We start from the raw sequence: 55901 nt of genomic DNA, 5'->3' as shown, positions 1-55901 counted from the left end.
CACCCTGGTCGTTGATCTTCTTGATCACGGCGGGATCCTTGAGCACCTTGGCAATGGCGGCATGCAGCTTTTGCTGGATGTCGGCCGGTGTCTTGACAGGCACGAAGAGACCGAACCAGGAGGTGGCTTCATAGCCGGGCACGCCGGCTTCGGCCACGGTGGGCACATCGGGCAGCTCGGGCGAGCGCTTGGCCGTGGTCACGGCGATGGGGCGCAGCTTGCCCGAGCGCACATGCTGGATGGCCGAGGGCATGTTGTCGAACATGATGGCGATCTGGTTGCCCAGCAGATCGGTGATGGCCGGCGCGCTGCCCTTGTAGGGCACATGCACCATGTCCAGGCGGGTCATGGACTTGAACAGCTCGCCAGACAGGTGGATGGAGCTGCCCGAGCCCGAGGAGCCGAAATTCAGCTTGCCGGGATTGGCCTTGGCGTAGGCCATCATTTCCTTGACCGTCTTGAAGGGCTGGCTGGGGTGGGCCACCAGCAGATTGGGCACATTGGCGACGCGGGTCAGCGGAGCGAAGTCCTTGACCGGGTCGAAGGGCATCTTCTTGTACAGGGCTTCGTTGATGGCGTGCGTGCCCACCGTTCCCATGAACAGGGTGTAGCCGTCACCGGCTGCGCGGGCCGCGGCCTGGCCGCCGATATTGCCGCCCGCGCCGGGGCGGTTGTCGATGATGATGCTCTGGCCCAGTTCGGTGCTCAGGGCCTGGCCCACCACGCGCGCCAGAATGTCGGTCGTACCGCCGGCCGAGAAGGGCACGATCATGGTGATGGGCTTGCTGGGATAGGGCGTCTGGGCCATGGAGGGAGCAGCGCCCAGAGCGAACAGGGCGCTTGCTGCCAGGGTCTGCAGGCTGCGGCGGCGAGACAGGGAAAGGGAATTGGACATTGAGGTCTCCGGAAAAAGGCAAGACACCGCCGGCCAAAGGCCGGGGCGCGGGCTGCCGCGGTGGCACACCTGCGAGAGAAGGTGCACGCCAGCGGTCGTTGTTTGGGTGTAAGAGGCAGGGGGCGGCAGCAGGCCGGACTTGGCCGGTCCCTGCCGCAGTCGGGATCAGACGCGTTCGAGCACCACGGCGATGCCCTGGCCCACGCCTATGCACATGGTGCACAGCGCATAGCGGCCGCCGAAGGCATGCAGCTGGTTCACGGCCGTGGCGGCCAGGCGGGCGCCCGATGCGCCCAGGGGATGGCCCAGGGCGATGGCGCCGCCCCACTGGTTGACGCGGCTGTCGTCGTCGGCAATGCCCAGGTCGCGCAGCACGGCCAGGCCTTGTGCGGCAAAGGCTTCGTTGAGCTCGATGACATCCATCTGCTCAAGAGTCAGTCCTGTCTGGGCCAGCACCTTGCGCACGGCGGGAGCGGGGCCGAAGCCCATGATGCGCGGCGCGACGCCGGCCACGGCCATGCCGACCACACGGGCGCGCGGCACCAGGCCGTATTGCTTGGCGGCTTCCTCGTTGGCCAGCAGCAGGGCGCAGGCACCGTCGTTGACGCCGCTGGCGTTGCCGGCCGTGACCGTGCCGTCAGGGCGTACCACGCCCTTGAGCCTGGCCAGGGCCTCGATGGTGGTGGCGCGGGGGTGCTCATCCTGGCTCACGACGATGGGATCGCCCTTTTTCTGGGCGATGGAGACGGGCACGATCTCGCGTGCCAGATGGCCGGCAGCAATCGCAGCTGCGGCCTTTTCCTGGCTGGCCAGGGCCATGCGGTCCTGGGCTTCGCGTTCGATTCCGAAATCGTCGGCCACGTTTTCGGCGGTCTCGGGCATGGAGTCCACGCCGTACTGTGCTTTCATCAGCTTGTTGACAAAGCGCCAGCCAATGGTGGTGTCGTAGACGGCATTGTTGCGGCTGAAGGCGGACTCGGCCTTGGGCATGACGAAGGGGGCGCGGCTCATGCTCTCCACGCCGCCGGCGATCATCAGGCGGGCTTCGCCGGACTTGATGGCACGCGCGGCCGTGCCGACAGCATCCAGACCCGAGCCGCACAGGCGGTTGATGGTGGCTCCGGGCACATCGATGGGCAGGCCGGCCAGCAGCGCCGACATGCGCGCCACGTTGCGGTTGTCCTCGCCGGCCTGGTTGGCACAGCCATAGAGCACATCGGCCACGGCAGTCCAGTCCACATTGGGGTTGCGCTGCATCAGCGCCTTGATGGGCAGGGCGCCCAGATCATCGGTGCGCACGCTGGACAGCGCGCCGCCGTAGCGACCGAAGGGGGTGCGGATGGCGTCGCAGATAAAGGCTTGGTTCTGGTTGCTCATGACATGTCTCCGTTATAAAAATCGAGCTTGGGGTCTAGGCCGGATTGGCCTGAGGGCCGTTCAGGCCGCGATGGGCAGGCCCACGATGCGTTCGAGTTCGGCGTGCTCCAGGCCTTCGACCTTGTCGATCAGGCGCAGCCCCTCGGGTGTGCATGCCAGGGTGCACAGATCGGTGTAGATGCGTTTGACGCAGCCCAGGCCGGTCAGCGGGTAGCTGCACTGGGCCACGACCTTGCTCTCGCCCTTTTTGGTGAGCAGATCCATCATCACCCAGGTCTGCTTGGCGCCAATGGCAAGGTCCATGGCTCCGCCCACGGCGGGAATGGCGCCGGGCTCGCCGGTGCTCCAGTTGGCCAGATCGCCCGTGGCCGAAACCTGGAAGGCTCCGAGTACGCAGATGTCCAGGTGGCCGCCGCGCATCATGGCGAAGCTGTCGGCGTGGTGGAAATAGCTGCCGCCGGGCAGCAGGGTCACGGGCTGCTTGCCGGCATTGGTCAGGTCGTAATCTTCGGAGCCGGCCGCCGGTGCCGGGCCCATGCCCAGAATGCCGTTCTCGCTTTGCAGAACAATTTCGCGTCCTGCGGGGATGTGGTTGGCCACCAGGGTGGGCTGGCCTATGCCCAAATTCACATAGGCACCGTCATGAATGTCCTGGGCCACGCGCAGGGCCAGTTCGTCCTTGCTTCGTTTTTGATAGCTCACGCTTGTATCTCCTTGCTGGACCTTGGCGGGCTCAGGCCGCCTTCTTGAAGCCGCCGGCCTGGGTGGCCACGCGCTCGATCTTCACCACCTGGCTCACATAGATGCCCGGGGTGACCACGGATTCGGGATCAAGCTGGCCGAGTTCCACGATCTCATGCACGGTGGCCACGGTGAACCTGGCGGCCGAAGCCATCACGGGGCCGAAGTTGCGCGCCGACATGCGGTAGGTCAGATTGCCCCAGCGGTCGCCTTTTTCTGCCTTGATCAAGGCCACATCGCCATGGATGGGGTGCTCCAGCACATAGTGCTTGCCGTTGATCTCGCGCGTTTCCTTGCCTTTTGCGAGTTCGGTGCCGTAGGCCGTGGGGCAGAAGAAAGCGCCTATGCCTGCGGCGGCAGCGCGCATGCGCTCGGCCAGATTGCCCTGGGCCACCAGTTCGAGCTCGATCTTGCCGCTGCGGTACAGCTCGTCGAAGACCCAGCTGTCCACCTGGCGCGGGAAGCTGCAGATGATCTTGCGCACCTGGCCGGTCTTGAGCAGGGCGGCCAGGCCGGTGTCGCCATTGCCGGCATTGTTGTTGACCACGGTGAGCTCGCGTGCACCCTGGGCGATCAGGCCGTCGATCAGCTCGCCGGGGATGCCCGAGGTGCCGAAGCCGCCGATGAGCACGGTGGAGCCGTCTTGAATGCCGGACAGGGCCTGAGCGACCGAGTCGGCGATCTTGTTGATCATGGGTGTCTCCAATTTTCTACACAAAGATCTGCGCCATTGGCGCTAAAATGTTCGTATATAGAACATTTGTTCGCTAAAAGAATTGTAGAAAAGGATGATGAAAATGGAGACTGTAAAAACCACATCAGGGAAAACCCAGGTCGAGGGCGAAGCGGTCTCGCTCAAGCCCGGTGACAGCTATGTGCAGTCCTTTGCCAGGGGGCTGGAAGTCATACGTTCGTTCAGCGCCAGGGCGCCCGAGCAGACGCTCAGCGAGGTGGCTGCCGCCACGGGCCTGACGCGTGCCGGTGCAAGGCGCATCCTGCTGACGCTGCAGACGCTGGGCTATGTGCGCAGCGATGGCAAGTACTACGCACTCACGCCGCGCATCCTGGATCTGGGCTTTGCCTATCTGAGCTCCACGCCGCTGTGGAATCTGGCCGAGCCGGCTATGGAGGCGCTGGTGGACGAGGTCAAGGAGTCATGCTCGGCCGCGGTGCTCGAAGGCCTGGACGTGGTCTATGTTCTGCGCGTGCACACGCACAAGATCATGAGTACCAATCTGGGCGTGGGCTCGCGACTGCCTGCCTTCTGGACATCCATGGGCCGGGTGCTGCTGGCGGCACTGCCCCCCGATGAGCTGCGGGCGCTGATGGCCCGGCGCGAGCAGCGCGCCTTCACGCGCCACACGCTGACCGGCGACGATGAACTGTATGCCGAGATCGCCCGCGTGCGCGAGCAGGGCTGGGCCCTGCTCAACCAGGAGCTGGAGGAGGGCCTGATCTCGATTGCCGCCCCCATACGCAATGCGCGCGGCCAGACTGTGGCGGCGCTCAATATCAGCGGCCAGGCCAACCGCACCAGTGAGCAGATGATGCGCGAGCGGTTGCTGCCGCAGTTGCTGGCCGCTACGCGCCACATCAGTCAGTTGCTGAGTGCTTCGGGTCGCATGCATCTGTGATGTCTGGCGCCTGAGGACGCGTCGGCCCTGGCGCGACGCTTCATAATGACCGAAACGCCTTCTCTGTCGCCCCTGCTCAAGTCCGCTCCATGGCCCGTCTTCCCCGTCTCACGCTGGCAAACATGCCGCACCACATCATCCAGCGTGGCAACAACAGCGGCGAGATCTTTGTGGACGCGCAGGATCGCCTGGTCATGCTGGATCTGATGCGCGAGATGGCGCGGCGCTTCGAGGTCGATGTGCATGCCTATGTGCTCATGCCCAATCACTTCCATCTGCTGCTGACGCCCAGGACGGAGCAGGGCGTGCCCCAGTTCATGCAGGCCGTGGGGCGCAGCTATGTGCGCTACTTCAACAACAGCCACGGACGCACTGGTACGCTGTGGGAGGGGCGCTATCGCTGCACCGTGCTGCAGGCCGAGCAATGGCTGATGGCCACCATGGTCTCCATGGATCTCAACCCCGTGCGCGACGGGCTGGTGCAGCGCGCGGTGGACTGGCCCTGGTCCAGCTATGCGCATAACGCAGGCCTGCAAAGCGATGCGCTCATCAGCCCGCATGCGCTTTTCTGGGCCCTGGGCAACACGCCGTTTGCCAGAGATGCCGCTTATGTCAGGGCCGTGGAGGCGGGTCTGGATGCCGATACCCAGGCGCAGATCAGCCATGCCGCACTGCGTGGCTGGGCTCTGGGCGAGCCCGATTTCATTGAAAATTTGCAACAGAAAACCGAGCGACGCGTGAAGCGGCAGAAGGCCGGCAGGCCTGCAGCACGCACAGCTTCGGTGCACGAAGACTAGGCGGTTCTTTCAACCCCTTGTTTTTATTGGATTGCTTCACTCTATTTATATATGTCCCTAATTAAATGCAAATAAAAAAAGTTGGGAATTAATTGGAATCTGACCCTAATTAAAACTTATTGCATAACTTCATGTCCTGTCGTAATCTTGCGTTCCCCGCGATTGATATAAGAGGATTCCCCATGACGACTGCTGCCGAGATCAAGTATCTCCAGGACCACGGTCTGTACTCCAAGAGCAACGAACACGATGCCTGCGGTCTGGGCTTTGTGGCCCATATCAAGGGCCAGAAGCGCCATGACATCGTGCTGGGGGCACTGAAGATCCTCGAGAACATCGACCATCGCGGTGCGGTGGGTGCGGACCCTCTGATGGGTGACGGCGCCGGTATCCTGATCCAGATCCCCGATCAGCTCTACCGCGAAGAAATGGCCAAGCAGGGCGTGGCACTGCCCCCCGCCGGCGAATATGGCGTGGGCATGATCTTCCTGCCCAAGGAACATGCCTCGCGCCTGGCTTGCCAGCAGGAGATGGAGCGCGCCATCAAGGCCGAAGGCCAGGTGCTGCTGGGCTGGCGCGATGTGCCGGTGAACCGCGACATGCCCATGTCGCCCACCGTGCAGGAAAAGGAGCCCATCCTGCGCCAGGTCTTCATCGGCCGTGGCGCCGACGTCATCGTGCAGGACGCGCTGGAGCGCAAGCTGTACGTGATCCGCAAGACGGCCTCGGCCGCCATCCAGAACCTGGGCCTCAAGCACAGCAAGGAATACTACGTTCCCAGCATGAGCAGCCGCACCGTGGTCTACAAGGGCCTGCTGCTGGCCGATCAGGTGGGCGTGTACTACCGCGACCTGGCCGACGAGCGCTGCGTCTCGGCCATCGGCCTGGTGCACCAGCGTTTCTCCACCAACACCTTCCCCGAGTGGCCTCTGGCTCACCCCTACCGCTATGTGGCCCACAACGGTGAAATCAACACCGTGCGCGGCAACTACAACTGGATGCTGGCGCGCGAAGGCGTGATGGCCTCTCCCGTGCTGGGCGAAGACCTGCAAAAGCTCTATCCCATCAGCTTTGCCGGCCAGTCCGACACTGCCACCTTCGACAACTGCCTAGAACTGCTGACCATGGCCGGCTACCCCATCAGCCAGGCCGTGATGATGATGATTCCCGAGCCCTGGGAGCAGCACGAAGCCATGGACGAGCGTCGCCGCGCCTTCTATGAATACCACGCTGCGATGATCGAGCCCTGGGACGGCCCCGCCTCCATCGTGTTCACCGATGGCCGCCAGATCGGCGCCACGCTGGACCGTAACGGTCTGCGCCCCTCGCGCTACTGCATCACCGACGACGATATGGTGATCCTGGCTTCCGAAGCCGGCGTGCTGCCCGTGCCCGATAGCAAGATCGTGCGCAAGTGGCGCCTGCAGCCCGGCAAGATGCTGCTGATCGACCTGGAGCAGGGTCGCATGATCGAAGACGAAGAACTCAAGGCCAACGTCGTCAACACCAAGCCCTACAAGCAGTGGATCGAGAACCTGCGCATCAAGCTCGACGAGGTGGAAATCCCCGCCGACTTCAAGGCACCCGCAGCCAAGACCGAGCTGTCCCTGCTGGACCGCCAGCAAGCGTTCGGCTTCACGCAGGAAGACATCAAGTTCCTGCTGACCCCGATGGCCGAAAAGGGCGAGGAAGGCATTGGTTCCATGGGCAACGACAGCCCGCTGGCCGTGCTGTCCGACAAGAACAAGCCGCTGTACAACTACTTCCGTCAGATGTTCGCTCAGGTGACGAACCCCCCCATCGACCCGATCCGCGAGGCGATCGTGATGTCGCTGGTGTCGTTCGTGGGCCCCAAGCCCAACCTGCTGGACATCAACCAGGTCAACCCGCCCATGCGCCTGGAGCTGCAGCAGCCCGTGCTCGACTTCGAAGGCATGGCCAGGCTGCGTGATATCGAAAAGCGCACCAACGGCAAGTTCAAGAGCTCGACCATCGACATCACCTACCCGCTGTCCTGGGGCAAGCAGGGTGTGGAAGCCAAGCTGGCCTCGCTGTGCGCCCACGCCGTGGACGAGATCAAGGGCGGTGCCAACATCCTGATCATCAGCGACCGCAACATGAGCGCCACGCAAGTGGCCATCCCTGCGCTGCTGGCGCTGTCCGCCATCCACCAGCATCTGGTGCGTGAAGGCCTGCGCACCACCGCCGGTCTGGTGGTGGAAACCGGCACGGCCCGCGAAGTGCACCACTTCGCCGTGCTGGCCGGCTATGGTGCTGAAGCCGTGCATCCCTATCTGGCGATGGAGACCCTGGTCGACATCTTCAGCCGCGAAGCTGCGCCCATCACTGCCGACAAGGCCATCTATCACTATGTGAAGGCCATCGGCAAGGGGCTGTCCAAGATCATGTCCAAGATGGGCGTGTCCACCTATATGTCCTACTGCGGCGCCCAGCTGTTCGAAGCCGTGGGCCTGAACAGCGAGACTGTGGACAAGTACTTCACGGGCACGGCCAGCCGTGTGGAAGGTATCGGTGTCTTCGAGATCGCCGAGGAAACCATCCGCAACCACGAGGCTGCCTTCAGCGACGACCCCGTGCTGGAAACCATGCTGGATGCCGGCGGCGAGTACGCCTGGCGTGCCCGTGGCGAAGAGCATATGTGGACGCCTGACGTGATCGCCAAGCTGCAGCACTCCACACGTGCCAACAACTTCAGCACCTACAAGGAATACGCCCAGCTGATCAACGACCAGACCAAGCGCCACATGACGCTGCGTGGCCTGTTCGAGTTCAAGTTCGACCCCGCCAAGGCGATTCCCGTGGACCAGGTCGAGTCGGCCAAGGAGATCGTGAAGCGCTTTGCCACGGGTGCCATGTCCCTGGGCTCCATCTCCACCGAAGCCCATGCCACGCTGGCCGTGGCCATGAACCGCATCGGCGGCAAGAGCAACACCGGCGAAGGCGGCGAAGATCCCAAGCGCTATCGCAACGAGCTCAAGGGCATCCCCATCAGCAAGGGCGAAACCCTGGCCTCCATCATCGGCAAGGACAAGGTCGAGTCCGATATCGAACTGCAGGCCGGCGACTCGCTGCGCTCCAAGATCAAGCAGGTCGCGTCCGGTCGTTTCGGCGTGACTGCCGAGTATCTGGCCTCGTCGGACCAGATCCAGATCAAGATGGCCCAGGGCGCCAAGCCCGGTGAAGGCGGTCAGCTGCCCGGCGGCAAGGTCTCCGACTACATCGGCGCACTGCGTCACTCGGTGCCCGGTGTGGGCCTGATCTCGCCTCCTCCCCACCACGACATCTACTCGATCGAAGACCTGGCGCAGCTGATCCACGATCTGAAAAACGTGGCTCCGCACGCCAGCATCAGCACCAAGCTGGTGTCCGAAGTCGGTGTGGGCACGATCGCTGCAGGCGTGACCAAGTGCAAGAGCGATCACCTGGTGATCGCAGGGCACGACGGCGGCACCGGTGCCTCGCCCTGGTCCTCCATCAAGCATGCCGGCGGTCCCTGGGAAATCGGCCTGGCCGAGACCCAGCAGACCCTGGTGCTGAACCGTCTGCGCGGCCGTGTGCGTGTGCAGGCCGACGGCCAGATGAAGACCGGTCGCGACGTGATCATCGGCGCTCTGCTGGGTGCCGACGAGTTCGGCTTCGCCACGGCTCCGCTGGTGGTGGAAGGCTGCATCATGATGCGCAAGTGCCACCTCAACACCTGCCCCGTGGGCGTGGCCACGCAAGATCCCGTGCTGCGTGCCAAGTTCACCGGCAAGCCCGAGCATGTGGTGAACTATTTCTTCTTCATCGCCGAAGAAGTGCGCCAGATCATGGCCCAGCTGGGTATCGCCAAGTTCGACGACCTGATCGGCCGTTCCGACCTGCTCGACACCCGCAAGGGCATAGCGCACTGGAAGGCTCAGGGCCTGGACTTCAGCCGTCTGTTCGCCCAGCCCGAAGTGCCTGCCGACGTGGCCCGCTATCACGTGGAAAGCCAGGATCACCTGCTGGACAAGGCGCTGGACGTCAAGCTCATCGAGCGCTGCAAGCCCGCCATCGACAACGGCGAGAAGGTGCGCATCATGGAAGTGGCGCGCAACGTCAACCGCTCCGTCGGTGCCATGCTTTCGGGCGCGGTGACCAAGCATCACGCCGAAGGCCTGCCAGACGACACCATCCGCATCCACTTCGAAGGTACGGGCGGCCAGTCCTTCGGTGCCTTCCTGTGCAACGGCATCACGCTGAACCTCAGCGGCGAAGCCAACGACTACACCGGCAAGGGCCTGTCCGGCGGCCGTGTGGTGGTGCATCCCAGCCATGAGTTCCGTGGCTCCACCACCACCAACACCATCGTGGGCAACACCGTGATGTTCGGCGCCACCAGCGGTGAGGCCTTCTTCAGCGGCGTGGCCGGCGAGCGCTTTGCCGTGCGTCTGTCCGGCGCCTCGGCCGTGGTCGAAGGCGTGGGTGACCACGGCTGCGAATACATGACCGGCGGTACCGTGGTCGTGCTGGGCAAGACCGGCCGCAACTTCGCGGCCGGCATGAGCGGCGGCGTGGCCTATGTCTACGACGAGGACGGCAAGTTTGCCGAGCGTTGCAACACCGCTTCGGTGAAGCTGGAGAAGGTGCTGCCGCACGACGAGTTTGTCTCGCGTGTCGATCCCGGCATCTGGCACCGCGGCCAGAGCGACGATCAGCAGCTGCGCAACATGGTGGAGGCTCACAGCCGCTGGACGGGTTCCAAGCGTGCCCGTGATCTGCTGGACAACTGGGCCGCAGCGCGTGCCAAGTTTGTCAAGGTGTTCCCGACCGAGTACCAGCGTGCACTCGGCGAGATCTTTGAACGCAAACAGAAGGAAAAGCAAGCTGCGAAAGCGCCAGCAGCTCCTCAGAAAGAAGCAGTAGCCGCCAAGTAAACACGGCTCCAAGCGGTGGCGGCCAGGCGGCCACCGCACTGCAAGCGAACACAGATTTCAAGGATTAAAGATCATGGGAAAGACCACCGGCTTCATGGAATACGAGCGTATCGAAGAGGGCTATGCCCCCGTTGCGGAACGTCTCAAGCACTACAAGGAATTCGTCATCGGCCTGACGACCGATCAGGCCAAGGTGCAGGCTGCACGCTGCATGGACTGCGGCACGCCGTTCTGCAACAACGGCTGCCCGGTCAACAACATCATTCCGGACTTCAACGACCTCGTGTACCAGGGTGACTGGAAGAACGCCATCACCACGCTGCACAGCACCAACAACTTCCCCGAGTTCACGGGCCGCATCTGCCCCGCACCCTGCGAAGCTGCCTGTGTGGCCAATATCAATGGCGACGCCATCGGCATCAAGTCCATCGAGCACTCCATCATCGACCGTGCCTGGAGCGAAGGCTGGGTCAAGCCCCTGCTGCCCAAGCACAAGACCGGCAAGAAGGTGGCCGTGGTCGGTGCCGGCCCTGCCGGCATGGCGGCAGCCCAGCAACTGGTGCGCGCCGGCCACGACGTGACCCTGTTCGAGAAGAACGACCGCGTGGGCGGCCTGCTGCGCTACGGCATTCCCGACTTCAAGCTGGACAAGGGCTTGATCGACCGCCGTGTCGAGCAGATGGTGGCCGAAGGCCTGAAGATCCGCACCGGCGTGCTGATTGCCGGCAAGGAGGGCCTGGGCAAGGATTCCAAGGTCACGAACTGGGCCAAGGAAACCATCAGCCCCGAGCAGCTCAACGCCGAGTTCGATGCCGTGCTGCTGACTGGCGGCTCCGAGCAGTCGCGTGATCTGCCCGTGCCCGGCCGCGATCTCGAAGGCGTGCACTTCGCGATGGAGTTCCTGCCCCAGCAGAACAAGGTCAACGCGGGCGACAAGCTCAAGGGCCAGATCCGTGCCGACGGCAAGCATGTCATCGTCATCGGCGGCGGTGACACCGGCTCCGACTGCGTGGGCACCTCCAACCGCCATGGCGCCAAGAGCGTGACCCAGTTCGAAGTCATGCCCATGCCGCCCGAGCAGGAGAACAAGCCCCTGGTCTGGCCTTACTGGCCGATCAAGCTGCGTACCTCGTCCAGTCACGACGAAGGCGTGGTGCGTGAGTTCGCCATCTCCACGAAGGAATTCGGCGGCGAAAAGGGCAAGGTCAAGAGCCTGACCACCGTGCAGGTCGAGTTCAAGGATGGCAAGCTGAGCGAAGTGCCCGGCACGGAAAAGGTCTGGCCTGCGGATCTGGTGCTGCTGGCCATGGGCTTTGTGAACCCTGTTGCCACCGTGCTCGAAGCCTTTGGCGTCGACAAGGATGCACGCGGCAACGCCAAGGCCAGCACCGATTTCATCGGCGGCTATGCCACCAGCGTGCCCAAGGTGTTCGCTGCCGGCGACATCCGCCGCGGCCAGTCGCTGGTCGTGTGGGCCATTCGTGAAGGCCGCCAGGCGGCGCGTGCCGTGGACGAGTTCCTGATGGGCGCCAGCGAACTGCCTCGCTGATCATTCACAGCGGGCCATCACACAAAAGGCATTCCCCGGAATGCCTTTTGTTTTTGATAGCTGCAAGCGTTTGCCTTAAATGGAATTCAGAAAGATTTCAATAGGTTTTTGATTGCTGTAAAGCGCAAGGTGCTATCAAAAAAGTCAGCGCAGCCACAGAAGCCGGGGGCGGGCGTCGGCATCGCTCCACAGCACGGCGTTCTGCTGCCAGTGCAGGCCCCATTGCCGGGCCGTGTCGGCATCCATGCCCCAGATCAGCACGCTGTCCTCGGCGGGCCAATGGCCTTGCGGGTCCTGGCCGCAGCCGTCCAGATACTGCCAGCCCTCGCTGTCCAGCGCCTGGCGCAGGGCGCGCATGCGACGCGCGTTTTCAGCCGGCTCCAGGATCTGTCCCCAGGAATTGCAGGCCGTGAGATAGCAGGCGGCCTGGATGGGCTGCCGCCCCAGTTGCTGCCCGAGCCAGTCATTGCGCTCGCCCACGCGTAGCGTCTGTGCGACAGAACCCTGGGAGGCATCGACCCGGTAGAGCGCATCGCGATAGGCCTGCTGCAAGGTGGGCGGGAGCTGGCTGGTGTCGGGTGATGGTGGTGACATGGTGTGGAGTTTGGCAAGCTTGCACATGATGAGGACTTGCGCAGACAAGAATGCAACAAGGGTCTGCCCTCTGGGGAAGCCGTCTTGCCGGAAGCTGTTTTGCGTCAGTCGTGATGGTTTTGCGACCGGCGAGTGACGTTCTGTCCCGTCTGCGCGACAATAGCGGATTCGGCGCTGGCGGCAGCCCGGCTTCGGGGCGGCTGCGGTGGCCCCGGACGGGAGACAAAGCCCCTGCCTCCGCTTTTTCCACTTCAAATTTTGACGCCATGAAAAAACGTACCCTGCTGGCCTCGGTGGCCCTGACTGCAATTTTGGCTGCCTGCGGCAAGAACGAGCCCGCAAGCAACACCGCTGCAGCTCCTGCGCCCGCTCCTGCGGCAGCTGCCGCCAAGCTGGTGGTGGGCCTGGACGACAATTTCCCGCCCATGGGTTTCCGTGACGAAAAGAACGAACTGGTCGGTTTCGACATCGACATGGCCCGTGAAGTCGCCAAGCGCGCCAATATCGAAGTGGAGTTCAAGCCCATCGACTGGAATGCCAAGGAAGCCGAGCTGCTGGGCAAGCGCGTGGACGCTCTGTGGAACGGCCTGACCATTCTGGAAGAGCGCAAGGAAAAGATCCTGTTCTCCGACCCCTATATGGTGAACAAGCAGATCATCATCGTGAAGGCCGGCTCTCCCATCAAGGGCAAGGCTGACATGGTCGGCAAGATCGTGGGTGCCCAGGAAGGCTCCAGCGCCGTGACCGCCCTGACCAAGGACAAGGAACTGTCGGACAAGTTCAAGGAAACCAAGCTCTTCGGCGACAACATCGCTGCCATGATGGACCTGGAAGCCGGCCGTCTGGACGTGGTGGTGGTGGATGAGGTGGTGGGGCGCTACTACGTCAACAAGAAGCCCGACAACTACGTGGTGCTGGCCGAGGACTTCGGCACCGAAGACTACGGTGTGGGTTTCCGCAAGGACGACGAAGCCACTCGCAACAAGGTCAACGATGTGCTGACCGAAATGAAGAAGGACGGCAAGGCTGCTGAAATCGCCCAGAAGTGGTTCGGCGCCGACGTCATCAAGCACTAATCCCTTTTTGACGTACTGCACCGGCAATGCCTGGCATTGCCGGTTTTTTTTGCGACGACAATGCGTGCAAACACTTCCTCCTGCGCACGCCCGTGCCTGTGGCGGGCTTTCGATAGCTGCAGCGCCACACTGAAGGCCATTTGATGGACTATGTAATCTCGCTCCTGGGGCCCATGTCGGCTGGTGCCCTTGTCACACTCAAGCTGTTTTTCATCACGCTGGCGCTGTCCATTCCCATGGGTCTGGCGCTGGCGCTGATGCGCATCTCCAGCATCAAGCCGCTGAGCAGCGCCGTGGGCGCCTATATCTGGCTGATGCGCGGCACGCCGCTGATGCTGCAGCTGCTGTTCGTGTACTTCGCGCTGCCCTTTGTGCCCTACATCGGTGTGCGCCTGCCCGACTTTCCTGCCGCCGTGGTGGCGTTTGCGCTGAACTATGCGGCCTACTTTGCGGAGATCTTCCGCGCCGGCATCAAGTCCGTGGACCGAGGCCAGTACGAGGGCGCCAAGGTGCTGGGCATGACCTATGCCCAGACCATGCGCCGCATCGTGCTGCCCCAGATGTGGGCCCGCATCCTGCCGCCCGTCAGCAACGAGACCATCACTCTGGTCAAGGACACCTCGCTGATCTATGTGCTGGCACTCAACGATCTGCTGCGCGTGGCGCGCGGCGTGGTGCAGCGGGACTTCAGCTTCACGCCCTTCATCGTGGCTGCGGCCTTCTATCTCATCATGACCCTGGTGCTAACCTGGGGCTTCCAATATCTTGAGAAAAAATATGCCAAGTACGACGCCTGACGTGATGATTTCCGCCCAGGGCATCCACAAGGCCTTTGGCAACAACGAAGTGCTGCGCGGCGTCTCTCTGGAGCTGCTGCGCGGCGAGGTGGTGGCCGTGATCGGCCCGTCCGGTTCGGGCAAGAGCACCTTTTTGCGCTGCCTCAACCACCTGGAGACGATTGACCGCGGCACCATCAGCATCGAAGGCGAGGTGTTGGCGCGCTCCGAGGGCGAGGCCAGGGCTCAGTATGTGAGCGATGCCGAAATCCGCAAGATCGGCCGCAAGATGGGCATGGTGTTTCAGTCCTTCAATCTGTTCCCCCATCTCACGGTGCTGGAGAACATCATCGAGGCGCCCGTCATCGTCAAGGGCATGAAGCGCGAAGACATCATTCCCAAGGCCGAGGCTCTGCTGGCCAAGGTGGGGCTGGCCGCCAAGCGCGATGCCTATCCCAACCATCTCTCCGGCGGTCAGAAGCAGCGCGTGGCGATTGCCCGTGCACTGGCCATGGAGCCGGACATTCTGTTGTTCGACGAGCCCACCTCGGCGCTGGATCCCGAGCTGACCGGCGAGGTGCTGCGCACCATGCGCGAACTGGCCGAGGAGCACATGACCATGCTGGTCGTGACCCACGAGATGGGTTTTGCGCGAGAGGTGGCCAACCGCGTCATCTTCATGGACGGTGGCTACATCGTCGAGCAAGGCCCGTCCGAAGCATTCTTTGTTGCGCCTCAGCACGAGCGTACCAAGGCGTTTCTGCAGAATATGTTGTAAATAAGTCGCAGCTGCTGATGCGGTTTCATATCGCAAAAACAGCAGTTTGCGCATGCACAACAAGCACTTAATGCTCCTGAAACAGGAGTAAATGCTCTGCAATTCAAGCCAGACCTTCAAGAAACATTCGCGAATGTATGTTTACTTGGGGCTAACCCGAGCTTTTTGCCGAGCTTGTCGGCACAATACCAGTTTGCTTTTTCTTGAGCGGCTATTCACGCATGTCACCCAACGCACCCTTTGTGGAACTGCGCAATGTCACCTTTGGCTATGGTGACCGCGTCATCCTGCGCGATCTGTCCCTGCAAGTGCCGCGCGGCAAGGTCACGGCGCTGATGGGAGCATCGGGCGGCGGCAAGACCACGGTGCTGCGTCTGATCGGCGGGCAGAACCACGCCCAGCAGGGGCAGGTGATGTTTGACGGCCAGGATGTGACCACCATGGATGCGCAGCAGCTCTACGCCGCGCGTCGCCGCATGGGCATGCTGTTTCAGTTCGGTGCGCTGTTCACCGACATGAGCGTGTTCGACAATGTGGCCTTTCCGCTGCGCGAGCACACCGATCTGCCCGAAGAGCTGATTCGCGACATCGTGCTCATGAAGCTGCATGCCGTGGGCCTGCGCGGCGCGCGCGATCTGATGCCTTCCCAGGTCTCGGGCGGGATGGCCCGCCGCGTGGCACTGGCCCGCGCGATTGCGCTGGACCCCGAGCTCATCATGTACGACGAGCCTTTTGCGGGCCTGGACCCTATTTCGCTGGGTACCTCGGCACAGCTGATCCGCCAGCTCAACGATGCCATGGGCCTGACCTCGATTCTGGTATCCCACGATCTGGAAGAAACTTTCCGCGTGGCCGACCATGTGGTGATTCTGGGAGCCGGCAGCGTTGCCGCCCAGGGCACACCCGAAGAGGTGCGCGCCAGCACCGACCCGCTGGTGCAGCAATTCATCCATGCCAGACCCACGGGGCCTGTGCCGTTTCACTATCCGGGCGTCAGCGCCGACGAGGACTTTGGCAGCAGGAGGCGTGCATGAACTTTCTCGCACGCATTGGCCTGGCAGTGCGCTGCCAGCTGGTCAACATGGGGATTGGCGCACGCCTGCTGTGGCGCCTGCTGGGTTTGATGGGGCCGGCGCTCAGGCGCCCGCGTCTGATCGGCGACCAGATTCACTTTCTGGGCAATTATTCGCTGGCCATCATCGGCGTCTCCGGTCTGTTCGTGGGCTTTGTGCTGGGTCTGCAGGGCTATTACATCCTGCAGCGCTATGGCTCGGCCGAGGCGCTGGGCATGATGGTGGCCCTGAGCCTGCTGCGCGAGCTGGGGCCCGTGGTCACGGCCCTGCTGTTCGCGGGTCGTGCCGGCACGGCCCTGACGGCCGAAATCGGCCTGATGAAGGCCGGTGAACAGCTGTCTGCAATGGAGATGATGGCGGTGGACCCCGTCAAACGCATTCTGGCGCCGCGCTTCTGGGCCGGGCTGATCACCATGCCTTTGCTGGCTGCAGTCTTCAGCGCCGTGGGTGTGCTGGGCGGCTGGCTGGTGGGCGTGGTGATGATCGGCGTCGACAGCGGTGCTTTCTGGGGCCAGATGCAGCAGGGCGTGGACTGGTGGAGCGATCTGGGCAATGGCGTGCTCAAGAGCTTTGTCTTCGGCCTGGCCGTGACCTTTGTGGCTCTGCTCGAAGGCTATGCGGCCAAGCCCACGCCTGAAGGAGTTTCCCGTGCCACCACCCGCACCGTGGTCGTGGCTTCGCTAGCGGTTCTGGGCCTGGACTTCCTGCTCACCGCAACCATGTTCAGCATTTGAGGCTGCTCAGCAGATAGAGGTAAAAAATCATGCAGCAAAAGAAAAGTGATGTCTGGGTCGGCCTGTTTGTGCTGATCGGTGCTCTGGCCCTGGTGTTCCTGGCCTTGCAGTCGGCCAATCTGCTGAGTTTGAATTTCCAGAAGACCTATGCGATCACGGCGCGTTTTGACAATATCGGCGGACTCAAGCCCAAGGCGGCGGTCAAGAGCGCCGGCGTGGTCGTGGGCCGCATCGAATCCATTGCCTTCAACGACCAGACCTTCCAGGCCGACGTGGCCATGAGCATGGAAACCCGTTACGCCTTCCCCAAGGACAGCTCGCTGAAAATTCTGACAAGCGGCCTGCTGGGTGATCAGTACATTGGTATTGAAGCGGGCGCCAGCGAAGAGAACCTCAAGGCAGGCGACCGTGTGACGGCCACCCAGTCTGCCGTGGTGCTCGAGAATCTGATCGGTCAGTTTCTCTACAGCAAGGCGGAGCAGGGTGGTGATTCCGGTGGTGCCGCAGCCAACGGGGGAGCGAAAGAATGATGACTACAACAAGCCCACAGACGAAATTGACGTCAGACGAGAACCAGGCGCTCAGGCGCGTTGCGCTGGCAGCCAGCGTTTCCGTGGCCGCATTGCTGTCCGGCTGCGCCACAACCACAGGCCCTGCCAACCCAGCCGACCCGCTGGAGTCCATGAACCGCAGCATCTATTCCTTCAACGAAGGCGTGGACGAGGCGATCTTCAAGCCCGTGGCCACGGCCTATCAGAATGTGACGCCGCGCGTGGCGCGCCAGGGCGTGACCAACTTCTTCGACAACCTCGGCGATGCCTGGTCCTTCGTCAACAATGTGCTGCAGGGTCAGGGCCAGGGTGCCTACAACTCCATGGTGCGCTTCAGCGTGAACACGGTGCTGGGCATAGGCGGTCTGTTCGACATCGCCAGCGAGGCCGGCATCGAGCGCCAGAAGCAGGACTTTGGCCAGACTCTGGGTCGCTGGGGCATGCCCACGGGTCCGTATCTGGTGCTGCCTTTCTGGGGGCCGTCCACGGTGCGGGATTCGGCCGGCCTCGTGGTCGATGCCTTCGGCTATCCTGCCAACACCATGGATGATGTGCGCTGGCGCAACAGCCTGTTCGGTCTGCGCATGGTCAACAACCGTGCCAATCTGCTCAAGGCCGGCGATGTGCTGGACTCTGTTGCGCTCGACAAATACAGCCTGGTGCGTGATGTCTATCTGCGCTCACGCATTGGCGGCGCGGCGTCCGGCGGCGATGGTCGCCTCGAAAACTATGATGACGACAACGCCGGCAAGCTGCCCCCGGAAGGCCAGTGAGCCGGTAGAGCTTGGTTACAAACATGATGCACAGGTTGCGCGAGTGCGGTGACACTTGCGGGCCTAGGAGAAAAAACGCAATGAAGATTACTCGTCGCATGTGGGGCATGGCAGCAGGTGCCGTGCTCGCTCTGAATCTGGGTCTGCCCGCAGCCCAGGCTGCTGAGGAAGCGCCCGATGCACTGGTCAAGCGCGTCTCTGCCGATGTGCTGGAGACCATCAAGAAGGATGCCTCGCTGCGCAACGGCGATTCCAGCAAGATCAATGCACTGGTCAACGAGAAGGTCATGCCCTATGTGGACTTTCGCCGCATGACATCGGCCGCTGTCGGTCCGGCCTGGCGTCAGGCCACGCCCGAGCAGCGCCAGAAGCTGCAGGATGAGTTCAAGGCCCTGCTGATTCGCACCTATGCGGGGGCCCTGTCCCAGGTCGGCGATCAGACCATTACCGTCAAGCCTGTGCGCATGGCAGCCGGCGACACCGACGTGCTGGTGCGTACCCAGGTCAATGGCCGTGGCGACCCCGTGCAACTGGATTTCCGTCTGGAAAAGCAGGCCACGGGCTGGAAGCTCTACAACTTCAATGTGCTCGGTGTGTGGCTGGTGGAAACCTATCGCAACCAGTTTGCGCAGGAAATCAATGCCAACGGCATTGACGGCCTGATCAAGACCCTGGCCTCGCGCAGCTCCATGCCGGCCACGGCGACCAAGTAAGCAAAGCGCTTCAGACGTCATGGCCCGCTCAGCTAGCAACCCTCTGCAACTGCCCAAGGAACTGACCTATCGTCAGGGGCGCGACTGTCTGCTGCGTCTGCGTCCGCTGGTCACGGGCCATGCGGATGCCCGGGTGGTGCTGGATGCCAGCGCCGTCAAGGTTTTTGACTCGGCGGCTCTGGCCGTGCTGCTGGCCTGCCGGCGCGCAGCCCAGGAGGTGGGCAAGCAGCTCATTGTCGAAGGTCTGCCCAAGGGGCTGCAGTCCATGGCCGCGCTGTATGGCGTGGACGGCTTGCTGATGCCCGCTCCCGTGCCCGATGCGGCCGCCACCGCTCAGCAGGGCTAGGCTGACGAATCACTGTGTCCGGCTAAGCCCCGCCAAGGCAGAGGCTGTGGGCAAGCCCTAGAATCATGGGCTCCATGTCCGCAGTCTCATTCCAATCCGTCTCCAAGACCTACCGCACCCCCAAGGGGGATTTTCAGGCCCTCAAATCGGTGAGCCTGGATATCGAGGAAGGTGAATTCTTCGGTCTGCTCGGCCCTAACGGCGCCGGCAAGACCACGATGATCAGCATCCTCGCCGGACTGGCTCAAGCCACGGGCGGGCGCGTGCTGGTGCAGGGCAGCGATGTGCAGGCGAACTACGCCGATGCACGCCGCAAGCTGGGCATCGTGCCGCAGGAGTTGGTGTTCGACCCCTTCTTCAATGTGCGCGAGGCCTTGAAGTTCCAGTCCGGATATTTTGGCGTCAAGAACAACGACGACTGGATCGACGAGCTGCTCGACAGCCTGGGCCTGACGGACAAGGCCCACAACAATATGCGCCAGCTCTCGGGCGGCATGAAGCGCCGCGTGCTGGTGGCTCAGGCCCTGGTGCACAAGCCGCCCATCATCGTGCTGGACGAACCCACGGCCGGCGTTGACGTGGAGCTGCGCCAGACGCTGTGGCATTTCATTGCCAAACTCAACAAGCAGGGCCATACGGTGCTGCTGACCACTCACTATCTCGAAGAGGCCGAGGCCCTTTGCAGCCGCGTGGCCATGCTCAAGCGCGGCGAGATCATCAAGCTCTCGCCCATGAGCGAGCTGCTCAAGTCGGCTTCCAGCAATGTGTTGCAGTTCAAGACCGATAGCGCCCTGCCCAAGGCCGTGGCCGACAGAGCGCGTGTCACCGGTCGAATCGTGCAGATTCCCGCCGCCCATGCAGTCGATGTGGAGCAACTGCTGGCCGCTTTGCGCGAGGCGGGTGTGACCCCCGAGGATGTGGAAATCCGCCGCGCGGATCTGGAGGATGTGTTCATCCACATCATGAATGAAGGCTCCAGGACACAGGCTCCTGCAGGAGGTGTCCAATGAACGGCTGGCAGACCCTGCTCAAGAAGGAAGTGCTGCGCTTCTGGAAGGTGAGCTTTCAGACCGTGGCCGCACCGGTGCTCACGGCCGTGCTGTATCTGCTGGTTTTCGGCCATGTGCTCGAAGGCCGGGTCATGGTCTACGACCGCATCCCCTACACCGCGTTTCTGATTCCCGGCCTGGTGATGATGAGCATGTTGCAAAACGCGTTTGCCAACAGCTCGTCCAGCCTGGTGCAGAGCAAGATCATGGGCTCGCTGGTGTTCGTGCTGCTCACGCCGCTGTCGCACTGGGCCTGGTTCAGCGCCTATGTGGGAGCGGCCATTCTGCGCGGCCTGCTGGTGGGGCTGGGCGTGTTTGTGGTTACCTTGTTCTTTGCCGTGCCCGATTTTGCCGCGCCGCTGTGGATTCTGGTGTTCGGCTTTCTGGGCTGCGCCCTGATGGGTACGCTGGGCCTGATCGCCGGCCTCTGGGCCGAGAAGTTCGACCAGATGGCGGCCTTCCAGAACTTTCTGATCATGCCCCTGACCTTTCTGTCCGGCGTGTTCTATTCCGTGCACTCGCTGCCCGGCTTCTGGCAGGCGGTCAGCCATGTCAACCCGTTCTTCTACATGATCGACGGCTTCCGCTACGGCTTCTTCGGCCAGAGCGATGTCTCGCCATGGCTCAGCTTCGCCATCGTGGGCGCTGCCTGGCTGGCCGTGAGCGCGCTGGCCGTGCACCTGCTGCGTATCGGCTACAAGATTCGTAACTGATTTTTAGAATTGACGCAGGGCTGCTTGCGAGACAATGACCGGTTTCGCCAGCTTTTGCGCATAAAGGTTCCCCATGACTGCAGACCAACTCAAAGACCTGATCGCCGCCGGCCTGCCCTGCGAGCATATTGCGCTGGAAGGCGATGGCCGACATTGGTTTGCCACCATTGTGTCTGCACAGTTTGAAGGCCAGCGTCTGCTGGGCCGCCAGCGCCTCGTATATGCCACGCTGGGCAACCGCATGGCCACCGATGAAGTCCATGCCCTGTCCATGAAGACCTACACCCCGGCAGAATGGGCTGCTGCCCAGGCTTGATGCGGGTCGAGACGCAAGATTGATAGCTGTCAGCACTTGCTACATAAGCGCTGAGTGCATTTTTTACATATAAACATTCAAGGCTTGAAGCCATGGACAAACTCAAGATCCACGGTGGTCGTCCCCTCAAGGGCGAAGTAATCATTTCCGGTGCCAAAAACGCCGCTCTGCCTGAAATGTGTGCCGCACTGCTCACGGCCGAGCCCGTGCATCTGCACAACGTGCCACGTCTGCACGATGTGGCCACCATGCGCAAGCTGCTGGCCAATATGGGTGTGCAGACCGAAACCCATGGCGAACGCGGCGGCATGAGCTTTGTGGCACCCGACAGCCTGGTGCCCGAAGCGCCTTACGAGCTGGTCAAGACCATGCGCGCCTCGGTGCTGGCCCTGGGTCCGCTGCTGGCCCGCTTCGGCCACGCCAAGGTGTCGCTGCCCGGTGGCTGCGCGATCGGCTCGCGCCCCGTGGATCAGCACATCAAGGGCCTGCAGGCCATGGGCGCCATCATCACCGTGGAAAACGGCTATATGCACGCCGGCCTGCCCGAAGGCTGGAAGCGTCTGAAGGGCGCACGCATCACCACCGACATGGTGACCGTGACCGGCACTGAGAACTTCCTGATGGCCGCTGCGCTGGCCGAAGGCGAGACGGTGCTGGAAAACGCCGCCATGGAACCCGAAATCACCGATCTGGCCGAGATGCTGATCAAGATGGGGGCCAGGATCACGGGTCACGGCACCAGCCATATCGTGATTCAGGGCGTGGACAAGCTGCATGGCTGCGAGCATCAGGTGGTGGCCGACCGTATCGAGGCCGGCACCTTCCTCTGCGCCGTGGCGGCCACCAGCGGTGAAGCCTTGCTGCACCACGCGCGTGCCGACCATCTGGGCGCCGTGATCGACAAGCTCAAGGATGCGGGCGTGAGCGTGGACTGCGTGGATGGCGGTCTGAAGGTGGCCTCCTCCGGCAAGCTCAAGGCCCAGGGCTTTCGCACCACCGAATATCCGGGCTTTCCCACCGATATGCAGGCCCAGTTCATGGCACTGAACCTGGTGGCCGAAGGCACCAGCATGGTGACCGAGACCATCTTCGAGAACCGCTTCATGCATGTCAACGAGATGGTTCGCCTGGGCGCGCGCATCACCACCGACGGCCGCGTGGCGACCATCGAAGGCGGCAAGCGCCTGTCCGGAGCCACCGTGATGGCGACCGACTTGCGCGCTTCGGCCAGCCTGGTGATTGCCGGTCTGGTGGCCGAGGGCGAGACCATCGTCGATCGCATCTACCACCTGGATCGTGGCTACGACCGCATGGAAGACAAGCTGCGCGCCCTGGGCGCCGATATCGAGAGAATTTCCGCATGAGCACCGCAACGCCTGTGACCATAGCCCTGTCCAAGGGCCGCATTTTTGAAGAAACCGTGCCTCTGCTGGCCGCCGCCGGCATAGCGGTGACCGAGGATGTGGAAAAGTCGCGCAAGCTGATTTTCGACACCAACCGTCCCGATGTGCGCGTGGTGCTGGTGCGTGCTTCGGACGTGCCCGTGTACGTGCAATATGGCGGCGCGGACCTGGGCGTCTCGGGCCTGGACTCGCTGATCGAGCATGGCGGCCAGGGCCTGTACCAGCCGCTGGACCTGCAGATTGCCAAGTGCCGCGTCAGCGTGGCCGTGCGCAACGGCTTCGACTATCAGCTGGCCGTCAAGCAGGGCGCGCGTCTGCGCATTGCCACCAAGTACCCCGAGATTGCCCGCAACTTCTTTGCCAAGAAGGGCGTGCACGTGGACATGGTCAAGCTCTACGGCTCCATGGAGCTGGCGCCGCTGACCGGCATGGCCGATGCCATCGTCGATCTGGTGTCCACCGGCAACACGCTCAAGGCCAACGATCTGGTCGAGGTCGAGCCCATCATGGACATCAGCTCGCGTCTGGTCGTCAACCAGGCTTCGCTCAAGCTCAAGCAGGCTCCGTTGCGCCACATCATCGATGCGTTTGCGCAGGCTGTTGCCGCCAAGAACAACTGATTTTCCCTACTGGTGAATACTATGGAATTCGTAGCTGCCCCCGCCCGTCTGTCAACCGCTGATGCCCAGTTCGAGCATGATTTTGCGCAGCGTCTGCATTGGTCGGCGGACACGGATGCAGCCATCGAGCAGCGGGTGGCCGACATCCTGGCCGATGTACAGCAGCGCGGCGACGCCGCCGTGCTGGAGTACACGGCACGCTTTGACGGCCTGCAGGCCGATTCCATGGCGGCGCTGGAGCTGACCAAGCAGGAGCTGAAAGACGCCTTCGACAGCCTGCCAGCCGCCGAGCGCGAAGCGCTGGAGTCGGCGGCACGCCGTGTGCGCAGCTATCACGAGGCGCAGAAAAAGGCCAATGGCGAGAGCTGGAGCTACCGCGACGAAGACGGCACGTTGCTGGGCCAGAAGGTCACGCCGCTGGACCGCGTGGGCATCTACGTGCCGGGCGGCAAGGCCGCCTATCCGTCCAGCGTGCTGATGAACGCCATTCCCGCCCATGTAGCCGGTGTGCAGGACATCATCATGGTCGTGCCCACGCCCCAGGGTCAGAAGAACCCGCTGGTGCTGGCTGCTGCCTATGTGGCTGGCGTGCACCGCGCCTTCACCATCGGTGGCGCCCAGGCCGTGGCTGCCCTGGCCTACGGAACGGCCACCGTGCCCAAGGTGGACAAGATCACCGGTCCCGGCAATGCCTATGTGGCCAGCGCCAAGAAGCGCGTGTTCGGCATCGTGGGCATCGACATGATTGCCGGTCCTTCTGAAATCCTGGTGCTGGCCGACGGAACGACCCCGCCCGACTGGGTGGCCATGGATCTGTTCAGCCAGGCCGAACACGACGAGCTGGCCCAGTCCATCCTGCTGTGTCCCGATGCAGCCTATATCGATGCCGTCCAGGCCGCGATCGACCGCCTGCTGCCCGAGATGCCGCGCAGGGCCATCATCGCCAAGAGCCTGAGCGACCGCGGTGCACTGATTCTGACCAAGGACATGGAAGAGGCTTGCGCGATCAGCAATCGCATCGCGCCCGAGCACCTGGAAGTCTCCAGCCGCGACCCGCACCGCTGGGAGCCTTTGCTCAGGCACGCCGGTGCCATCTTCCTGGGCGCCTATACCTCCGAGAGCCTGGGCGACTACTGCGCCGGCCCGAATCACGTGCTGCCGACCAGTGGCACGGCGCGCTTTTCCTCGCCGCTGGGGGTGTACGACTTCCAGAAGCGCAGCTCCATCATCGAAGTCAGCGAGGCCGGTGCCCAGATCCTGGGCAAGACCGCAGCCGTGCTGGCCTATGGTGAAGGCCTGCAGGGCCATGCCAGGGCTGCCGAAATGCGCCTGAAGTAAATCCGCCGGTGCTTGCCCATCAGCCGTGGCCCGTCCACGGCTTTTTTCATTTTCGGGCAGGTCCACATGCCCTCCGTCTCGGGGCAATTGATCTCCAGATGTTTCATGGTGCAGGAAAGCGCGGGTTTGCGGTGACACTCGGCGGGCTGCGTGGCAGCGCAGCATTCCATAGCCAATCACAACAAGGGAGCGTGAAGATGAATCAGGTCATGAGTTCCTGGCCGCAACGCGGCTGGCGGCTGCTGGGCGGACTGCTGCTGGTCGCGGGGCTGGCCGCCTGCGGTGCACCGCCTTCGGGCCAAGTCGCAGAGAGCGCGGCGGCAGCGCCGCCCACGCCCAGGGTTGAGTCCACGCTGGGCACGCAATGGGGCGAAGGGAGGGAATCGGTCACACGCACCGTGGAAGCTGCGCGCCTGGACCCCGAACGCCCGCGCACCGTGGCGCAGCTGCGCTACTCCGATGAGGCCAGCATCCGCCGCGCCCTGGGGCGCAGCATCGATCAGCAGCTCAGCGTGCAGCTGGCCGACGGCGATGTGGAGTGGGTGGTGCAGGACGGGCAAGGCCGGCCGCTGCCCATCTACACCATGCGCGGAGCTCGGGACTATCAGCTGGCCGGCCGTCATGGCGAGCGTTACGAGCTGGTCTACAGCAACCGCAGCCAGCGTCACTATGAGGTCGTTGCCACGGTGGACGGCCTGGATGTGCTCACCGGCCAGGCCGGCAGCGTGCACAGCGCCGGCTATCTGCTGCGTCCCGGCGAGACCCTGCGCATCGAGGGTTTTCGCAAGAGTCAGCGTGAAGTGGCGGCCTTTCGTTTTGCTGGCAAGGAGCGCGCCTATGCCGGCAATACCCCGGCTGGCGACGCGCGCAACGTGGGCGTGATCGGGGCGGCACTGTTCGAAGTCCGGCTGCCGGGGCGCGATGCCGCCCAGCCTGCGCCAGAGCGCCGCGGCGCGGCCGAGCCTGCGGCTTTTCCCGTCGACGGCAGATATGCCCCGCCGCCGCAGTACCGGCGCTGAGGGCTGTGGCGCTGCCGCCTGCGGCCGCAGCGCCTGTCAGATTCGCCTGCTGAACTGGCCCAGTCCGTCGTCGTCATAGAACTCCAGCCAGAGGCTTTGGGCCGGCGCTGCGTCACCTGCCTCGAAGACCGCCAGCGAAATGCTGTGCGGAGCCGCGCTTTCGTTGCCAGGAACGAAGCAGAACTGGCTGCCGCTCCAGTGCTGCAGCACATAGGTCTGGGCTTGCGGGCCTATGCTCAGCTGCAGCCGGTTGTCGACGAGGCTGACCTGCACCGGGCCATGGTAGGCGTTGTCATAGCTTCCCGCATAGCGCTGCAGCGCGCCCGGAGGCTGGGGCGCAGACGGGGGCTGCTGGCCCAGCAGGGATCCTGTGGGCGCCATCAGCGGAGCGATCTTTTCACTGTACAGCGACCACCAGTCCTGCGTGAGGCGGCCGGTTTCCATCAGGTCCACGAACTGGCGGCACAGGGTTTCGGGAACGCCGATGGGAATGCCGTTGGTGAGCACGATGACGGCAGCGTCCAGCGAGGGAATGAGCATGAAGCAGGTGGCCGCGCCCAGCATGAAGGCGCCCGAATGGCTGAGGAACTTCAGCCCGCCATCGGTCGCTGCGACATTGAAGCCGAAGCCGTAGTGTCCTCCCGGCGCCTGGGCCTGCCAGGCGGCTTGCAGGGCTGCAGGGGCGACCAGCTGCTGTCCCTGCCAGCGCCCCTGCGCCAGCAGCAGAGACAGCCAGCGCGCCATGTCGTTGACGCTGGAGCTGGCGCCGCCGGCCGGGGACTGGGGGTCGGCATTGCGCGGCGTGCCGCGCTGCCAGCTGCCGTTATCGGCGCGTACATGGGGGCTGGCACGGTTGGCCTGCTGCATGAATTCGGCATAGACCGATGTGGTTCGCGTCATGCCCAGAGGCGCATACAGGGTCTGGCGTGACAGACTCGCCCAGTCGGTATTGGCAGCGCCTGCGACGCCCACTGCGGCGGCAGTCAGGCCGGCATTGGTGTAGGCGTATTCGCTGCGCAGCGGCTTGACGGGCAGCAGGCGCAGCCGCTCCAGCACCACCTGCTGGCCGTTGCCCAGCTCTTCGAGCTTGTCGCCCGCATGGTCGGGCAGGCCGCTGCGGTGGGCAAACAGATCGCCCACGGTCAGCACCGCACTGCTGCCCGGATTGCGCAGCGCAAACCAGGGCAGCAAGTCCTTCATGCGGCTGTCCCAGGAGACCCGTCCCAGGCCGACCTGGCGCGCCACCACGGTGGCAGCCAGGGATTTGGAGACCGAGGCCAGCTGGAACACGGTGTCGGCATTCACGGCCGCACTGCCGCCGGTCTCGCAAAGCCCCAGGCCTTGGGCGGCAAGCGTTTGCGCGCCCTGGACCACGGCCCAGGCCATGCCCGGAACACCGCTGACGCGGCGCAGCGTTGCGGCCAGCTCGGGCAGCCGCCGGGCCGCCTCCGCGGCGCTCAGGCCTTTTGCTGGTGCATCGTCTCCGCCGCAGCCCGCCAGAGCCAGCCCGGAGCCGGCCGCGATGCCCAGGCCGGCTCCGGCGCGGACGGTGCGATCGAGCATCTGGCGTCTGGTCCATGCAGTCTTGGATGGCTGGCTCATGATTTCTCCTCCCGGTTGGTGGGTCTGCGCTTGCAGAGGGGCAAGGTTCTGGCGAACTGTTTTTTGCTCCGCAGTATGGATTCCTGCAGGCCATTCTGGCAATTTGAAATTTGACACGAATTTCGTGTTGCACGGAATTCGTGTACTATGCAGACCATGAAGAACGTCACCATCACCGTCGAAGACAGCGTGCTTGACTGGGCGCGCATTGAAGCGGCCAGGCGCGGCAGCAGCGTCTCGCGCATGCTGGGTGACTTCATGGCCGAGCTGATGCAGCGCGAGGATGCCTACGAGCGTGCCTATCTGGCCTGGCGCACGGATGAGCGCACCTGGCAAGCTGCCGGCCAGTCTGCCAAATCCCTGGCGCGCAGTGCCAGCAGCAAGAGGGCTGCAGCGCACAGCAATGCCGAAACCGAGGTGGCCAGGTGAACCCCGTATTTGTCGATACCTCGGTGCTGATTGCTGCGGAAGATGCGGCTGGCGGTGCGCTGTATGCGGCCACGCTGGAATGGTTGGATCTGCTGTGGCGCAGCCGTAGCGGCCGCACCAGCAACCAGGCGCTGGTGGAGTTCTATGACCAGGCCACCAGCGCAGCCCTGCCCCTGCCTCAGGGCGATGCCCGCGCAGCCATCCGCCGCTACCAGACCTGGACGCCCTGGAAGACCGACGCCGCCACGCTGGAGACGGCCTGGGCCGTGCAGGCCCGCCATGCGCTGGACTTTGGCGACTGCCTGGCCGTGGCCTGCGCCCAGCACAGCGGCTGCAACCAGATGCTGAGCCTGCATCTGCCCCATGGGGCAGAGTTTGGCGGCGTAACCGTGGTGCACCCGCTGGAGCAAGCCGCCACGCAGAATCTTGAGGCTTGAGCGCCAGAATCGCAGCGATCGGTATCGACTGCATTGGCCAACGCAAGCCTTGTGTGAAGGAGTGAACCCATGACTGCTCAAGACATCCAGACCAAAGCCCTGCAACGCATTCGCGCCGATGTACGCGCCATGCAGGGCTACCATGTGCAGCCCGCGCAAGGCCTGCTCAAGATGGACACGATGGAGAACCCCTACCGTCTGCCGCCCGAGCTGCAGAAAAAGTTGGGCGAGCATCTGGGCGGTCTGGAAATCAACCGCTACCCCGGCGAGCGCCAGGAAGTGCTCAAGCAGATGCTGGCCGACTACGCCGGTGCTCCGGCCGGCACATCGGTGCTGCTGGGCAATGGCTCGGACGAGATCATCACCCTGCTGGCGCTGGCCACGGCCCAGCCTTGCAACAATGCCCGCGCCAAGATGCTGGCGCCCATGCCGGGCTTTGTGATGTATCCGCTGTCTGCCAAGCTGCAGGGCCTGGATTTCGTGGGCGTGAATCTGACGAGCGACTTCGACCTCGATGTGCCGGCCATGCAGGCCGCCATCGCCGAGCACCAGCCTGCCATCACCTATATCGCCTATCCCAACAATCCCACCGCCACGCTGTGGGCCGAGGATAAGGTTCAGGCCGTGATCGACGCCGTGGCCGAGGTTGGCGGTCTGGTCGTGATGGACGAGGCCTACCAGCCCTTCGCCAGCCGCAGCTGGATCACCTGCATGAAGGCAGACCCCGCGCGCAACGCCCATGTGCTGCTGATGCGCACGCTGTCCAAGTTCGGTCTGGCCGGTGCGCGACTGGGCTATCTGATCGGCCCTTCGGCCATCGTCAACGAGATCGACAAGGTGCGCCCGCCCTACAACATCAGCGTGCTCAACTGCGAAACGGCGATTTTTGCACTGCAGCACGAGTCCCTGTATGCCGAGCAGGCTGCCGCCATCCGCGCCGAACGCCAGCCGCTGATCGATGCCCTGGCCCTGCTGGACGGCGTGCAAAAAGTCTGGCCCTCCGAAGCCAATATGGTGCTGCTGCGCGTGCGCGATGCCGGCAAGGCCCAGATCGAGATGAAGCAGCGCGGCGTGCTGGTCAAGAACGTATCGGCCATGCACCCCTTGCTGCACAACTGCCTGCGCCTGACCGTGGGCACCCGCGAAGAAAACGCCCAGATGCTGGCGGCACTGAAAGAAAGCCTATGAGCAATATCGTCCCCTCCATCGCCCAGAACCTGCCGCGCATTGCCGAAGTGCAGCGCAACACGGCCGAGACCCGCGTCGCCGTGCGCGTCAACCTCGACGGCACGGGCAAGGCCAGCCTGAACTCCGGTATCGGCTTTCTCGACCACATGCTGGACCAGATCGCGCGCCACGGCCTGATCGACATGGACATCGAATGCGCGGGCGATCTGCACATCGACGGCCACCACACGGTCGAAGACATCGGCATCACCCTGGGCCAGGCCTTTGCCAAGGCCATCGGCGACAAGAAAGGCATTCGCCGCTACGGTCATGCCTATGTGCCGCTGGACGAAGCCCTGAGCCGCGTCGTCATCGACTTCTCGGGCCGTCCCGGTCTGCACATGGATGTGAAGTTCACGGCCGGCAGCATCGGCCAGCTCGACACGCAACTGGTCTTCGAATTCTTCCAGGGCTTTGTCAACCACGCCGGCGTGACCTTGCACATCGACAACCTGAAGGGCTTCAACGCCCACCACCAGTGCGAAACCATCTTCAAGGCCTTTGCTCGTGCCATGCGCTTTGCGCTGGAGCATGATGAGCGCATGGCGGGCGTGATTCCCTCGACCAAGGGTGCTCTGTAATCAGGAGCAAATTGCGCCTGTTTACACTGCACTTCAAAGCTGTTTGTCTTTAAAAACCAATCTCCATAAGCGGTAGCTGCTATGAGTTTGAAGAACAACACCGTGGCCGTGGTCGATTACGGCATGGGCAATCTGCGTTCGGTCTCGCAGGCGGTGCGCACGGCCGCAGCCGATACCGGCTGGGACGTGGTCGTCACGGCCGATCCCGATGTGGTCCATGCCGCCAACCGCGTGGTCCTGCCTGGTCAGGGGGCCATGCCCGACTGCATGCGCGAGCTGCGCGAATCGGGCCTGCAGCAGGCCGTGCTCGATGCGGCTGCCAACAAGCCGCTGTTTGGCGTCTGCGTGGGCATGCAGATGCTGCTCGACCACAGCGACGAAGGCGATGTGCCGGGCCTGGGACTGATTCCCGGCAATGTGCGCAAGTTCGATCTCGAAGGCCGAATGCAGGCCGATGGCAGCCGTTTCAAGGTGCCGCAAATGGGCTGGAACCAGGTGCAGCAGACGCAGCAGGGCGGCAAGCCCCATGCGCTGTGGGCCGGTATTCCAGACGGCAGCTTCTACTACTTTGTGCACAGCTTTTATGCGCAGGTGCAACACAGCGCGCATTGCGCGGCCGAGACCGACTATGGCGGCCTCTTTGCATGTGCCGTCGCACGCGATAATATTTTCGCAACCCAGTTCCACCCCGAGAAAAGCTCGGACCAGGGACTGGCGCTGTTCCGCAACTTCCTGGGCTGGAAGCCCTGAAGTTTTTCTTTGTGCACTGGCCATTTCTGACGGCCAAACTTGCTAGCAGATCACCATCATGTTGCTCATCCCCGCTATCGACCTCAAGGACGGCCACTGCGTTCGCCTGATTCAGGGTGATATGGACCAGTCCACCACTTTCGGTGAAGACCCCGCAGCCATGGCCGCCAAATGGCTGGATGCGGGCGCCCGTCGCCTGCACCTGGTGGACCTGAACGGCGCCTTTGCGGGCCAGCCCAAGAACCTGTCGGCCATCAAGAGCATCCTCAAGGAGGTCGATGGCGAGATTCCCGTGCAGCTGGGCGGCGGCATCCGTGATCTGGACACCATCGAGCGCTACATCGATCTGGGCATCGAGTACCTGATCATCGGCACCGCTGCCGTGAAGAACCCCGGTTTCCTGCAGGACGCCTGCAGCGCCTTTCCCGGACACATCATCGTGGGCCTGGACGCCAAGGACGGCAAGGTGGCGATCGACGGCTGGAGCAAGCTCACCGGCCAGGATGTGATCGAAACCGCCAAACGCTTCGAGGACTGGGGCGTGGAATCCATCATCTACACCGACATCGGTCGTGACGGCATGCTCAGCGGCATCAATATCGACGCCACCGTCAAGCTGGCCCAGTCGCTGAAGATTCCGGTCATCGCCTCGGGCGGTCTGGCCGGCATGGCCGACATCGAAGCGCTGTGCAAGGTGCAGGACGAGGGCGTGGAAGGCGTTATCTGCGGCCGCGCCATCTATACCGGCGATCTGGACTTCGCCGCCGGCCAGGAGCGTGCGGACGAGCTCACGGGTGAGTGATTTGACCTTTCAGGCCCAGGTCGTTGACTGGAAAGGGCTTCCTGCCATTGCTGTGAAGCTGGGTCAGGGGGATTCGGTGCTGATCTGCCTGCAGGGCGCCCAGGTACTGTCCTGGGTCGGCCTGGGGCAGGAACGCCTGTTCCTCAGTCCCCGCGCAGCCCATGACGGCCAGAGCGCCATTCGCGGCGGCATTCCGGTCTGCTTTCCCCAGTTCAATCAGCGTGGTCCCTTGGTCAAGCATGGCTTTGCGCGCCTCAGTCACTGGCAGGCCGATGCTGCGAGGCCATCGGGCGAGGATGGTGCGCAGATCTCCTTGCGCCTGACGGACAGCGAAGCATCGCGCGCCGTCTGGCCGCACGCCTTTGAAGCCGTGCTCACGGTCGAGCTCAGGCCCGGCGTGTTGCGTGTGGAACTGGCCGTGCATAACCGCGGCCGGCAGGACCTGTCTTTTACCGTGGCCTTGCACGGCTATCTTCGCGTTGCGCAGGCCGAGCAGGCCAGCTTGCACGGTCTCGAAGGTTTGAGCTACTGGGATGCTGCTGCGGCTCAACCGGATACCCATGTCGCGCAGCAAGGCTGCGTCAGCTTCGGTGCGGAGACCGATCGCGTCTATCCGCGTGCGGCTGCAGCCCTGCAGCTGCAAAGCTCGGGCCGGCCCTGGCTGCAGCTTGCCCAGGATGCGTCCTGGAGCGAAACCGTGGTCTGGAATCCCGGCCCCGCACTGTGCGCCACGCTCAAGGACATGGAGGCCGACAGCTGGCAGCAAATGCTGTGTGTGGAGGCCGCGGCCATTGATGCTCCTGTGGTTCTTGGACCCGACCAGCGCTGGAAGGCGGCGCAAACCTTCGAATGCTTTTGAGGCTTTGAACGGGGCGGGGTGATGTCACCCCGAGCCTGGGCCTGTCCTTGTGCGCAGACCTGTTGGCCTTCAGCCTGCTCGGCTCTGTTGACGGCTCCATGGGGCGCAGCTGCAGAAGCAAGGCGGACGGCGACTCATCGGGATTTGCTGCCCAGGGCATCCGCCAATGCATCGACCAGAGGCGGGTTCAGATAATGCGGGCCGTCGAAGGCAAAGACCGTCCAGCCTTGGTAGGCCGCCAACTGTGGCAGGAATTCTTCTGCCATGGCGCTGCGAAATCCGCCGCCCGGCGCAGGCCGGAAGGCCTCGGCAATCACGCGAACACGCGCCTGGCCCAGATGGGCGGTCAGCATTTGCAGGTATTCGCGTGCCACGCTGGGAGTGCGCGCGTGTACGCCGACTCCATCCTGGAAAAACACGCCCACATCTTCGGGTATCCAGCGCATGATCCAGTCAACCAGCGCCTGGGGACCCATATTGGCATTGTCATAGGCGCTGATCCACAGCGGACGTGGCAGTTTGTTGAGTACCTCGGTGAGAAGACTGGGCGCAGCCCAGGTCGGATCGACTTCGACCGGGAAGTACCAGCCGGCAACCCGCAGTGGCAGTGCCGTGATAGCCGCTTTCAAGGCATAGGACTGCATGGCCAGATCCGCGAGACTGGCGCGGGCCTTGGCCTCGTCATGCATGCCGGCCAGGCCGAGAATCAGCTCTTGCGCCCAGGGCTCGGCCGCGATGCGCTCCCAGTCCGGGAGGTTGCGGCTCATGGAGGGCAGGTAAGTGCCGGGCACCAGACTCAGATTGTCCACGGCCGTCCATTGCACCAGCAGGCGGCGGATGCCCAGACGCTGCCATGATCCATGGGGCCGCAGAGTGTCGGCACTGGGCTGCCAGACCATGCCAGGCAGACGCAGGCTGGGCTTGGCCTGTGCCTCGGGCAGGCTGCAGCTCAGCGCCCAGGCCAGGCCCAGCGCCTCGCGTCTGGTGCATTGTTCCATCGTCATATCTATGGATCGAGCCGCTTTCTCCTTTCGGAGAAAGCGCTTTTCTTTCATGGCAGCTGACTCGGAACCGTCCAGGTGAAGCCCAGATTGGAGATGCCGCTGACAAGGCTCTTGAAGTCCGCCAGGCCAGGGGTTCCAACCTGTGGCTCCAGCCAGAACGGGTGGAAGAAGAACGAGGCATAGCCGTCACGCACCGTCTTCACATACTGGGCATTGGTGAGAATGTCCTGCCATGTGTAGTTGAAGGAGGAGGTCGGGTCGATCAGGTGGATGTCGTACTCGATGTTCCCCAGGCTTTCCGGCAACACTTTCTGCCCGTAGTAGTCGGTCTGGATGGGGTAGGGGAAGATCTGGCCCACGGCAAAATCCTTCTCCACCGATGCAGTGAAGTTGGGGTTGTCTGCGGTGTAGTACACCACGCGCTGATAAGTCTTGGGGAAGACCTGCGTACTGGCCTTGGATGCCAGCGCCGAGCCCTGGTAGTGCGGGGTTTCCCATGCTGTAGCGCGATATCCATTGAGAGACAACTCCAACAGACCGGCCCGGTAGCGCCCCAATGCCCAGGTGGTCGAGTCTTCCGGCAGGGGCTTGTTGTTGACGATGTCCCAGAATTCGTAGTCATCGCCACTCACGGCCGTATAGCGGTTGCGCACATTGCTGTACTGGTGCGTGTAGCCATGCATCACGATTTCGCCGCCGCGTACCAGCGCATAGTTGAGAGCTCTCTTCAGATTGGTGGCCAGCGACATCGGCACCTGCATTGGCACCCCCGAGTTGTACACGCCAAGAGGATCCTTGTAGTACGGAATGGTCGCAATCGAAAACGGTATCCGCTGCTGGTAGAGGTAGTCCGTCAGCGATTTCATCGCTGCTACGCTGACATTGGCACTCACATCTTCAAGACGGACCATGGCCTTGTGGCTCTCGGCATGGTTCACCCCCAGCATGTCATGCAGCATGTCTGCCAGCACGAGATAGCGATCGCGTGGTCCGATATAGCTGAACGGCAGATCCGCCACATACCAGAAGTTGCCCGACCTCACCACATAGGGCGCCTGCTCGCCGGTCTTGGGATTGGACATGGAAACCAGGTTCTGGGCTTTGGTGGTGTCGGTGATGGCCGTCACCCCGACATCGGGATCCGCATTCACGGCTCCGGTGGTGCTGTCGTATGCGTAGTATTTGACAAAGGGCAGGTTTTTGTAGGTGATGGTGTCAAAGAACCCCGGCGTGGTGTTGCTTGATGTCGGAGCGGCATTGAGTCCTCGCAGCGCCGTCAGGTTGAAGCCATAGCGGGACTGGAAGCCGTAGGTCGGGTCCCAGGCAAACTGCCAGATGTTGTACTTGAACCAGACAATGGTCTTGGCAGAGCTGGCGGCATCGGTCATGAAGGCGGCGGGAACCGGGTTGTCGTAATACGCGCCCAGATAGAACGTGGCGTCGTAGCCGCTGAGCTGGCCTGCCGTGTAGTTCTGCACCGGGACCATATCGACCTTGCTGTCGAAATGTCCGAGCAGATTGCGCAGCATGATGGCATAGCCCATCCCGAGCTTGGTGTAGGCCGTATTGGGCGGCGCGTCATAAAGAATCAGCGTGCGCGGACCTGTTTGCGCAAAAGCGCCAGGGCTCGCAAAGAGCATGGCGAGCAGCCATGCCCCAAGAATGCGTCCTAGGGTTTTCATGAGACTCTCCTGAAATCAGTACACGGTGAGGTCTATTGCTGCTGACCGCGGAATGGGCCACCCGGATTGGGCTTGTCCTTCGGGGGATTGCCGGGGGAGGGGTTGCCGGGTTTGATCGGCAGTTCATCCAGCGTGTCATCCCGTGTGAAATCCTTCTTGAAATGTCCTTTGTGGTGATGCGCACGTTCGTTGCGCTTGCGCTCTACGGGGGAAGCGCCGACATCCATGCGGATCTGGGAGGTCCCAGGCGGCAATGGCGGCGGCATGACGTTGGAGGCCAGGGTCCAGTTGGCCCAGGTCAGCAGTGCCAGCGCGAGCAGCGCGCGCGTGGCCTGCCTTTGATCATGGGAGTGCATGAGAGTCTCCTTTCTGGAGTGCAGAAAGAAAAAGTGTCGAACAACACCATCCCCACAAACTCTAAAAATGGCGATGGGTTCGGGCCTTAAAGGCGTGCCATCTCAAAACACCAAGGCGGCACGTAGAAACACGCCTTTCCCTCGGTCGTCCCCGGCCAGCCGGGCGCGATACTGCAGGGAGAGGTCGAGGTAGGAGCGAGGTGCATGGTCACGGTCCTCGCGGAACCAGAAACGCATGCTCACACCAACGCCAGCGCCCACCGAGCTTTGCTTGCCCGAGGCTGTGCGTTCAGAGTTGTAATCAGCGCCCAGGACTGCATGCGGAAATAGCACCAGTCTTGAGTCGCTCCCCCCCATTCGGAAACTGCGCCCTGCTTGGGCTTCGAAAGTCGCGTAGTTCTGCTTGCGATGAATGAAGCGACCTACTTCGGCATACATATTGAACGTGTTCCAGCTGGGCACATCCACGCGCAGGTCGGTGCCCATGCCGCCCGAATATCCCATGCGCAGCAACCAGTCGTTGCTGGACAGCGAGCCGATGCGCACGCGCCGCTCGGCCGCGAGTATGAGGTTGTGATCGCTCAGCGGCTTGGCACGAATACCGACGGCACCCTGGGTGGTCTCTCCGCCCGTGGGCACATCGTGGCGGCTGTAGACCGTTTGAGCAGCGCCGCCGTACAGCTCCCAGAAGCGGCCGTCGCCGAACTTCTGCGGGCGCCAGTACACCTCGCTGACGAGCTGGGCCACGTCGCCATAGAGGCCGGGCTGGGCGCCCGCCGCGCCCAGGGAAATGCCTCGATAGCCCAGCAAGGTGTTGATGCCCCAGGAGCGGTCCCGGTCGGCAACTTCACGTCGTGTCTCATATTGCTGCTGCGGCGTCATGGCGAGCCGGCCTTCATGTGCAGCGGCAATGGCCTGCTTGAAGTAGTCGATGGACTGATCGTTCTCGGCCAGCCTGCTGGCAGCGTAGGCGCCATCGCGCAGCGCCGTGTCCGGCAGACGGCTCTGGTCCCGTGCGCGGTTGAAGATGGACAAGGCACTGCGATCGTCCCCCACGCGAATGGCCAGATAGGCCAGATTGGGGTCGGCGCTTTGCTGCAGCTCAGGCTCCGAAACGGCCTGTGCAAAGCGTGCAGCAGCCTCGTCTCGCCGCCCCAGCTGAAGCAGCAGATCCACCTCGCTGGACAGGGACAGGCCGCCCATTTGCAAGGCCGTCCGTGCGTCGGCGTTGGCGGCCTCGGTCATGCCCTGCTCGTGGCGCAGACGACTGCGCAAGGCCAGCACTTCGGCTGCATCGGGCTGTAGCTGCAGTGTTTGATCGACCTCCTCAAGCGCCTGCGCCTTCTGGCCTGCAGCCAGCAAGGCTTGCAGGCGAAGCTGACGGTAGGGGAGATGACCGGGGTTGAGCTGCACGGCAGCTCCGGCCTTTTCTGCCGCCAAAGCATATTGCCCATCGCTGTAGGCTTGATAGGCCTCATGGGCGACTTTGTATGCCGGGTCTGGCGCTTCCTGCCCGGGCCAGATTTCGCAGCCGGGCACATCGCCGGCGCTGAAGCAGTTGACCAGGGGCAGTGGCAGCTCGTAGTTGCGTGACATGGTTGAGGAGCGCAGGGCCTTGAGCTGCTCTCGGCGGCTGTTGACGTCGGCATTGCTGTCCGTCTCCAGCGCCTGCACAAGCCGCTGGGCTCGTTCTGTCTGGCCGGCTGCCAGCGCTGCATCCAGGGCTATCACGCCGTAATTCTGCCGCTCCGACCGCGACAGATGGGGGGCGGCAAGCGCTGCGTCGAAAGCCTGTTCGGAGGCCATGCCGCGACCTTGGACATGCAGGGCCACGCCCTGCAGTACCTGCAGTGCAGGATCATGCTGCAGCGCCAGCCCTTGCTCTGCCACGCGCTGTGCCTGGGCCGCCTGCCCATCCTGAAGCAGCAAGCCCAGCCACTGAAGCCGGGGAGCCAGCGCATCCGGCGCTATTCGGACGCTGGTCTCGGCATACCTGAGGGCCTTGACCATGTCGCCTTGCTCGCGTGCCTGCAAGGCCTGCTCGAAGGGCCGCAGGGCGCGGCGCTGACGTATGGATGTGCGCAGCATCTGCCAATCGGAGTCCGACTGCAGCTGCTTGACCTTGTCCAGCCTTGTTGCCCTGGCTTCGGCCTCGTCGAAGCGCCCGTTCTCGACGAGCAGGTAGACCAGCAGGCGCTGATAGTCCAGACGCCCGGGGGCCGCAGCTACGGCCTGCCTTGCCAGAGGCAAGGCCGTGGCGAAGTCGCGCCGCTCGGTTGCGGCATAGGCCTGGCTGGCCTTGGCGTAACCCGCAGGCATGGCCTGTGTTGCCGGGCTCTTGCGCGGGCGCGGCGTGGTGCCCGCTGTCGAGGTGGCTGCCTTTGCCGGCTCCGGTGCTGTCGCTGCTGAAGGCGCGGCGGTGCCTGGCGTCTTCGGTGGCTCCTTGGCCGCAGGAGCGGGCAGGGCTTGAGACTCGGGCTGTCTGGCTGGAACGGCTCCCTGATGCATATCGCGCAGAGCCTGGGCCAGACGCGCATCGCCAGGGTGGCGCTGAAGCTGAGCCTTCAGTACAGCTTCAGCCTGTGCGGGTTGGCCAAAGCGGCGATGGGCTGCGGCCAACTGCAAGGCGATCTCGGTGTTGTCCGGTGCCAGACGCTGAGCCTGCTGCAGCTCGGAGATGGCACGCTGGCCATCGCCGCGCGCCATGGCCTCATACGCCTTGTCGATCCGGGGATAGACCTGAAAGCGCTGTCTGGGAGTGATATCCGGGCCTAGATCCACCGTCTGCGCCAGACCATCGTATGGGGTGGCGCATGCCAGGGAAAGAACCAGAATAGGACGAGAAAGCTTCATATATTGGCACCTAAGCAACGGACACGATCGGGGCGGCATCAAGGCGGCGCAAAAGTTGCGCCATGGTGACCTGCAACTGTTGCTGCAGTCGCAGTGCTTCATCCAGCGTAGCCTGCGTCAACGCCCCCTGGTTCACCAGGAACAGGCCCAGGCTGTCATCGCTTTGCTCATGTCTGAGCAGCAAGGCATTCAGCACGGCCGTGTCGATGCGGCCCAGGGCCTGAAGCACTTCGCCCAGCATCAGCTGCCGCGACACATAGAATTTCCACAGCTCTTTCGCCTGTTCGGCGGATACGCGTTTGCGTTCCACGGCCCAGGCCAGCAGTTCGCGAGCCGGCTCCCCATGCTGTCTTGCATACAGACGCCGCAGCTCGACCGTGACCTCTCCCTTGGGGGCAATGAGGTAGCGCACGGGCCTCTCCAGCTTGCGCTCCAGGGCTGCATGCGAGACCGGGTCTATGACCGACTCGCTGGCCAGGATCAGCGCTTCTCCCTCCTCGCGCAGTCGGGGTCCCTCTCCCAGCATGGGGAAGTCATGGTCGGTCTTGGCCCAGGCCATGCGCCGGATATCCTTGGCCTGCAGCGCCTGGGCGATGGCCCGCCAGTTGGCCAGAAAGTTCACCAAATTGCCCCATAGCAGGCGCGGAAGCGACATCAATCCCTGGACGATGCCGTAGTAGCTGGTGACGAAGAACATGCGCTGGACAATGCGGTTGAGCATCAGCACGAAGTTCGCGGCCAGCAGCGCATACAGCCACCAGTCGCCCTGGAAGATGGAGAGAAACCGGTAGCTGTCCGGTACCAGGCGCTGGTAGAGCCAGATGGCAATCAGCTGCATCGCCAGCAGCATGGCCAGAAAGCTGGCGAAATTGGTGAGAGCCCCTTTGCGGTCGCGCCAGAGAAAATAGTTCAGCACACCGCTTTGGGTCCAGCGCAGGGTCTTGAAACCCTGGATCACGATGCCCGTGATCCAGCGGGACTTCTGTCGCACCGCCGCATTCAGCGTATCGGGGAAGAACTCCCGCACGCAGATGACGCTGGCTTCACGCGCGCTGCGCCCGTGTCGGCGTGGCTGGTCGGGATCGGTAGGCTGGTCCGCGTCATGCACGGGAAAGCGCACGAAGATCTCGCGCATGCCCAGCTGCTTGAGCCGGAAACCGATGTCGTAGTCCTCGGTCAGGCTCTGGGTATCGAAGGCTACGCCATCGCCCATCTCCAGCAGCGCCGTGATGGCGCGGCGGCTGAAGCAGGTGCCGACTCCGGCGCTGGGCACCTGACCCACCAGGGCCTCGCGCACCACGATGTCCTTGGCATGCAGCTCGGCAAACTCGTCCAGATAATGCCCGCCGGTGAATTCGCGCAGTGGCCGCTCCAGGGGGTAGACCGGCAGCTGGATCAGATCCTTGCGATCCACGAGAAAGTTGAACAGTCTCAGCTCCAACCTGGACAGCACGTCTTCCGAGTCATGCAGGATGAAGCCTGCAAACTCTATGCCCGAGCGCTGCTCGAACTGGAAGATGGCATCGAGCACATTGTTGAGACAGTCGGCCTTGCTGGTCGGCCCGGGGCGTGCGCAGACCACGCTGTGCACATTCGGGAAATGGGCTCTTACCTGCTCCACATCGGCGTGGGTCTGGGGGTCGTTGGGGTAGGTGCCGATGAAGATGTGGTAGTTCTCATAGTCCAGCGTGGTTGCCGCCAGCTGCGCCATCTTGCCGATCACGCCATGCTCCTGCCAGGCGGGCACCATGATGGCCAGCGGCTTTTCGTCCACACCGAGCAAGGCCTTGTGATTCATCTGCTCGTGGCGCGAATACACGGTCAGTGCACGCCAGGTGCGCCGCCCCCAGTAAAAGAGGTCGATGAACAGATCGTCCAGTCCGCTGATGAAGATCACCACCGCAATGACGATGGCGATGCTCTTGAGCACATAGAGGTATCCGGTGAACAGGTCAAGCCAGGACATGGCGCGTCCTTTCAGCGGCTTTCTGTGCCAGGCCTGCGTGATCAGGCCTCAGCATCTGGTGCAGTCTTTTCTCAGTGCGCTGTGCTGCAGTCCCGTCACCAAAGGGGTTGCTGCTGGCCTGCATGCTCCGGTAGGCAGCATCGTCATGCATCAGGTGGCGCACGGACTGAACGATCCTGCTTCTGTCGGCTCCGACCAGAGCGGCGCAGCCGGCTTCCAGCACCTCGGGACGCTCGGTCTCGTCGCGCAAGACCAGCACCGGTACCTTGAAGGTTGGCGCCTCTTCCTGCAGTCCGCCGGAATCGGTCAGCACCAGCCAGGCATCGGCCAGGGCCTGCTGCATGGCCAGGTAATCCAGAGGCTCCGTCAGCTTGACATTGGGAAGTCCGCCCAGCAGCCGGTGTACCGGCTCCTTGACCACCGGATTGAGGTGAACCGGGAACAGCACCGGCATCTGGGGAAACTCGCGCGCGATCTCGGCAATCGCTTCGCACACATGGTCCACATCGGGGCCCCAGTTCTCTCGCCTGTGCATGGTCACCAGAATATGGCCTTGGCCCTGCATGCGGCGGTGGATGTGGTGATGCTGGCTGGCCCAGAGCTGGGCATCGACGACGGTGTTGCCGGTGAGTTCGATCTTTTCCTTGGCCACGTTTTCGCGCTCCAGCGCCTGCTGGGCCCTCGGGGTGGGGGCCAGATGCAGGCTGGCGATGCGCCCTATCATTTGCCGCAGGCCTTCCTCCGGAAAAGGTCGGTGCAGGTTGTAGGTGCGCAGGCCGGCCTCGACATGGACGACGGGCACCTTGAGATAGAAGCCGGCCAAGGCACCCTGAAACGCGCTCTCTGTGTCGCCCTGAACGATCACTGCCTCACAGCTCGTATCCGTCAGCACGGACTCCAGCTGAGTCCGGCAGCCTGTGGCGAATTCCAGCAGAGAGCTTCCTTGCCTTTGCAGCACATGATCGGGCTGGATATGAAAGCAATCCAGCATTTGCGCGGCCATGTCGCCATGCTGGCCGGTGTGCAGCCAGATGGGGCGGGCCCAGTGCGTCTGCTGCAGTGCGTGATAGACGGGGGCCAGCTTGATGATTTCGGGCCTGGTCCCGGACACGATGAGCAACTGCGCGATGTCTGGCTTGCCGTGAAGAGCCTCGGAGTCCTGATTCATTGCGTTCTCCCTTTGAGTCAATTGGTATCAGACGTTCTTCATTCGCACCTGCTCAAAATCATCTTTCACGCTCTGCTTGGGGTATGTCAGCCAGCTCCTCGTGCAGGCCACAATTGGTGCCGGCTTTATCTGCTGCATGAGCGGCGCAGCCGCATCGGCGGGCTAACCGTCTCTGGCAGCCGTGACCAGTCGCTCGGCACAGCGGCTGGCCTGATCGCCATCCTGTGCCTCCACCATCACATGCAGCAGCGGCTCCGTGCCGCTGTGACGCACCAGCACACGCCCGGTGGAACCCAGTTCGGCCTCGACCTGCGCCTGCACTCGTGCCAGCAAGGCATTGCTGCGCCAATCCCGGTCTGGCGACCAGTGCACATTGAGCAATGCTTGAGGGTAGAGCTGCACTGGCAGCAGCCATTGCGATAGCGTGCGGCCGGTGCGCACGCAGGCCTGCAATATCTGTAGCGCATTCACCAGACCGTCGCCCGTGCTGTGCCGGTCCAGTATCAGCAGATGGCCCGACCCCTCGCCGCCGAAGGTCCAGCCCCTGCGGCTGAGCTCCTCAAGCACGTAGCGGTCGCCGACCTTGGTGCGCATGAAGTCCACATCCAGCACCCCGAATGCCCGCTCCACCGCCATATTCGTCATCAGCGTGCCGACGGCGCCCGCAATGCTCTCGTCATGCTCCAGGCGGTCGGCGACGATCAGGTACAGCAACTCGTCTCCGTTATAGAGCCGGCCGGCGGCATCGACGACCAGCAGGCGATCCGCATCGCCATCCAGGGCGATGCCGAAATCCGCACCGCAACCGGAAACAGTCGTGGCCAGGAGCTCGGGATGTGCGGCTCCGGCCCCCTGGTTGATGTTCATGCCATCGGGAGCACAGCCTATGGCCACCACTTCGGCACCGAGTTCATGCAAGACCATGGGCGCTATCTGATAGGCCGCACCATGGCCGGCATCGACCACGATCTTCAGCCCTCGCAAGGTGAACGCATGGTCGCAAGTGCTCTTGCAAAACTCTATATAGCGGCCGGCGGCGTCATCCAGGAGCTGGGTTTTTCCGAGTGCGATTGCCGGGACCCAATGCGGCTCATCCAGCAGCATTTGCTCGACTGCTACCTCCCAGACATAGGGCAGTTTGGTGCCTTTGGCACTGAAGAATTTGATGCCGTTGTCCTCGAAGGTGTTGTGGCTGGCGCTGATGACCACTCCCAGACTGGCACGCAGGGCCCGCGTGAGATAGGCCACTCCCGGTGTTGGCAGCGTCCCAAGCAGCACCACATCCACTCCAGACGAATTGAAGCCCGACACCAATGCGCTTTCGAGCATGTGACCCGAGATACGCGTGTCCTTGCCAATCAGCACCGTCGGGCGCTCTTCGTTGCGATGAAGCATTCGTCCGACGACATGGGCGAGATGCAGAGCGAAGTCCGGCGTGATGGGGAAATACCCAGCCCGCCCGCGGATTCCGTCGGTACCGAAATATTGGCGTCTCATATCCATGATGATCACCTGTGCCTGAATACATTCATCGAACGGGATGGGTTTCCGGGTCCGGTCAATTATTTATGGGGACAACACTGTCGAAATATTAAAAACTATTGATTTATTTTTTTCATAGTTTCACTAGCAAAAACAATCCGAACAAGAATGCAGCGTAAAAAGAAACATCTTTTTACGCCATGAATATCTGGATGCTGAATTGGGGTTTTATACACAATATTTAAGGTATTTCGCTTCCCGGTCGAGACTGCTTTGCATTGCTGTCAACCCTAGCGTCAGGTGGCTTGCCGAAGCCAGCCCGCAATAGCTTTGCTTGTCACGCAGTCATATGCCGCTCTCGGCAGTGCGGCTTCTCGCAGGCGTGGAGGCTTCTCATTGAGAATATCGGTGCCTTTGTTTTCGGATTGCTTGTGGCATGCCTAGTCAGGAGTGGGCGATGGTCCTATCTGCGCCAGTTAATCGCAGCCGGAATATCGATGCGGGAAAGAGATTGCGGCTGAAAACAATAAATCGTGAGGCCGGCTCTGTGTTTACTGTTATTCAATTGGGAGCACAGGGATTTTGTGCCGCTTTATGGATTGGGACTGCTGCTGACTTGAATCGTTTCAAGTCGAGCAGGCTTGACTCGCGATGCGATGGCTGTGGCCGGGCGGCGTGCCGCCGAAGCCAGCTGGCAATGCCATGGCAGCGGCAGGGGGGCGCCGTCGGCAGATGCCCTAGGCAGCGGCGAGGCCGTGGTATCTTTGGCCTCTTTGTTCGTAGATATTCCGAGACTGGTCCATGCTTGCCAAACGCATCATTCCCTGCCTTGACGTGACCGGCGGCCGCGTGGTCAAGGGCGTCAATTTTCTGGAGCTGCGCGATGCAGGCGACCCGGTGGAAATTGCCGCACGCTACAACGCCCAGGGTGCAGACGAGCTGACTTTTCTGGACATCACGGCCACCAGCGATGGCCGTGATCTGATTCTGCCCATCATCGAGGCCGTGGCTTCGCAGGTATTCATTCCGCTGACCGTGGGCGGTGGCGTGCGCAGCGTGGAAGATGTGCGCCGCCTGCTCAATGCCGGAGCCGACAAGACCAGCTTCAACTCCGCCGCCATTGCCAACCCGGACACCATCAATGCCTGCAGCGACAAGTACGGCGCGCAATGCATCGTGGTGGCCATCGACGCCAAGCGCCGCACGCCCGAGGACGAGCAGCGCATCGGCCCCGGCGGCACGCCCATGGGGCCGGGCTGGGATGTGTACAGCCATGGCGGGCGCAAGAACGTGGGGCTGGATGTGGTGCGCTGGGCCGAAGAGATGGCCAGGCGCGGTGCCGGCGAGATCCTGCTGACCAGCATGGACAAGGACGGCACCAAGAGCGGCTTCGATCTGAAGCTCACGCGTGCCGTGGCCGATGCCGTGGCCGTGCCCGTGATCGCCTCGGGCGGTGTCGGCAATCTCGAAGATCTGGCCGATGGCGTGACCATTGGCGGCGCCGATGCCGTGCTGGCCGCCAGCATCTTCCACTATGGCGAGTACACCGTGCAGCAGGCCAAGGAATGCATGCGCGCGCGCGGCATTCCCGTGCGTCTCTAAAGTTGTTTTGAGAGCGGCTTGCGCAGGCTACAAGCGGCTTTCCATATGTTTTATGGTTGATGTTGGCTGCTGGCCTGCGCTGGCAGCTATACAAAGCAAAGGTCTGCAATGAGCTGGCTCGATCAAGTCAAATGGGATGCGCAGGGTCTGGTGCCCGTGATTGCGCAGGAGCAAAGCAGCGGCGACGTGGTCATGTTTGCCTGGATGAACCGCGAGGCACTGGAAAAGACCGCCGAGCTGGGGCGTGCCGTCTACTTCAGCCGCTCGCGCAACAAGCTGTGGTTCAAGGGCGAGGAGTCCGGCCATGTACAGACCGTGCACGAGATGCGCATCGACTGCGACAACGACGTGGTTTTGCTCAAGATCACGCAAGAGGGGCATGATCCCGGTATTGCCTGCCATACCGGCCGCCACTCCTGCTTCTACAGCGTTTTCAAGGACGGACAGTGGCTTGCTGTCGATCCGGTCTTGAAAGATCCTGCTTCCATCTACAAATAAAGTCATGTCTGAACAAAACACCGCGTCGGTCGAGGGCGCACTGGCCCGTCTGGCCGCCGTGATCGAAAGCCGCAAGGTTGCCAATGGTGGCGACCCTGAAAAAAGCTATGTCGCGCGCCTGCTGCACAAGGGGCCTGACGCCTTTCTGAAGAAGATCGGCGAAGAGGCCACCGAAGTCGTCATGGCCGCCAAGGATGTCGATCATGGCGCGGACAAGGGCAAGATCCTCTATGAAGTGGCAGATCTGTGGTTTCACTCCATGATTGCGCTGTCGCACTACGGACTGACACCCGCAGAGGTGGTGGCCGAGCTGGAGCGCCGCGAGGGCACCAGCGGTCTGGAGGAAAAAGCCCTGCGCAAGGCCCAGGAACGCGCTGCTCAGGAAGGGGCGGCCAAGCAATAAGGAGGAAGCGCATGAATGACGATCGCGACATCATCGATGTAAATAGCAGCAGCTCTACCGAGGTCGAGGGCCTGAAGGCCTGGGGCTGGGTCAGCTATCTGCTGCACCTGGTCGTGGCCGTGGCCGCGGTGCTGCCTGGCGCGCAGGTCAGTGTGCTGCTGTTGCTGATTGCAGTCGTCATCGACCTGGTCAAGCGCGATGATGCGCGCGGCACCTGGCAGGAGAGCCATTTTTCCTGGCGGCTGCGCAGCGTGCTCTGGGCCATCGTTCTCTATGCGGTGACTTTCCCGTTCTTCCTGCTGGGCCTCTTGATCTTCAACCCTGCCTGGGTGCTGATCTCCATCTGGTTCCTCTACCGCATCGTCAGCGGCATGATCGCCATGAACAAGAATCGCGCGATCCAGCCCTGAACCGCACTTGCCAGACACCCAAGCCCCCGCTTTACGGCCGGGGCTTTTTTGTTTTTGCAAGCGGTTGTGCTGCGCTGCAACAGATTCGGGGTGGCAGGCTGACACGAGTGAGGGCCTGTGCAATGCTCGCTGTGCTGGATAAGCTCCAGGACTTGCGCTGATTCGGATCGGGCATGGTGTTTTGTCCATGGATATGCCCGCTGTGCATTCTTTGTTTGCGTGAGTCCCAAGCCCCTTGCTTGGTTCATCAACCCTCACAGGATCGTGCCATGGCTGCAGAGACTTCCCACACCCTCAACCTGGCCCTGCAGGGCGGGGGATCGCATGGTGCGCTGACCTGGGGCGTGCTGGATGCATTGCTGGATGACGACGGACTGATCTTCGAAGGCATCAGCGGCACCAGCGCCGGTGCCATGAACGCCGTGGCGCTGGCCCATGGCTTCGCGCAGGCGGCCGCGCAGGAAAAGAAAGTGGACGATGCCCGTTACCTGGGGCGGCAGCTGGCGCGCCAGTCTCTGCGCGAGCTGTGGGAGGGCGTGGGCACCATGGGCAGCGTGGGCAAGATGTTCTGGGCCGCACCGTTGCCGGGCAGCAAGCAATTCATGGGCGTGCTCAACCAGTTTCTGTCGCCCTATCAGACCAATCCGCTCAATATCAACCCGCTGCGACAGCTGCTCACCCGGGTGGTGGACTTCGAGACGCTGGCGCATCCCGAGCCCCCCAGCGTGGTGCCCAAGCTCTTCATCTGCGCCACCAATGTGCGCACGGGTGCCGGCAAGATCTTCAAGGGCGAGCAGGTGACGGCAGACGCCATCATGGCATCGGCCTGCCTGCCGCAGCTGTTCAAGGCGGTGGAGATTGACGGGGAGTGCTACTGGGACGGCGGGTTCTCGGGCAATCCGGCCCTGTATCCGCTGATTTACGAGACCAGGAGCAGGGATATCCTGCTGGTGCAGATCAATCCCAAGGAGTCCGATGTCTCGCCCGATACGGCCCGCGAGATCATGGATCGCATGAGCGAAATCACCTTCAACGCCAGCTTGCTGGCCGAGCTGCGTGCCATCGAGTTCGTGGTCAAGCTGCTGGAGCAAAAGCGCCTGGACCCCGAGCGCTACAAGCATGTGCTGATGCACCGCATCGACGGGGGCTCCGTGCTCAAGCCTTTTGGCGCCTCGAGCAAGGTGCGCGCAGACATGGGCATGGTGCGCAAGCTGTTCGAGCTGGGCCGGGAGCGCGGCCAGCAATGGCTGCAGCTCAATCGCGAGCACCTTGGCGTCAAACAGACGCTGCGATTCAACGAGAATATAGGATAGTCCCCTGAGGCCTCCTCAGGGGATGACGCCCTTGTCTGCTTTATGGGCCATGGGCAAGGCAGGGCGCCTGGAATACTGAACTGTCGAGATACAAGAGACCATGCACGACCACGATTACGACCCCCATTGCATTTTCTGCCGCATCGCCAAAGGGGAGATTCCTTCGCGCAAGGTGTATGAAGACGAGGAGCTGTTCGCCTTCCATGACATTCACCCTGGTGCGCCTGTGCACTTCCTGGTGATTCCCAAGAAACACATACCCTCCATGGCCCAGGTCGGCGCCGAGGATGTGCCCCTGCTGGGTCGCATGATGGCGCTGGCTCCCAAGCTGGCGATGGAGCAGGGCTGCAACCCTTATCCCGATGGCGGTTTCCGCATCGTGGTCAACACCGGCAGCGAAGGCGGGCAGGAAGTGCACCATCTGCACCTGCACGTCATGGGCGGCCCGCGCCCCTGGCTCAAGGGCTGATCCGGCGGCGCAGCGAGCCTGCACGCGGCGATAGAGCTGTGCGCTGCAGGCTTTTTGGGTGATTGATTCGTATCTGTCACAAGCCCCGTCTAAAATGGTTTGCAATTTCTAGGAGATTCTCATGGGCTCGTTTTCTATCTGGCACTGGGCGATCGTGCTGCTCATCGTGGTTCTGGTGTTCGGCACCAAGAAGCTCAAGAACATCGGCTCCGACCTGGGCGGCGCCGTCAAGGGCTTCAAGGACGGCATGAAGGACGGCGCGACTGACGCCGACGCCAACGCTGCGACCGGCCAAGTGGCCAACCAGCAGGCTGCCGAAAAGGCCACCATCGACGTGGAAGCCAAGCAAAAGAGCTGATCGCGGCAGGACTGACATTTAGATGTTTGATATTGGCCTGTCCAAAATGGCGCTGATCGGTGCCGTGGCCCTGGTGGTCATCGGTCCCGAGAAACTGCCGCGCGTGGCCCGCATGGTGGGCACCTTGCTTGGCAGGGCACAGCGCTATGTGTCCGACGTCAAGGCCGAGGTCAACCGCTCCATGGAGCTCGATGAGCTGCGCAAGATGAAGGACACGGTCGAGACTGCCGCGCGGGACGTGGAGTCCAGCATGCGCAATCAGGCCTCCGATCTTGAAAAGGACTGGAGCGATGCGACCAAGGACCTGCGCGACGACTCGAACATGACTTCAGCTTCGTCCTTCGGCTCCTATGACGCAGAGGGTGGCTACACCGGTCTGGATACGCACAGCAGCGTGGTGCCCAGCTATCGCCATCCGCGCAAGAACTGGCGCATCAAGCGCGGTGCCGTGCCCCAGTGGTACAAGGCCCGTGCCGGGGTACGCAGCAAGGTCCAGTCGGGTGCGGCACGCGTGGCGCGCTTTCGCCCCAAGAAGTTCCATTGAACATGCAGCTCAGCAGCCTGCCGGCCGCAAGGTCGGCCATGGCCGGCCCAAGGGGGTCGGCTCTGCTGCCCGCATGTCGCTCTTTGCCCGTGATCCGCGGGCGTTGTTGTTTCTCAAGCGTGTGGAGCCGATCGGGCTCCGACGCGGTTTTGCACCATGTCCGAACCCTCTAAAGAAGACGAACTCGCCGGCACGGAGCAGCCGTTTGTCCAGCACCTGATGGAGCTGCGTGACCGCCTGCTCTACAGCCTGTATGGCGTTTTGATCGGCGTCGGGCTGCTGATGTTCTGGCCGGGCCCCGATGGCCTGATCGACTTCATCGCCCTGCCCATCAAGGAGCATATGCCGCCCGGCGCCAAGCTGATTGCGGTGGGCGTTTTCTCGCCCTTCTTTGTGCCGCTCAAGGTGCTGATGATGGTGGCCGTGCTGCTGGCGCTGCCCTGGATCATGTACCAGATCTGGGCCTTTGTGGCACCGGGCCTGTACAGCCACGAGAAGAAGTTCGCCCTGCCGCTGATCCTGTTCGGCAGCTTGCTGGCCTATGCCGGCATTGCCTTCGTACAGTTCTTTGTGCTGGGCAATATGTTCAAGTTCATCCAGCACTTCACGCCGGCCAGCGTGGCGGCAACGCCCGACATCGCCTCGTATGTGGAAGCGATTCTGTCGCTTTACATCGCTTTTGCGGCGGCTTTCCAGGTGCCCATCGTGGTGATGCTGCTGGTGCGCTTTGGCCTGGTGGAGATTGAAAAGCTCAAGGCCTTTCGCGGCTATTTCGTGGTGCTGGCCTTTGTGATTGCGGCCGTCATCACGCCGCCCGATGTGATTTCCCAGCTGGCCCTGGCCTTGCCCATGTGCCTGCTCTACGAGATCGGCATTCTGGGGGCCGGCTGGTTCAGCCGGGTATCGCGTGCGCCCGATGCCGAGGAAGGCACGGGCACGGAAGTGGAAAAATCCACTGACGGCCACTGATCTTCGTTCCCGACCTCCTGCAAAGCCCTTGAAGCGATTCAAGGGCTTTTGTTTTGATAGCTGTCAGAGCTTTACCTGCAAGCGTTAGAGCCGTATTTTCTAATGGTATGTGATGGCCCGCTGCAGCCTGCAACAGGCCGCACCATGAAAAAAGCCAGCGACCGGCGCTGGCTGGTGGACTTGTTGGCAGTACCCGTCAACGACGGGGACGGCTCTGCTGCTGCAAGGTGCTGGCTGCTGGGCGGGCTCCCGGAGTGATGTCCAGCATGACTTCGCTGTCGCCGCGGCGCACATCGAACTTGGCGGCTTCGCCGGGCTTGAGCGAGGCCACGGCCGTCAGCAGCTCGGAGACATTGCGGGTCGCGGTCTCGCCCACCTTGACGATCACGTCGCCGGGGCGCATGCCGGCCTGGGCGGCGGGGCCGGCCTGCAGCACGCCGGTGATGATGACGCCGGCATCGGCCTTGACGCCAAAGGTCTCGGCCAGCTCGGGTGAGAGTTCGTTGGGCTCCACGCCGATCCAGCCGCGCGTGACCTTGCCGTCCTTGACGATGCCGTCCAGCACCATCTTGGCTGTGGAGACGGGAATCGCGAACCCGATGCCCATGCTGCCGCCAGAGCGCGAGTAGATGGCCGTGTTGATGCCCAGCAGATTGCCGTTGGCATCCACCAGCGCACCGCCGGAGTTGCCGGGGTTGATGGCAGCGTCGGTCTGGATGAAGTTCTCGAAGGTGTTGATGCCCAGCTGGCTGCGGCCCAGAGCGCTGATGATGCCGCTGGTCACTGTCTGGCCCACGCCGAAGGGGTTGCCGATGGCCAGCACGCGGTCGCCCACAGCGACCTGATCGGAGTTGCCCAGCACGATGACGGGCAGCTTGTCGAGCTCGATCTTGAGAATGGCCAGATCGGTCTCGGGGTCTGTTCCAATGATCTTGGCCTTGGCCTGACGGCTATCGGTCAGCGTGACCTCGATATCGTCGGCGCCTTCCACCACATGGTTGTTGGTGAGGATGTAGCCATCTTGACTGATGATGACGCCGCTACCCAAACCAGATTGCTCTTGCGGACCCTGATCGCCAAAGAAGAACTGGAACCAGGGGTCGTTGGCGCGCGGGTGGCGAACCGCCTTGCTGGTGTTGATGCTGACCACGGCGGGCGAGGCTTTGCGCGCGGCAGGCGCAAAGCTGCCGGGAGCGACTTCACCCGCTGGAGTGGATGGAGCCTGCAGCAGCGAAACACCGGCACTGCTACGGATATTTCCGCGCTGAAGCCAAGTGGGCTGTAGGGTAGCCACTACAAAATAGATAGCCACCAGCACGGTGACGACCTGCGAAAACAGCAACCAGGTGCGTTTCATGTAATGCGTATAGGTAGTGAGGGGAACAAGCCCACATTGTGAAGCATGGCTGCGCCAGGCGTCGAAGCGAACATTTGCTTGCAAGCAAATGCATAACGCAAAGCTTTGCAGAATGCAGGGCCCATGGCTATAGGACTGCAAGCACCTAAAGTTTTATGTGTCCAGGATATATGAGTGGAAACCCTAGAATGTTTTTTCGACTGCGCTTACGCCGCCGTTACTGAAGTGACTGCCCACAAGGTGCTCAATTCAGTCTGGTGTGGCTTTGCATCTGAAGCCCGCCGCAATCGGTCTGCCACTGCACGTTGACCCGTGATCAGCGGCCTTATCCGCGCTGTCCTGTTGTTCGATCTAGGAAACACCATGACTACGCTTGACCACGCTGCATCGGCTGACGCGCCGGCTGCAGCGCCGAATCGTCTCCTGAACCGGGAGGACTACAAGACCCTGGGCTTATCGGCCCTGGGCGGAACGCTGGAGTTTTACGACTTCGTGGTGTTCGTCTTTTTTGCCAATGTGATCGGCAGCCTGTTCTTTCCAGCCTCGCTGCCGGAGTGGATGCGCCAGCTGCAGACGCTGGGCATTTTCGCGGCCGGTTATCTGGCGCGCCCCATCGGCGGCATCTTGATTGCCCACTTCGGCGACATCCTGGGCCGCAAGAAGATGTTCACGCTGTCGGTGTTCCTGATGGCCGTGCCCACACTGGTCATCGGCCTGCTGCCGACTTATGAAACCATAGGCTTGGCCGCTCCTATCCTGCTGCTGCTGATGCGCGTGATGCAAGGTGCTGCCATCGGCGGTGAAATGCCCGGTGCCTGGGTGTTCGTGGCCGAGCATGCTCCCCAGAAGCGTTACGGCTTTGCGATCGGCGCACTGACCTCCGGCATTACCGGCGGCATTTTCCTGGGCTCCATCATCGGGGTGTGGCTCAACAGCACCTACAGCCAGGGCGAGATCCACGACTGGGCCTGGCGCCTGCCCTTCATCCTGGGCGGTGTCTTCGGTCTGGTGTCGGTGTATCTGCGCAAGTTTCTGCACGAGACCCCCATCTTCAAGGAACTGCAGGCCCGCAAGGCCGCTGACCGCGAACTGCCGATCAAGACCATCCTGCGCGACCACCGGGAAGCCTGCGTTGTCGTGGCACTGATGACCTGGGTGCTGTCCACGGCGATCGTGGTGGTGATTCTGTTCACACCAGCCTATCTGCAAAAGGTGTTCCACATCGAACCTGCCATGGCCCTGAAGGCCAATGCCGTGGCGACCGTGACGCTGACCATAGGTTGCGTGTTCTGGGGCTGGCTGTCCGACAAGATTGGTACCAAGCTGACCATGCTCATCGGTTGGGGCGGCATGACGGCCACGGCCTATCTGTTCTACCTGAACCTGCCTGGCAACGAGGCGTCTCTGATCTGCAACTATGCGACCGTGGGCTTCTTCGTGGGCTCCATCTCGCTGCTGCCCGTGGTGGGCGTGCGGGCCTTCCCGCCCGAGGTGCGCTTCACCGGTCTGTCCTTCTCCTACAACATGGCCTATGCCGTGTTCGGCGGTCTGACACCGATGCTGGTGTCCGTGTGGCAGCAGGTGGATGTGATGGCTCCCGCCCACTATGTGGCGGCCATGGGCGTGCTGGGCATGGCCATGGGCTTCTGGCCTCTGGCCTGCAAGGGCTGGCAAGCCAAGAAGGCTTGAAGTCACTTGTTCTGATAAAAAAGGGCAGCTCTGAGCTGCCCTTTTTACGTCTGTCAAAGCCTTGCTGGCCGGGTCTGCGTGCGGGCTTGGGCACAATCGAGCCATGAGCATTGAGCGAAACACCCTGTTATCCGTTTTCAACGGGCTGCTGCAGCCCGAACGTTTCAAGGACTACGGACCCAACGGCCTGCAGGTCGAAGGCAAGGGCGAGATTCGTCGTATCGTCAGCGGTGTGACGGCCAGTCGCGCCTTGATCGAGGCGGCGATCGAGGCCGGGGCCGATGCCGTCTTCGTGCACCACGGTCTGTTCTGGCGCGGCATGGATGGTCGCATCACGGGCTGGCTCAAGGAGCGCATCCGTCTGCTGCTGGCGCATGACATCAATCTGTTTGCCTATCACCTGCCGCTGGATGCCCATGCCGAACTGGGCAATAACGCGCAACTGGGTGCCAGGCTCGGCGTGCGGGGCCAGGCGGCCTTTGGCGAGCAGAACCTGGGCTGGCTGGCCGATGTGGACTTTGCCGATGCCGCCGCCCTGGCAGGGCATGTGCAAAGCGTGCTGGGGCGCAAGGTGACGCTGGCCGGTGCGCAAGAGCACAAGCCGATCCGCAGGCTGGCCTGGTGCACCGGAGGGGCGCAGGGCTTTTTCGAGTCCGCGATTGCCGCCGGCGCCGATGCCTATATCACCGGCGAGATCTCCGAGCCCCAGATGCATCTGGCACGCGAGATGGGCGTGAGCTTTATCGCTGCCGGCCATCATGCGACCGAGCGCTACGGCGCGCCGGCCGTGGCGGCCCATGTAGCCCGGGAGTGCGGGCTGGAGCACCGCTTCATCGATATCGACAACCCGGCCTGATCCGCCTCGGCCTTTCACTTTGATGACTGCAAGCACTTTGGAACAGGGGGCTTGCGGCAACTCTGATGCCTATGTCTGTCATTGCTTCAACCCAAACCATCGCCATCACCCAGGGCGACTGCGCAGGCATAGGGCCTGAAATCATCGCCAAGGCCTTCCGGGCTGCGCCGCAGGCCATGCGTGGCTGTTTTGTGGTGGGTGAGTTGCAGACTCTGCGCCGTGCCACAGCGCTGGCCGCCCGGGCCGCTGACGGCGATCAGGCCATCGCCCAGCCCGTGGTGGTGATCGATGAGCCGGGCGAAGCCTGGTCTGTTCCGGAGGGTGCTGTTGCACTGCTGAACCTGCCGGGGCTGGCGGGGCCTCAGCCCTATGGTCGGATTTGCGCGGCTGCCGGGCAGGCCGCGGCGCAATGCGTGGTCTGGGCCGCGCAGGCGGCTTTGCGTGGCGAGATTGCCGCCATGGTTACGGCTCCCTTGCATAAAGAGGCACTGCATCTGGCCGGCGTGACTTTTCCTGGGCATACGGAGCTGCTGCAGGCCGAGGCGGCCGTCCATGCGGGCGTTTCGCTGGAGCAGATGCCGGTGCGCATGATGCTGGCCAATGACGAGTTGCGCACCGTGCTGGTCAGCATCCATGTCTCGCTGCGCGAGGCCATCGAGGCCGTGACCGGGCCGCAGATTCTGCAGACCTTGCGCATCACGCATCAGGCGCTGGGCAGGAACCTGGGGCGCGCGCCTCGTATTGCCGTGGCAGGGCTCAATCCGCATGCGGGCGAGGGCGGCATCTTCGGACGTGAGGAAATCGAAATCATTGCCCCGGCGATCGCGGCAGCGCAGGCCGAAGGCATGAATGTGCAGGGACCGTTTGCGCCGGACACGGTCTTCATGCGGGCGCGAAATACGCCGGCCCACCCGGGTGAATTCGATGTGGTGTTGGCGATGTACCACGACCAAGGGTTGATCCCAGTCAAATATTTGGGTGTGGAAAAAGGCGTCAATGTGACCCTGGGTTTGCCGTTGGTACGCACCAGTCCCGACCATGGCACGGCTTTTGATATTGCCGGTCAGGGCGTGGCCGATGAGGCCAGCCTGCTTGAAGCCGTGCATATGGCCCGCAGCCTGGCGAGTTGATGGGACTTCAACTGCGGGTTCACCAGTCGTCAATGCTTCAGGCATCCAGGCACTTGCAGGAAGGATTCATGCATTGTGCTGGGTCGCGCCGAATGCTCGATGCCATGAAAAAAGCCTGCTGGAGGTCAGCAGGCTTTTTCTCACTGGGCTGAACGCTCTCAGGCCTTGCGATTGAGGCTGTCGCGGATCTCGCGCAGCAGCTGAATGTCTTCGGGCGTAGCGGGCGCTTGCTCCGGTGCAGGCGGAGCCTCGCGTTTGAGGCGGTTTATCTGTTTGACCATCATGAAAATGATGAAGGCCAGAATCACGAAGTTCACCGCAACCGTGATGAAGTTGCCATAGGCAAATACGGGAATGCCGGCTTTTTTCAGTGCATCCAGAGTGCGTGGAACTCCTTCGGGCATGGTGCCCAGAACGACGAATAGGTTGGAAAAATCCAGCTTGCCAAAGAACAGGCCCACCAGAGGCATGATGAGGTCGTTGACCACGGAATCAACGATTTTCCCGAACGCGCCGCCGATGATCACGCCCACGGCAAGATCCATGACGTTTCCCTTGATTGCGAACTCGCGGAATTCTTGCATCATGCCCATAAGCAGTTCCAGTCACTAAGAGTTTGAGATAGCGCAGTATTGCGTGACTTTGGCGGTTGTCAACGTCGGACTGGGGCTGGAATAACCATAACCCCACCGCTAGAATTTGCAGTTGACCCCAAATCAAGCGATGTACTTCGAGGAAATCCATGAGTGACTCTCCAGTCGACTCCAGCAAGCGCACGTGGATCATCACGTCAGCATGTGCTGGTGCCGTGGGCGGTGTGGCAACGGCCGTCCCTTTCGTGAGCTCCTTCCAGCCTTCTGAAAAAGCCAAAGCAGCAGGCGCTGCGGTAGAGGTGGATATCTCCAATCTCAAGGATGGTGAGAAGCTCACCGTCGAGTGGCGTGGCAAGCCGGTGTGGATCATCAAGCGCACACCCGAGCAGCTCAAGGACTTGCCCGGCCTCGATGGCGAACTGGCAGACCCGACCTCGGCGCGTCATCCCGAAGAGTTCACTCCTCCCTATGCGCGCAATGAAGCGCGCTCCATCAAGCCTGAAATCCTGGTGGTCGTGGGCATCTGCACGCATCTGGGCTGCTCTCCCACCGACAAGTTCGTCGCCGGGCCTCAGCCTTCGCTGCCTGCAGACTGGAAGGGCGGTTTCCTGTGCCCATGCCATGGCTCCACCTTTGACATGGCCGGCCGGGTGTTCAAGAACAAGCCAGCGCCGGACAACCTGCAAGTGCCGCCACATATGTATCTGTCCGACACCAAGCTGCTGATT

55 protein-coding genes (2 of these 55 running past the window's edge) are annotated in these 55901 nt (G+C 62.5%); 40 read left to right on the top strand and 15 right to left on the bottom strand.

Going from position 1 to position 55901, the window contains the following annotated elements; genetic code table 11:
* The 4 genes from JAO85_RS08675 to JAO85_RS08660 all read right to left on the bottom strand — a co-directional run.
* Nucleotides 1–895 carry the 5' portion of a tripartite tricarboxylate transporter substrate binding protein gene (locus JAO85_RS08675; RefSeq protein WP_012837047.1) on the bottom strand. 101 nt of this gene lie to the left of the window's left edge, so 895 of the gene's 996 nt are visible here — the first part of the coding sequence; it begins with the start codon at nt 893–895; its stop codon lies off the left edge, out of view.
* A gap of 165 nt (nt 896–1060) precedes the next feature.
* Nucleotides 1061–2272: a 3-oxoadipyl-CoA thiolase gene (gene pcaF / locus JAO85_RS08670; RefSeq protein WP_202787894.1), complete on the bottom strand. Its 1212-nt coding sequence runs from the start codon at nt 2270–2272 to the stop codon at nt 1061–1063.
* A gap of 60 nt (nt 2273–2332) precedes the next feature.
* Nucleotides 2333–2974 carry a 3-oxoacid CoA-transferase subunit B gene (locus JAO85_RS08665; protein WP_003058693.1) on the bottom strand — a complete coding sequence of 214 codons (642 nt, stop codon included), beginning with the start codon at nt 2972–2974 and terminating at the stop codon, nt 2333–2335.
* Nucleotides 2975–3005: 31 nt separating this feature from the next.
* Complete coding sequence (locus JAO85_RS08660; RefSeq protein WP_034357433.1) at nt 3006–3707, bottom strand: 3-oxoacid CoA-transferase subunit A; 702 nt, start codon at nt 3705–3707, stop codon at nt 3006–3008.
* A 103-nt stretch (nt 3708–3810) separates the two neighbouring features.
* On the opposite strand from JAO85_RS08660, the gene JAO85_RS08655 reads away from it, so the two are divergent.
* The 4 genes from JAO85_RS08655 to JAO85_RS08640 all read left to right on the top strand — a co-directional run bounded on the left by JAO85_RS08655 (nt 3811) and on the right by JAO85_RS08640 (nt 11912).
* A complete protein-coding gene (locus tag JAO85_RS08655) occupies nt 3811–4647 on the top strand; it encodes an IclR family transcriptional regulator (RefSeq protein WP_039049589.1) in 837 nt (278 codons plus the stop codon).
* 89 nt (nt 4648–4736) lie between these two features.
* On the top strand, nt 4737–5444 hold the full coding sequence (locus JAO85_RS08650) for a transposase (RefSeq protein WP_202787893.1): 708 nt from the start codon (nt 4737–4739) through the stop codon (nt 5442–5444).
* Between the two features lie 182 nt (nt 5445–5626).
* Nucleotides 5627–10363 (top strand): glutamate synthase-related protein, encoded by a 4737-nt coding sequence (locus JAO85_RS08645; protein WP_202787892.1) that lies wholly within the window; start codon nt 5627–5629, stop codon nt 10361–10363.
* Nucleotides 10364–10436: 73 nt separating this feature from the next.
* Complete coding sequence (locus tag JAO85_RS08640; RefSeq protein WP_202787891.1) at nt 10437–11912, top strand: glutamate synthase subunit beta; 1476 nt, start codon at nt 10437–10439, stop codon at nt 11910–11912.
* Nucleotides 11913–12056: 144 nt separating this feature from the next.
* Here JAO85_RS08640 and JAO85_RS08635 read toward each other — a convergent pair whose 3' ends face one another.
* Nucleotides 12057–12506 (bottom strand): DUF3293 domain-containing protein, encoded by a 450-nt coding sequence (locus JAO85_RS08635; RefSeq protein ID WP_202787890.1) that lies wholly within the window; start codon nt 12504–12506, stop codon nt 12057–12059.
* Nucleotides 12507–12772: 266 nt separating this feature from the next.
* On the opposite strand from JAO85_RS08635, the gene JAO85_RS08630 reads away from it, so the two are divergent.
* The 16 genes from JAO85_RS08630 to JAO85_RS08555 all read left to right on the top strand — a co-directional run bounded on the left by JAO85_RS08630 (nt 12773) and on the right by JAO85_RS08555 (nt 25784).
* The gene (locus JAO85_RS08630; protein WP_003062059.1) at nt 12773–13582 is read left to right on the top strand and encodes an amino acid ABC transporter substrate-binding protein; all 810 of its coding nucleotides are present in this window, start codon (nt 12773–12775) and stop codon (nt 13580–13582) included.
* A gap of 143 nt (nt 13583–13725) precedes the next feature.
* Entirely contained in the window at nt 13726–14379 is a 654-nt protein-coding gene (locus JAO85_RS08625; protein WP_003058677.1) for an amino acid ABC transporter permease, read from the top strand.
* The gene (locus JAO85_RS08620) at nt 14360–15136 is read left to right on the top strand and encodes an amino acid ABC transporter ATP-binding protein (protein WP_269476157.1); all 777 of its coding nucleotides are present in this window, start codon (nt 14360–14362) and stop codon (nt 15134–15136) included. The genes JAO85_RS08625 and JAO85_RS08620 overlap by 20 nt, the downstream gene beginning before the upstream one ends.
* A 221-nt stretch (nt 15137–15357) precedes the next feature.
* Nucleotides 15358–16170 carry an ABC transporter ATP-binding protein gene (locus JAO85_RS08615; RefSeq protein ID WP_202787889.1) on the top strand — a complete coding sequence of 271 codons (813 nt, stop codon included), beginning with the start codon at nt 15358–15360 and terminating at the stop codon, nt 16168–16170.
* Entirely contained in the window at nt 16167–16943 is a 777-nt protein-coding gene (mlaE, locus tag JAO85_RS08610) for a lipid asymmetry maintenance ABC transporter permease subunit MlaE (RefSeq protein WP_003062071.1), read from the top strand. The genes JAO85_RS08615 and mlaE overlap by 4 nt, the downstream gene beginning before the upstream one ends.
* Before the next feature lie 29 nt (nt 16944–16972).
* Nucleotides 16973–17473: an outer membrane lipid asymmetry maintenance protein MlaD gene (gene mlaD, locus JAO85_RS08605; protein WP_003062074.1), complete on the top strand. Its 501-nt coding sequence runs from the start codon at nt 16973–16975 to the stop codon at nt 17471–17473.
* On the top strand, nt 17470–18267 hold the full coding sequence (locus JAO85_RS08600; RefSeq protein ID WP_012837064.1) for a VacJ family lipoprotein: 798 nt from the start codon (nt 17470–17472) through the stop codon (nt 18265–18267). The genes mlaD and JAO85_RS08600 overlap by 4 nt, the downstream gene beginning before the upstream one ends.
* Before the next feature lie 80 nt (nt 18268–18347).
* A complete protein-coding gene (locus tag JAO85_RS08595; protein ID WP_034348276.1) occupies nt 18348–18980 on the top strand; it encodes a phospholipid-binding protein MlaC in 633 nt (210 codons plus the stop codon).
* Nucleotides 18981–18999: 19 nt separating this feature from the next.
* Nucleotides 19000–19326, top strand: coding sequence for a lipid asymmetry maintenance protein MlaB (locus JAO85_RS08590; protein WP_012837066.1), 327 nt, complete (start codon nt 19000–19002; stop codon nt 19324–19326).
* A 74-nt stretch (nt 19327–19400) separates the two neighbouring features.
* Nucleotides 19401–20336 (top strand): ABC transporter ATP-binding protein, encoded by a 936-nt coding sequence (locus JAO85_RS08585; protein ID WP_034348309.1) that lies wholly within the window; start codon nt 19401–19403, stop codon nt 20334–20336.
* Nucleotides 20333–21088, top strand: coding sequence for an ABC transporter permease (locus JAO85_RS08580; RefSeq protein WP_003058656.1), 756 nt, complete (start codon nt 20333–20335; stop codon nt 21086–21088). Before JAO85_RS08585 ends, JAO85_RS08580 begins: the two co-directional genes overlap by 4 nt.
* A 73-nt stretch (nt 21089–21161) precedes the next feature.
* Nucleotides 21162–21404 (top strand): BolA family protein, encoded by a 243-nt coding sequence (locus tag JAO85_RS08575; RefSeq protein ID WP_003062090.1) that lies wholly within the window; start codon nt 21162–21164, stop codon nt 21402–21404.
* 92 nt (nt 21405–21496) lie between these two features.
* Complete coding sequence (gene murA, locus JAO85_RS08570) at nt 21497–22768, top strand: UDP-N-acetylglucosamine 1-carboxyvinyltransferase (RefSeq protein WP_012837068.1); 1272 nt, start codon at nt 21497–21499, stop codon at nt 22766–22768.
* On the top strand, nt 22765–23427 hold the full coding sequence (gene hisG, locus JAO85_RS08565) for an ATP phosphoribosyltransferase (protein ID WP_003062096.1): 663 nt from the start codon (nt 22765–22767) through the stop codon (nt 23425–23427). Before murA ends, hisG begins: the two co-directional genes overlap by 4 nt.
* 21 nt (nt 23428–23448) lie before the next feature.
* Nucleotides 23449–24765, top strand: a complete 1317-nt coding sequence (gene hisD, locus JAO85_RS08560; RefSeq protein WP_039049593.1) for a histidinol dehydrogenase — start codon at nt 23449–23451, stop codon at nt 24763–24765.
* Between the two features lie 98 nt (nt 24766–24863).
* Nucleotides 24864–25784 carry a hypothetical protein gene (locus tag JAO85_RS08555; RefSeq protein WP_202787888.1) on the top strand — a complete coding sequence of 307 codons (921 nt, stop codon included), beginning with the start codon at nt 24864–24866 and terminating at the stop codon, nt 25782–25784.
* 36 nt (nt 25785–25820) lie between these two features.
* Here the strand turns inward: JAO85_RS08555 and JAO85_RS08550 are convergent, their stop codons facing one another.
* Nucleotides 25821–27386, bottom strand: a complete 1566-nt coding sequence (locus tag JAO85_RS08550; protein WP_202787887.1) for a serine hydrolase — start codon at nt 27384–27386, stop codon at nt 25821–25823.
* A gap of 156 nt (nt 27387–27542) precedes the next feature.
* Here JAO85_RS08550 and JAO85_RS25620 point away from each other — a divergent pair, with 156 nt between their 5' ends.
* From JAO85_RS25620 to JAO85_RS08520, 7 genes are all read left to right on the top strand, one after another.
* Complete coding sequence (locus tag JAO85_RS25620; protein ID WP_012837072.1) at nt 27543–27815, top strand: hypothetical protein; 273 nt, start codon at nt 27543–27545, stop codon at nt 27813–27815.
* Complete coding sequence (locus tag JAO85_RS25615) at nt 27812–28252, top strand: PIN domain-containing protein (RefSeq protein WP_370552199.1); 441 nt, start codon at nt 27812–27814, stop codon at nt 28250–28252. The genes JAO85_RS25620 and JAO85_RS25615 overlap by 4 nt, the downstream gene beginning before the upstream one ends.
* Before the next feature lie 69 nt (nt 28253–28321).
* Nucleotides 28322–29440, top strand: coding sequence for a histidinol-phosphate transaminase (hisC, locus tag JAO85_RS08540; protein ID WP_202787886.1), 1119 nt, complete (start codon nt 28322–28324; stop codon nt 29438–29440).
* On the top strand, nt 29437–30060 hold the full coding sequence (gene hisB / locus JAO85_RS08535; RefSeq protein WP_003058637.1) for an imidazoleglycerol-phosphate dehydratase HisB: 624 nt from the start codon (nt 29437–29439) through the stop codon (nt 30058–30060). Before hisC ends, hisB begins: the two co-directional genes overlap by 4 nt.
* An 81-nt stretch (nt 30061–30141) precedes the next feature.
* On the top strand, nt 30142–30810 hold the full coding sequence (gene hisH, locus JAO85_RS08530; RefSeq protein ID WP_012837075.1) for an imidazole glycerol phosphate synthase subunit HisH: 669 nt from the start codon (nt 30142–30144) through the stop codon (nt 30808–30810).
* A 58-nt stretch (nt 30811–30868) separates the two neighbouring features.
* Nucleotides 30869–31612: a 1-(5-phosphoribosyl)-5-[(5-phosphoribosylamino)methylideneamino]imidazole-4-carboxamide isomerase gene (hisA, locus tag JAO85_RS08525; protein ID WP_003058631.1), complete on the top strand. Its 744-nt coding sequence runs from the start codon at nt 30869–30871 to the stop codon at nt 31610–31612.
* Nucleotides 31605–32471 (top strand): D-hexose-6-phosphate mutarotase, encoded by an 867-nt coding sequence (locus JAO85_RS08520; protein ID WP_202787885.1) that lies wholly within the window; start codon nt 31605–31607, stop codon nt 32469–32471. Before hisA ends, JAO85_RS08520 begins: the two co-directional genes overlap by 8 nt.
* Before the next feature lie 134 nt (nt 32472–32605).
* Here JAO85_RS08520 and JAO85_RS08515 read toward each other — a convergent pair whose 3' ends face one another.
* From JAO85_RS08515 to glmM, 7 genes are all read right to left on the bottom strand, one after another.
* A complete protein-coding gene (locus JAO85_RS08515; protein WP_237734767.1) occupies nt 32606–33475 on the bottom strand; it encodes a hypothetical protein in 870 nt (289 codons plus the stop codon).
* A 47-nt stretch (nt 33476–33522) separates the two neighbouring features.
* The gene (locus tag JAO85_RS08510) at nt 33523–35157 is read right to left on the bottom strand and encodes a DUF2334 domain-containing protein (RefSeq protein WP_202787883.1); all 1635 of its coding nucleotides are present in this window, start codon (nt 35155–35157) and stop codon (nt 33523–33525) included.
* A 32-nt stretch (nt 35158–35189) separates the two neighbouring features.
* Nucleotides 35190–35513 carry a hypothetical protein gene (locus tag JAO85_RS08505; RefSeq protein ID WP_202787882.1) on the bottom strand — a complete coding sequence of 108 codons (324 nt, stop codon included), beginning with the start codon at nt 35511–35513 and terminating at the stop codon, nt 35190–35192.
* Nucleotides 35514–35615: 102 nt separating this feature from the next.
* Nucleotides 35616–38366, bottom strand: coding sequence for a tetratricopeptide repeat protein (locus tag JAO85_RS08500; protein WP_039049601.1), 2751 nt, complete (start codon nt 38364–38366; stop codon nt 35616–35618).
* 10 nt (nt 38367–38376) lie between these two features.
* Entirely contained in the window at nt 38377–40332 is a 1956-nt protein-coding gene (locus JAO85_RS08495) for a glycosyl transferase family protein (protein ID WP_202787881.1), read from the bottom strand.
* Entirely contained in the window at nt 40319–41500 is a 1182-nt protein-coding gene (gene wecB / locus JAO85_RS08490) for a non-hydrolyzing UDP-N-acetylglucosamine 2-epimerase (RefSeq protein WP_087864461.1), read from the bottom strand. The genes JAO85_RS08495 and wecB overlap by 14 nt, the downstream gene beginning before the upstream one ends.
* Nucleotides 41501–41662: 162 nt before the next feature.
* Nucleotides 41663–42997: a phosphoglucosamine mutase gene (gene glmM / locus JAO85_RS08485; protein ID WP_003062134.1), complete on the bottom strand. Its 1335-nt coding sequence runs from the start codon at nt 42995–42997 to the stop codon at nt 41663–41665.
* 786 nt (nt 42998–43783) lie between these two features.
* Here glmM and hisF point away from each other — a divergent pair.
* From hisF to tatC, 9 genes are all read left to right on the top strand, one after another.
* Entirely contained in the window at nt 43784–44584 is an 801-nt protein-coding gene (hisF, locus tag JAO85_RS08480; RefSeq protein WP_003058607.1) for an imidazole glycerol phosphate synthase subunit HisF, read from the top strand.
* Nucleotides 44585–44653: 69 nt separating this feature from the next.
* Entirely contained in the window at nt 44654–45082 is a 429-nt protein-coding gene (gene hisI / locus JAO85_RS08475; RefSeq protein WP_255538961.1) for a phosphoribosyl-AMP cyclohydrolase, read from the top strand.
* 4 nt (nt 45083–45086) lie between these two features.
* The gene (locus JAO85_RS08470; protein ID WP_003062137.1) at nt 45087–45485 is read left to right on the top strand and encodes a phosphoribosyl-ATP diphosphatase; all 399 of its coding nucleotides are present in this window, start codon (nt 45087–45089) and stop codon (nt 45483–45485) included.
* An 11-nt stretch (nt 45486–45496) separates the two neighbouring features.
* The gene (locus JAO85_RS08465; protein WP_003062140.1) at nt 45497–45895 is read left to right on the top strand and encodes a hypothetical protein; all 399 of its coding nucleotides are present in this window, start codon (nt 45497–45499) and stop codon (nt 45893–45895) included.
* A 269-nt stretch (nt 45896–46164) separates the two neighbouring features.
* Nucleotides 46165–47208 carry a patatin-like phospholipase family protein gene (locus tag JAO85_RS08460; protein WP_202787880.1) on the top strand — a complete coding sequence of 348 codons (1044 nt, stop codon included), beginning with the start codon at nt 46165–46167 and terminating at the stop codon, nt 47206–47208.
* Between the two features lie 100 nt (nt 47209–47308).
* Complete coding sequence (locus JAO85_RS08455; RefSeq protein ID WP_003062146.1) at nt 47309–47677, top strand: histidine triad nucleotide-binding protein; 369 nt, start codon at nt 47309–47311, stop codon at nt 47675–47677.
* A gap of 121 nt (nt 47678–47798) precedes the next feature.
* Nucleotides 47799–48035 carry a Sec-independent protein translocase subunit TatA gene (gene tatA, locus JAO85_RS08450; RefSeq protein ID WP_003058595.1) on the top strand — a complete coding sequence of 79 codons (237 nt, stop codon included), beginning with the start codon at nt 47799–47801 and terminating at the stop codon, nt 48033–48035.
* Between the two features lie 22 nt (nt 48036–48057).
* A complete protein-coding gene (gene tatB, locus JAO85_RS08445; RefSeq protein WP_167006329.1) occupies nt 48058–48579 on the top strand; it encodes a Sec-independent protein translocase protein TatB in 522 nt (173 codons plus the stop codon).
* Nucleotides 48580–48735: 156 nt separating this feature from the next.
* Nucleotides 48736–49548, top strand: coding sequence for a twin-arginine translocase subunit TatC (gene tatC, locus JAO85_RS08440; protein WP_034361342.1), 813 nt, complete (start codon nt 48736–48738; stop codon nt 49546–49548).
* A 196-nt stretch (nt 49549–49744) separates the two neighbouring features.
* Here the strand turns inward: tatC and JAO85_RS08435 are convergent, their stop codons facing one another.
* Nucleotides 49745–50905 (bottom strand): Do family serine endopeptidase, encoded by a 1161-nt coding sequence (locus JAO85_RS08435; RefSeq protein WP_039049604.1) that lies wholly within the window; start codon nt 50903–50905, stop codon nt 49745–49747.
* Nucleotides 50906–51268: 363 nt separating this feature from the next.
* Here JAO85_RS08435 and JAO85_RS08430 point away from each other — a divergent pair, with 363 nt between their 5' ends.
* The 3 genes from JAO85_RS08430 to pdxA all read left to right on the top strand — a co-directional run bounded on the left by JAO85_RS08430 (nt 51269) and on the right by pdxA (nt 54580).
* On the top strand, nt 51269–52594 hold the full coding sequence (locus tag JAO85_RS08430) for an MFS transporter (RefSeq protein ID WP_202787879.1): 1326 nt from the start codon (nt 51269–51271) through the stop codon (nt 52592–52594).
* A gap of 103 nt (nt 52595–52697) precedes the next feature.
* On the top strand, nt 52698–53450 hold the full coding sequence (locus tag JAO85_RS08425; RefSeq protein ID WP_202787878.1) for a Nif3-like dinuclear metal center hexameric protein: 753 nt from the start codon (nt 52698–52700) through the stop codon (nt 53448–53450).
* Between the two features lie 71 nt (nt 53451–53521).
* Nucleotides 53522–54580, top strand: a complete 1059-nt coding sequence (pdxA, locus tag JAO85_RS08420; RefSeq protein WP_080771220.1) for a 4-hydroxythreonine-4-phosphate dehydrogenase PdxA — start codon at nt 53522–53524, stop codon at nt 54578–54580.
* A 158-nt stretch (nt 54581–54738) separates the two neighbouring features.
* On the opposite strand, the gene mscL is transcribed toward pdxA, so the two are convergent.
* Complete coding sequence (mscL, locus tag JAO85_RS08415; protein ID WP_003062168.1) at nt 54739–55173, bottom strand: large conductance mechanosensitive channel protein MscL; 435 nt, start codon at nt 55171–55173, stop codon at nt 54739–54741.
* 149 nt (nt 55174–55322) lie between these two features.
* Here mscL and petA point away from each other — a divergent pair, with 149 nt between their 5' ends.
* On the top strand, nt 55323–55901 hold the 5' portion of the coding sequence (gene petA, locus JAO85_RS08410) for a ubiquinol-cytochrome c reductase iron-sulfur subunit (protein ID WP_003062170.1). Its footprint extends 24 nt past the window's final position; only the first 579 of its 603 coding nucleotides appear in the window; the start codon lies at nt 55323–55325; the stop codon falls past the right edge of the window.

Source organism: Comamonas sp. NyZ500 (genome assembly GCF_016772095.1).
GTDB lineage: Bacteria > Pseudomonadota > Gammaproteobacteria > Burkholderiales > Burkholderiaceae_C > Comamonas > Comamonas thiooxydans.
The sequence above is the reverse complement of the archived record's forward strand: the minus strand, read 5'-3'. Positions and strand labels throughout refer to the sequence as shown.

What these genes read in the sequence shown, in the direction of transcription:
- JAO85_RS08435 (WP_039049604.1), bottom strand. Translation starts at nt 50,905, where the DNA reads ATGAAACGCACCTGGTTGCTGTTTTCGCAGGTCGTCACCGTGCTGGTG.
- hisG (WP_003062096.1), top strand. Translation starts at nt 22,765, where the DNA reads ATGAGCACCGCAACGCCTGTGACCATAGCCCTGTCCAAGGGCCGCATT.
- hisC (WP_202787886.1), top strand. Translation starts at nt 28,322, where the DNA reads ATGACTGCTCAAGACATCCAGACCAAAGCCCTGCAACGCATTCGCGCC.
- JAO85_RS08620 (WP_269476157.1), top strand. Translation starts at nt 14,360, where the DNA reads ATGCCAAGTACGACGCCTGACGTGATGATTTCCGCCCAGGGCATCCAC.
- wecB (WP_087864461.1), bottom strand. Translation starts at nt 41,500, where the DNA reads ATGAATCAGGACTCCGAGGCTCTTCACGGCAAGCCAGACATCGCGCAG.
- hisB (WP_003058637.1), top strand. Translation starts at nt 29,437, where the DNA reads ATGAGCAATATCGTCCCCTCCATCGCCCAGAACCTGCCGCGCATTGCC.
- JAO85_RS08430 (WP_202787879.1), top strand. Translation starts at nt 51,269, where the DNA reads ATGACTACGCTTGACCACGCTGCATCGGCTGACGCGCCGGCTGCAGCG.
- JAO85_RS25620 (WP_012837072.1), top strand. Translation starts at nt 27,543, where the DNA reads ATGAAGAACGTCACCATCACCGTCGAAGACAGCGTGCTTGACTGGGCG.
- mlaD (WP_003062074.1), top strand. Translation starts at nt 16,973, where the DNA reads ATGCAGCAAAAGAAAAGTGATGTCTGGGTCGGCCTGTTTGTGCTGATC.
- glmM (WP_003062134.1), bottom strand. Translation starts at nt 42,997, where the DNA reads ATGAGACGCCAATATTTCGGTACCGACGGAATCCGCGGGCGGGCTGGG.
- JAO85_RS08580 (WP_003058656.1), top strand. Translation starts at nt 20,333, where the DNA reads ATGAACGGCTGGCAGACCCTGCTCAAGAAGGAAGTGCTGCGCTTCTGG.
- JAO85_RS08585 (WP_034348309.1), top strand. Translation starts at nt 19,401, where the DNA reads ATGTCCGCAGTCTCATTCCAATCCGTCTCCAAGACCTACCGCACCCCC.
- JAO85_RS08660 (WP_034357433.1), bottom strand. Translation starts at nt 3,707, where the DNA reads ATGATCAACAAGATCGCCGACTCGGTCGCTCAGGCCCTGTCCGGCATT.
- JAO85_RS08630 (WP_003062059.1), top strand. Translation starts at nt 12,773, where the DNA reads ATGAAAAAACGTACCCTGCTGGCCTCGGTGGCCCTGACTGCAATTTTG.
- JAO85_RS08625 (WP_003058677.1), top strand. Translation starts at nt 13,726, where the DNA reads ATGGACTATGTAATCTCGCTCCTGGGGCCCATGTCGGCTGGTGCCCTT.
- hisA (WP_003058631.1), top strand. Translation starts at nt 30,869, where the DNA reads ATGTTGCTCATCCCCGCTATCGACCTCAAGGACGGCCACTGCGTTCGC.
- tatC (WP_034361342.1), top strand. Translation starts at nt 48,736, where the DNA reads ATGTCCGAACCCTCTAAAGAAGACGAACTCGCCGGCACGGAGCAGCCG.
- mlaE (WP_003062071.1), top strand. Translation starts at nt 16,167, where the DNA reads ATGAACTTTCTCGCACGCATTGGCCTGGCAGTGCGCTGCCAGCTGGTC.
- murA (WP_012837068.1), top strand. Translation starts at nt 21,497, where the DNA reads ATGGACAAACTCAAGATCCACGGTGGTCGTCCCCTCAAGGGCGAAGTA.
- mscL (WP_003062168.1), bottom strand. Translation starts at nt 55,173, where the DNA reads ATGGGCATGATGCAAGAATTCCGCGAGTTCGCAATCAAGGGAAACGTC.
- tatA (WP_003058595.1), top strand. Translation starts at nt 47,799, where the DNA reads ATGGGCTCGTTTTCTATCTGGCACTGGGCGATCGTGCTGCTCATCGTG.
- hisH (WP_012837075.1), top strand. Translation starts at nt 30,142, where the DNA reads ATGAGTTTGAAGAACAACACCGTGGCCGTGGTCGATTACGGCATGGGC.
- JAO85_RS08650 (WP_202787893.1), top strand. Translation starts at nt 4,737, where the DNA reads ATGGCCCGTCTTCCCCGTCTCACGCTGGCAAACATGCCGCACCACATC.
- JAO85_RS08590 (WP_012837066.1), top strand. Translation starts at nt 19,000, where the DNA reads ATGGCCCGCTCAGCTAGCAACCCTCTGCAACTGCCCAAGGAACTGACC.
- JAO85_RS08555 (WP_202787888.1), top strand. Translation starts at nt 24,864, where the DNA reads ATGTTTCATGGTGCAGGAAAGCGCGGGTTTGCGGTGACACTCGGCGGG.
- JAO85_RS08550 (WP_202787887.1), bottom strand. Translation starts at nt 27,386, where the DNA reads ATGAGCCAGCCATCCAAGACTGCATGGACCAGACGCCAGATGCTCGAT.
- JAO85_RS08500 (WP_039049601.1), bottom strand. Translation starts at nt 38,366, where the DNA reads ATGAAGCTTTCTCGTCCTATTCTGGTTCTTTCCCTGGCATGCGCCACC.
- JAO85_RS08515 (WP_237734767.1), bottom strand. Translation starts at nt 33,475, where the DNA reads ATGACGATGGAACAATGCACCAGACGCGAGGCGCTGGGCCTGGCCTGG.
- JAO85_RS08465 (WP_003062140.1), top strand. Translation starts at nt 45,497, where the DNA reads ATGAATGACGATCGCGACATCATCGATGTAAATAGCAGCAGCTCTACC.
- tatB (WP_167006329.1), top strand. Translation starts at nt 48,058, where the DNA reads ATGTTTGATATTGGCCTGTCCAAAATGGCGCTGATCGGTGCCGTGGCC.
- hisF (WP_003058607.1), top strand. Translation starts at nt 43,784, where the DNA reads ATGCTTGCCAAACGCATCATTCCCTGCCTTGACGTGACCGGCGGCCGC.
- JAO85_RS08460 (WP_202787880.1), top strand. Translation starts at nt 46,165, where the DNA reads ATGGCTGCAGAGACTTCCCACACCCTCAACCTGGCCCTGCAGGGCGGG.
- hisD (WP_039049593.1), top strand. Translation starts at nt 23,449, where the DNA reads ATGGAATTCGTAGCTGCCCCCGCCCGTCTGTCAACCGCTGATGCCCAG.
- JAO85_RS08645 (WP_202787892.1), top strand. Translation starts at nt 5,627, where the DNA reads ATGACGACTGCTGCCGAGATCAAGTATCTCCAGGACCACGGTCTGTAC.
- JAO85_RS08455 (WP_003062146.1), top strand. Translation starts at nt 47,309, where the DNA reads ATGCACGACCACGATTACGACCCCCATTGCATTTTCTGCCGCATCGCC.
- JAO85_RS08655 (WP_039049589.1), top strand. Translation starts at nt 3,811, where the DNA reads ATGGAGACTGTAAAAACCACATCAGGGAAAACCCAGGTCGAGGGCGAA.
- JAO85_RS08505 (WP_202787882.1), bottom strand. Translation starts at nt 35,513, where the DNA reads ATGCACTCCCATGATCAAAGGCAGGCCACGCGCGCGCTGCTCGCGCTG.
- JAO85_RS08635 (WP_202787890.1), bottom strand. Translation starts at nt 12,506, where the DNA reads ATGTCACCACCATCACCCGACACCAGCCAGCTCCCGCCCACCTTGCAG.
- JAO85_RS08470 (WP_003062137.1), top strand. Translation starts at nt 45,087, where the DNA reads ATGTCTGAACAAAACACCGCGTCGGTCGAGGGCGCACTGGCCCGTCTG.
- JAO85_RS08640 (WP_202787891.1), top strand. Translation starts at nt 10,437, where the DNA reads ATGGGAAAGACCACCGGCTTCATGGAATACGAGCGTATCGAAGAGGGC.
- JAO85_RS08600 (WP_012837064.1), top strand. Translation starts at nt 17,470, where the DNA reads ATGATGACTACAACAAGCCCACAGACGAAATTGACGTCAGACGAGAAC.
- JAO85_RS08615 (WP_202787889.1), top strand. Translation starts at nt 15,358, where the DNA reads ATGTCACCCAACGCACCCTTTGTGGAACTGCGCAATGTCACCTTTGGC.
- JAO85_RS08425 (WP_202787878.1), top strand. Translation starts at nt 52,698, where the DNA reads ATGAGCATTGAGCGAAACACCCTGTTATCCGTTTTCAACGGGCTGCTG.
- JAO85_RS08495 (WP_202787881.1), bottom strand. Translation starts at nt 40,332, where the DNA reads ATGTCCTGGCTTGACCTGTTCACCGGATACCTCTATGTGCTCAAGAGC.
- pcaF (WP_202787894.1), bottom strand. Translation starts at nt 2,272, where the DNA reads ATGAGCAACCAGAACCAAGCCTTTATCTGCGACGCCATCCGCACCCCC.
- JAO85_RS08595 (WP_034348276.1), top strand. Translation starts at nt 18,348, where the DNA reads ATGAAGATTACTCGTCGCATGTGGGGCATGGCAGCAGGTGCCGTGCTC.
- JAO85_RS08510 (WP_202787883.1), bottom strand. Translation starts at nt 35,157, where the DNA reads ATGAAAACCCTAGGACGCATTCTTGGGGCATGGCTGCTCGCCATGCTC.
- JAO85_RS08575 (WP_003062090.1), top strand. Translation starts at nt 21,162, where the DNA reads ATGACTGCAGACCAACTCAAAGACCTGATCGCCGCCGGCCTGCCCTGC.
- pdxA (WP_080771220.1), top strand. Translation starts at nt 53,522, where the DNA reads ATGTCTGTCATTGCTTCAACCCAAACCATCGCCATCACCCAGGGCGAC.